This is a genomic window from Amycolatopsis solani, assembly GCF_033441515.1.
GTDB classification, from domain to species: Bacteria; Actinomycetota; Actinomycetes; order Mycobacteriales; family Pseudonocardiaceae; genus Amycolatopsis; species Amycolatopsis solani.
Window position 1 is genome coordinate 744,523 of record NZ_JAWQJT010000003.1, and the last position, 56,972, is coordinate 801,494.

A 56,972-nucleotide genomic window follows, 5' to 3' on the forward strand; every position below is an offset into this window, starting at 1 on the left:
TGCACGAGACCGCGCCGCCCGACGCCGGCGGGGAGGACGTCGTCGAGGCGTCGTTCCGCGCGGCGGGCCCGGCGAGGCTCGTGACCTGGGCCGGCGAGGAGTGGTGGGACCTGGAGCTGCCGCCCGGCGACTACCGCGTCCGCTACAGCGCGACGGGCATGGACGACGGCGACGGCCCCGAGAGCTCCCTGCTGCAGTTCTGGCCCGCGCCACCGGCTCCCGACGCGGTCGTCCGGCAAACCAGCGCGGCCGCCGCGTACTGGCACGGATTCGCGCGCAAGCTGCCGGCCGTCACCAGCCGAACAAACCGCCCATGATGCGGGCGCAGCGCACCGTCATCGCCGGTGCGTCCTCGTCCGGGCGGTCGATCCACCAGCTGATCAGCGAGTCGACCACACCGGTCCAGACCTGCGCGATGGCTTCGATGTCGTCCGGGTCGACCAGGCCGCGCGAAGTCATCAGCTCCGTCGCGCCCAGCAGCGCGAAGGCGTCCAGGCGGCGCCGGTAGTCCGCGGCCGCGGCGGCGATGTCGCCGGTCGACGGCACCGTCGCGTCGCGCAGCAGGCGCCACGCGTACCGGTCGTGGTCGAACGTCGCGAAGATCGCGGACAGCACCTTCAGCGGCATCTTCTCGGGCTCGCCGCCGCCCGCCATGGTCGTCGCGACACCCTCGGTGAGCCGGTCGCCCGCGCGGTGCAGACAGGCCAGGTAGAGCCCGTCCTTCGAGCCGAAGTACTGGTACAGCAACGGCTTCGTGACCCCGACGCGGCGCGCGATCTCGACCATCGACGCGCCCGCGTACCCGGCCCGGCCGAACTCCTCGGTGCCGGCCACGACGAGCTGGGCCTCCCGCTCCTCGCGGGGCATCCCCTTGGTCCCGACCGCCCTTGACTCCGTCACGCGGGAGAGCCTACCGTGCGTAAAGTGACTCTTGGGTAAGTTACCGTCAGGTCAGATAGAGGAGGCGACGTGGCCGAGTTCCTGGCGCACCTGCGCGACCCCGTGCTGTTCGCGACCCCGGTGTTCCTGCTGTTCGTGGCGATCGAGGTCGTCGCGGTGCACGTGCTGGGCCACGACGACAACGTCATCGGCTACAGCGCGGCCGACACCCGCACGAGCATGCTGATGGGCACCGTCGCGGTCGGGGTCAACGCGCTGTTCCGGCTGGTGATGCTCTTCGTCTTCGCCGCGCTGTTCGAGCTGGCGCCGGTCAAGCTCGACCCGCGCGACTGGTGGACGTGGGTGCTCATGCTGCTCGGCCAGGAACTGGTCTTCTACGCCTACCACCGGGCCAGCCACCGCGTGCGGCTGCTGTGGGCCGGGCACCAGGTGCACCACTCCAGCGAGCACTACAACTTCTCGACCGCGCTGCGCCAGAAGTGGACCCCGTACTTCCAGCTGCCGTTCTGGTCGGTGCTGGCGCTGTGCGGGATCCCGCCGTGGATGATCCTGACCGGCCTGTCGATCGACCTCGTCTACCAGTTCTTCGTGCACACGGAGAAGGTCGGCAAGCTGCCGCGCTGGTTCGAGTACGTCTTCAACACCCCGTCGCACCACCGCGTCCACCACGGCAGCGACGCCGAGTACCTCGACGCCAACTACGGCGGCATCCTGATCATCTGGGACCGGCTGTTTTCGAGCTTCGTGCCCGAGGGCAAGCGGCCGACGTACGGGCTGACGAAGAACATCGAGACGTACAACCTGATCAAGGTCGGCTTCCACGAGTACGGCTCGATCCTGCGCGACCTGCGCGGCGCGCGGACCTGGCGCGAGCGCGCGGGCTACGTGTTCGGGCCGCCCGGCTGGCAGCCCGAACACGCGCTCGTCTGAGGGCTACGCCGTGTGCCGCAGCGCCAGGCTGTTCAGCGGCGGGCGCTGCGGCGACGTCAGGTCGGTCAGCACCAGCTCACGCTCGACACCGCTGTCCGACGCGCCCCGCTGGAACTGGGCGAGCGTGGTCGCCGGCGGGACGGCCGTGATGAGCCGGTCGTAGCGCTGCAGGCGGTCGAAGAGCGTCTGCATGATCTGCCCGGCCATCCGGCCCAGCGCCTGCGTGCTCTGGTGCCGGTGGACGCGGTGGCCGAGGTCGACCTGGGCGAGCGCGTCGAGGCCGCGCAGTTCCAGCAGGTCGATGAGGTGCCCGATCTCGACCCCGTAGTTGGCGACGAACGGGATGCTCTCCAGCACCTCGCGGCGGCCCGCGTACTCGCCGGCGAGGGGCTGGACGAAGCCGGACAGCTCCGGCCAGAACATGTTGAGCAGCGGCCGCGCGACGAGCTCGGTGACGCGGCCGCCGCCGTCGGCTTCGGCGCCGAGCGGGCGGTGGTAGAAGCCCTTGACGTAGGCCACGGACGGGTCGGTCAGCAGCGGGCCGAGCAGCCCGGTGACGTAGTCCGTGGTGAAGTCGTGGAGGTCGCCGTCGACGAAGACGACGAGGTCGCCGCTGGTCGCCGCGACCCCCTTCCACAGCGCCTCCCCCTTGCCGGCCAGCCCGTCGAGGCCGGGGAAGACGGCGTCCTGCGCGACGACGTCCGCCCCCGCGGCGGCGGCCACCTCGGCGGTGGCGTCGGTGGAGTGGCTGTCGACGACGAGGATCTCGTCGACGAGCAGGCCGTGCAGCTCCTCGCGGATGGCCCCGACGATCGCGCCGACGGTGGCTTCCTCGTTCCGCGCCGGGATGACGACGGAGACGGTGGTGCCGCGCTTGGCCGCGACGAGGTCCTCGACGGTCCGGTCCTCGGCCTTGCTGCTGCGCCGGGCGAGCCAGGTACCGACCTCGGGCGACACCTGCAGGCGTGCGTTGCGCATGCTTTCCCCTTCCCTCGATCACTTCCGAGGTTCAAGGTGCCTCGTTTCGGGCACGCCTCCCCGGCGCTACCGCGGTGTTACGAGATCGCGGTTCCCGTTAACGCGGACGATTCCGCCGCCGAGGGGTTTCTCATGACAGCCGCGCGCGGCGGCCGGGCTGCTGGTGGTCGCCGGCGAGCCACCGGTCGGCGTAGCCGGTGCGGCCGTGGGCGTCGACGTGGCGGACCTGCACGGCGCTCGGCGAGCTAAAAGCCGCGTACGCGCCCGGCGGGCTGCTCAGGACCCGCCGCCCCGAGCGCACCCAATGTGGCGTTCGGTGCGTCTGACGCACCGAACGCCACATTGGGGCGCTTGAAGCGGGGGTCAGGCGTCTTCTTCCTCCAGCATCTCCGGCGTCACCGCGGACTCGGTGTCCGGGATGCTCAGGTCCTTCGCCCGCTTGTCCGCCATCGCCAGCAGCCGGCGGATGCGGCCGGCGACCGCGTCCTTCGTCATCTGCGGGTCGGACAGCTGGCCGAGCTCCTCCAGCGACGCCTGCCGGTTCGACAGGCGCAGCTTGCCCGCCGCCAGGAGGTGGTCCGGGGCCGTTTCGCCGAGGATCTCCAGCGCGCGCTCCACCCTGGCCGCCGCCGCGACGGCCGCGCGGGCCGAGCGGCGGAGGTTCGCGTCGTCGAAGTTGGCCAGGCGGTTCGCCGTCGCGCGGACTTCGCGGCGCATCCGGCGCTCTTCCCACTGCAGGACGCTCGTGTGCGCGCCCAGGCGGGTCAGCAGCGCGCCGATCGCGTCGCCATCGCGGACCACCACCCGGTCCGCGCCGCGGACCTCGCGCGACTTCGCCTGGATGCCCATCCGGCGGGCCGCGCCGACCAGGGCCAGTGCCGCCTCCGGGCCCGGGCACGTGACCTCGAGCGACGACGAGCGGCCCGGTTCCGTCAGCGAACCGTGCGCGAGGAACGCGCCCCGCCACGCCGCTTCCGCGTCCGCCACGCCGCCGGACACCACGGCCGCGGGCAGCCCGCGCACCGGGCGGCCGCGCTGGTCGATCAGCCCGGTCTGGCGGGCCAGGCCTTCGCCGTCCTTCACCACGCGCACGACGTACCGGGTGCCCTTGCGCAGCCCGCCGCTGGCGGTGATGACGTGGACGTCCGAATGGTGCCCGTACAGCTCGTGGATCTCCTTGCGCAGCCGTCGCGCGACCGAACCCGTGTCCAGCTCCGCTTCGACGACCACCCGGCCGGCCACGATGTGCAGCCCGCCGGCGAAGCGAAGCAGCGACGCGACCTCCGCCCGGCGCGGCCCGATCTTCGTGATCTCCAGCCGGCTCAGTTCGTCCTTGACCGCGGCGGTCATCGCCATTGCTGCCCCTCCCTGCCTTTCGCTCCTCCCCCGTGCTCCCCGTCCCTGCCGAGACCGAGAGCCTCCCGCATGCACCGCGCGAGCGCATCAGGATCATGCCGTCCCGCCACTTCCGGGTCGCCCACCGCCCCCAGGTGGGCCCGCGCGCCCAGCCGGGCGGCGGCGCGCCGGAGATTCGCCGGGTCGGGCACGGAATCGCGGTCCGCGATCACCGCGTCGACCCGCAGCAGGGGCGCGTGCTCGGACAGGACGTCCAGGTGCCGCTCGGGAGAGAATCCCGCGGTTTCCCCCGGCTGGGGGACAAGGTTGAGGACGATCGCCTTCGTGGCGGTCGTGCGCACCAGCGCGTCGTGCAGCCCCGGCACGAGCAGGTGCGGTAAAACGCTCGTGAACCACGAGCCGGGTCCGAGGAACACGACGTCGGCGGCCAGCACCGCCTCGACCGCTTCCTCGCAAGCCACCGGCGGCCGCGCGGAGGCGCCCGGGGAGCGCAGGCTGACCCGCCGCACCTGCCCCGGGGTCGAGGCCACCGCGACCTGGCCGCGGATCCGGCGCAGCGCCGACGGGTCCTCGCTGTCGAGGCCACTGACCTCGCCCTCGATCTCCAGCGGCTCGGGCGACATCGGCAGCACCCGGCCCGAGACGCCCATCAGGCGGCAGGCTTCGTCGAGCGCCGCGACCGGGTCGCCGAGCACCTCGAACAGCCCGGCGAGCAGCAGGTTCCCCACCGCGTGCCCGGCCAGTGCGCCGTCGCCGCCGAAGCGGTGCTGGAAGACTTCGGCCCACAGCGTGCCCCCGTCCTCCGCGGCGAAGGCCGCGAAGGCCTGCCGGAGGTCGCCCGGGGGCAGCAGCCCGAGTTCGCGCCGCAGCCGGCCGGACGATCCGCCGTCGTCGGCCACGGTCACGATCGCGGTGACGTCGGGGGTCACCCGCCGCACCGCGGACAACGTGGCGTGCAGCCCGTGGCCGCCCCCGAGGGCGACCGCGCGCACGTTATTCACGACCAAGGTCGCGGTGCACCACCTTCACGGCCATTCCGTCCTCTTTGGACAGACGCTGGGCGAGCTCGACGGACAGCGCCACGCTGCGGTGCTTGCCGCCGGTGCAGCCGACGGCCAGCGTCAGGTACCGCTTGCCCTCGCGCTTGTAGCCGGCGCCGATCAGCCGCAGCAGCTGGTGGTAGCGGTCGAGGAACTCCTCGGCGCCCTCCTGCGAGAGGACGTAGTTGCGGACCTCGCCGTCGAGGCCCGTGTGTTCGCGCAGCTCCGGGATCCAGAACGGGTTCGGCAGGAACCGGACGTCCATCACCAGGTCGGCGTCCATCGGCAGGCCGTACTTGTAGCCGAAGGACAGCACGGTGACCCGGGTCTGGGTGCTCGCCTCGGAGCCGAACGCGTCTTCGATCTTGGCGCGCAGGTCGTGCACCGACAGCGACGACGTGTCGAGCACCAGGTCGGCCTCTTCGCGCAGCGGCTCCAGCAGCGTCCGCTCCGCCGTGATGCCGTCGGCGAGCCGGCCGTCACCCTGCATCGGGTGGCCGCGGCGGACGGCCTCGAAGCGCCGGACCAGCACCGCGTCGGTCGCCTCCAGGAACAGCACGCGCGGCTTGTAGCCCCGGGCGTCCAGGTCCTTGATGACCGAGGCGAGGTCGTCGGTGAACGCGCGCGAGCGCACGTCCATCACGACGGCCACCTTCGTGATCGCGCCGCGCGCCTGCGCGCCCAGCTCGACCATGGTCGCGATCAGCTCCGGGGGCAGGTTGTCGACGACGAACCAGCCCAGGTCCTCCAGGCACTTGGCCGCCGTGCTGCGGCCCGCCCCGGACAGCCCGGACACGACCGCGACCTCCATGCCGGACCCGCGGATTTCTTCTTGCGCACTCACTGTGTTCCCTACTCCCCTGCTTGTGTGCCGTTGCTCGCGCCGGACTCCCCGGCCAGCGCGGCGACCACGGCCTCCGCGGTGCGCCTGCCGAAGCCGGGCACCGCCTCGATCTCTTCGATCCGGGCCTGCTTGAGCTTCTTCACCGAGCCGAAGTGCTTGATCAGGGCGGTGCGCCGAGCCTGCCCCAGCCCGGGCACACTGTCCAATTCGGACGTCTGCAGCCGCTTGGAGCGCTTCTCGCGGTGGTAGGCGATGGCGAACCGGTGGGCCTCGTCGCGCAGCCGCTGGAGCAGGTACAGCCCTTCCGACGTCCGCGGCAGGATCACCGGGTCGGGGTCCGCCGGCAGCCACACCTCTTCGAGCCGCTTCGCCAGCCCCACCACGGCGATGTCGGTGATGCCCAGCTCGGCCAGCACGTCCGCGGCCGCGGTGGCCTGCGGGCCCGCGCCGTCGACGACCAGCAGGTTCGGCGGGTAGGCGAACTTCTTGGGCCGCCCGGTCTCCGGGTCGAGGCCCGGCGTGCTCGACTCCTCCGCGGTTTCCTTCAGGTAGCGGTGGAAGCGCCTTCGCACGACTTCGGCGATCGACGCGACATCGCCCTCTTCGGCCGCCTCGCGCAGCGCGAAGCGCCGGTACTCGGACTTGCGCGCGAGCCCGTCCTCGAACACGACGAGCGAGGCCACGACGTCGCTGCCCTGGATGTGGCTGATGTCGATGCACTCGATGCGCAGCGGCGCGGTGTCGAGGGCCAGGAACTCCTGCAGCTCGGTGAGCGCCGCCGAGCGCGCCGTGAGGTCTCCGGCGCGACGCAGCTTGTGCTGGGTGAACGCCTCCCCCGCGTTGCGCTGCACCGTCTCGGCCAGCGCCTTCTTGTCGCCGCGCTGGGGCACCCGCAGCTGCACCCGCGAGCCGCGCAGGCCGCTCAGCCACTCCGCGACCGCGTCGGCGTCCGCGGGCAGCTCCGGGACCAGCACCTCGCGTGGGACGACCGGGCCCGCGTCGACGTCGTCGCGGGCGTCCAGGTCGGCCTGGTCGCCGTAGAACTGGGTGAGGAAGTGGTCGACCAGCGCCGGGACGTCCATCTCCTCAGCCTTGTCGATCACCCAGCCGCGCTGGCCGCGGACCCGGCCACCGCGCACGTGGAAGACCTGGACCGCGGCTTCGAGGTCGTCGTGCGCGAACGCCACGACGTCGGCGTCCGTGCCGTCGCCGAGCACGACGGCCTGCTTCTCCATGGCGCGGCGCAGCGCGCCCAGGTCGTCGCGCAGGCGGGCGGCACGCTCGAACTCGAGCTCCTCGGAGGCCTTGGCCATCTCGGTTTCGAGCCGCTTGATCATGACGTCGGTCTTGCCCGCGAGGAAGTCGCAGAAGTCCTCGACGATGTCGCGGTGTTCTTCGGCCGAGACGCGCCCGACGCACGGCGCCGAGCACTTGTCGATGTAGCCGAGCAGGCAGGGACGGCCGATCTGGCCGTGCCGCCGGAACACCCCGGCCGAGCAGGTGCGCGCCGGGAACACGCGCAGCAGCAGGTCGAGCGTCTCGCGGATGGCCCACGCGTGCGCGTACGGCCCGAAGTACCGGACGCCCTTCTTGCGGGCGCCGCGGTAGACGTGCAGGCGGGGGAACTCCTCGTTCAGCGTCACCGCGAGCATCGGGTAGCTCTTGTCGTCGCGGTAGCGGACGTTGAACCGGGGGTCGAACTCCTTGATCCAGTTGTACTCGAGCTGGAGCGCCTCGACCTCGGTGGTGACCACGGTCCACTCGACGCTCGCGGCCGTGGTGACCATCTGGCGCGTGCGCGGGTGCAGGCCGGCGAGGTCGGCGAAGTAGGAGTTCAGCCTGCTGCGGAGGCTTTTCGCCTTGCCGACGTAGATGACCCGCTTGGTCGCGTCGCGGAACTTGTACACGCCAGGGGCATCCGGGATGCTCCCCGGCGAGGGACGGTAGGTGGTCGGGTCAGCCACGACGTCAAGAGTATGGGTCGGCACCGACAGTTTTCGCACGCCCCCGAGCGCCCCGCCGGAAGTAGGGTGTTAGTCCGCTTCCGACTTCAGTAGGTGTCCCCCTGGGTGACGCGGTGGTTACTTTCCGACCGGCCGATCCGGCCCCCGTCCGAAAGGATCCCCACCGTGAGCTCTCTCCGTGTTTTGGGCGCCGCCGCCGCGGCCGCCGTCGCGCTGACCCTCGCGGGTGGCGCCGTGGCTTCCGCCGGCGTCCAGCCGAACATCGTCGGCGGCACGACCGCCCCCACCGTGTCGTGGGGCGCGCAGGTGTACGTCAACACCCCCGGCCGCGACTTCCAGGGCTTCAACTGCTCCGGCACGGTCATCGCCGCGCGCTGGGTCATGACGGCGGTGCACTGCCTCGACCAGGACGGCTCGGGCATGCACGTCAAGGTCGGCAGCAACACGCTGTTCTCGGGCACGCAGATCGCGGTCGACGGCAAGTACGAGTCCCCGAACGGCGACATCGCCCTGCTGCACCTCGCCTCGGCGACGAGCGCGGCGCCGATCCCGCTGGGCAGCGCGGACCCGTCGACGGGCAGCACCAACCAGCTCTACGGCTGGGGCCGCACCACCCCGACCGGCCCGCCGGCGTCCGCGCTGAAGACGGCGAACGTCCAGGTGACCGGCCGCTCGTCGGACGCCTACGGCGGCCGCGCGATCCAGAGCGTCGGCATCAACGGCTCGGCCTGGAAGGGCGACTCGGGCGGACCCCAGGTGTCCGGTGGCGTGCAGGTCGGCGTCGCGTCGACGGTCCAGAACCAGAGCGGGAGCAACACCCGCGGCACCAACAACTACGCGAGCGTGGCCTCGAGCCGGTCCTGGATCCGGACGACCGCGGGCGTGTGAGTCCCCGGGGCGGCGCGTTCTCGCGCCGCCCCGGTTTTGTCGGTGCCGTGTGGGATGCTCGCGGGCATGCGGATCGCCACGTGGAACGTGAACTCCATCGTCCCCCGCCTGCCGCGCGTGCTGGAGTTCCTGGAGCGGACGGCCCCCGACGTGCTGTGCCTGCAGGAGCTGAAGAACACCACCGAGAAGTTCCCTTTCGCCGAGGTGGAGGCGCTCGGGTACGAGGTGGCGGCGTACGGGCTCGGGCGTTGGAACGGCGTCGCCGTCGTGTCCCGGGTAGGGCTGGCCGACGTGGTCCGCGGGTTGCCTGGCGAGCCTTCTTTCGAAGGGGCCGCCGAGGCGCGTGCGGTCGGCGCCACGTGCGGCGGCGTGCGGGTGTGGTCGGTGTACGTGCCGAACGGGCGCGAGCCGGACAACCCGCACTACGCGTACAAGCTGGAGTGGCTGGAGTCGTTGCGGTCCCTGGTGTCCGCGGAGATTTCGTCGGGCCCGTTCGCGGTGCTCGGCGACTTCAACGTGGCCCCGACCGACGCGGACGTGTGGGACATCGCGCTGTTCGCGGAGTCGACGCACGTGACTCCCGCCGAACGCGAGGCCTTGGCCCGGCTGCGGAAACTGGGGTTGTCGGATGTGTTCCCGCGGCCGTTGAAGTACGACCACCCCTTCACGTACTGGGACTACCGGGCGGGGAACTTCCCGAACAACAAGGGCATGCGGATCGACCTGGTGTACGGCAACGAGGCTTTCACGTCGGCGGTGACGGATTCCTATGTGGACCGGAACATGCGGAAGGGGAAGGGCCCTTCGGACCACGCGCCGATCGTGGTGGACCTGGACCTCTGAGGCCGGCGTAACAGGCGGGGCCACGCCGCCGACTTGGGGCTCATGCGCTTCGCGGTGTTCGTTTCCGCCTTCGCCCTGCTGACCTCGGCCGGGTGCGGCGCCGTCGTCGCCGGACAAGCGGTGCCCGCCCCGGTGGCACCGTCGTCCGCCGCGCCGGTCAGCGGTCCCGAGTCGGCGGGGTTCCGCAAGGTCGTGGCCGGCGCTTCGCGGGTCGGCGGTGCGGGAACCGGCGCACCGCTCTCGCAGGCCGAGCGGCAAAGCTGGGACCCGGCCCAGCAGACCGCCGCCGTGCGGGCGATCGACTGCGCGCCCGGCAGTTCCGACCCGCTCGCGGGGCACGACGACCGTTCTTTGCCGCTCGTCACGTGCGGGCAGACCGACAACACGGCCTACGTGCTCGAACCCGAGTTCCTGCCCGGGAGCGAGGTGACGGACGCGACGGCCGGCTACGACCAACAGCGCGGGCAGTGGGTCGTGAACCTCACGTTCAACGCGGAGGGCACGAAGATCTGGGCCGACTTCACGAGCAAGAACACCGGACAGCAGGCCGCGTTCGTCGTGGACAGCCAGGTCGTCTTCGCGCCGAACATCCAGGTCGCGATCCTCGACGGCATCACTCAGATCACCGACAGCAAGTTCACCGAGCAACGCGCCCGCGAGCTGGCCCGCAAGATCAGGGGCGGCTAGCCACCCGTGGCCGCGCGGTGCAGTTTCCGCAACGCCCGCACCGCTTCCACCGCCCGGGCCCGGTCCACCGCCTGCACCGCCATCACCGCGTGGTACTCGTCGTCCGGCAGCTCCAGCCGCGCCCAAGAAGCACCGTCCGGAAAGCTCACCGACAGGACCTCGCTCCACGCGAAGCGCCGGGTCACCACCACGTTCCGGACCTCGATGCCCTCGTCGTCCGCGCGCACCCGCGCGATCGCGAACAGCATGACGCCGCACGCCAGCAGGATGCCGATGCCGATCATCGCCGCCTGGTCGGAGCGCTGGAAGTGGACGCCCGTGTCGCCGTTGCGCAGGAGGATCGCCACCACCACGAACACCGCGAGCAGGGCCACCGCCAGCACGCTGCACATGATCAGCGCGCGCCGGGGGCGGATCACCAAGAGCGTCACACGAAACCCCGCTCGGTCCACGGCTGGCGCAGGCCCTTCAGCACGTGCGCCGTGTCCAGGGCCGCGACCGTCGCCTCGTAACCCTTGTCCTCCTTCGAGCCCGGCCGGCCCGAACGGTCGACTGCCTGCTCGTGCGTGTCGCACGTCAGGACGCCGTTGCCGACCGCCGTGCTCTCGTCGAGCGCCACCCGGGTCAGGCCCGCCGTCACCGCGTCGCACACGTACTCGAAGTGCGGGGTGCCGCCGCGGATGACGACGCCCAGCGCGACCACCGCGTCGTGGTTGCGGGCCAGTGCCTGCGCCACCACCGGGAGCTCGACCGCGCCCGCGACGTGGACCACGGTCGGGTCCTCCTCCAGCTCCGCCTCGCGCGCCGCGACCAGCGCGCGCTCGAGCAGGACGTCGGTGATGTCCGCGTTCCAGCGGGTCGCCACGATGCCGAGCTTGAGGGACTTGCAGCCGGTCAGGTCCAGCGAAACCTCGGGACGGCCTTCGCCGCTCACTGCGCTCCTCCATCCGCGTGCTCGGTGCCCGCGCCGACCTGGTCGTAGTGCTCCAGCTGGGCCAGGTCGTGGCCCATCCGGTCGCGCTTGGTCCGCAGGTAGCGCAGGTTCTCCGGGTTCGGCGAGATCGGCAGCGGCACCCGCCCGGTGACGCGCAGGCCGTAGCCCTCGAGGCCGATCCGCTTGGCCGGGTTGTTCGACAGCAGCCGCATCGTCCGGACGCCGAGGTCGCACAGGATCTGCGCGCCGGTGCCGTAGTCGCGGGCGTCGGCCGGGACGCCGAGGGCGAGGTTCGCGTCGACCGTGTCGGCGCCGTCGTCCTGCAGCTGGTAGGCCTGCAGCTTGTGCAGCAGGCCGATGCCCCGGCCCTCGTGGCCGCGGATGTAGAGCACGACGCCGCGGCCTTCGGCGGCCACGGCCTCCAGCGCCGCTTCCAGCTGCGGGCCGCAGTCGCAGCGCAGCGAGCCGAAGACGTCGCCGGTGAGGCACTCGGAGTGCACGCGCACCAGGATGTCCTGGCCGTCGCCGATCTCGCCGTAGACGAACGCGACGTGCTCGATGCCGTCCAGGAGCGAGTCGTAGCCGACTGCGCGGAACGTGCCCGCGGCGAGCGGGATGCGCGCCTCGGCGACGCGCTCGACCTGCTTCTCGGTGCGGCGGCGGTAGGCGATCAGGTCGGCGATGGTGATGATCGCCAGGTCGTGGTCGGCCGCGAACACCTCGAGCTCGTCGCGGCGCGCCATGTCGCCTTCGTCCTTCTGCGACACGATCTCGCAGAGCACGCCGGCGGGCGACAGCCCGGCCATCCGGGCCAGGTCGACCGACGCCTCGGTGTGCCCGGGGCGGCGCAGCACGCCACCCTCCTTCGCGCGCAGCGGCACGACGTGGCCGGGGCGGCGGAAGTCCTTCGCCGTCGACGCCGGGTCGGCCAGCAGCCGGATCGTGTGCGCGCGGTCGGCGGCCGAGATGCCGGTGGTGATGCCGTCGGCGGCGTCGACCGTGACGCTGTACGCGGTGCCCCGCGCGTCCTGGTTGGTGTGGTACATCGGCGGCAGGTCCAGCCGGTCCGCTTCGCCCTCGGTCAGCGCCACGCAGACGTACCCCGAGGTGTAGCGGACCATGAAGGCCAGCAGCTCCGGCGTCGCCTTCTCGGCGGCGAAGATGAGGTCGCCCTCGTTCTCGCGGTCTTCGTCGTCGACCACGACGACGGGGCGGCCCGCCGCGATGTCCGAGATCGCCCGCTCGATGGCGTCGGCGTCGAACACCGCCCCGGCACCGCAGGGGGTCCAGCCCGCTTCGGGCTCTGCCGCGCTCGTCTCACTCATGACCGCTCCTCCGTGCCGCTGTCCCGATTCTGCACCTGGTCGCGGATGTGCGCCTCGGCCAGCTTCTCCACGTACTTCGCGACCACGTCGACCTCGAGGTTGACCAGGTCGCCCGCTTCGCGCCCGCCGAGCGTGGTCGCTTCGAGCGTGGTCGGGATCAGCGCCACCTTGAACCGGTCGTCGGTGACGGCGGCGACGGTCAGCGAAATCCCGTCGACCGCGATCGAGCCCTTCTCGACCACGTACCGGGCCAGGTGCCCCGGCAGCGCGAAGGTCGTCACGCCGGTCTCGTCGCGAGAGAGGAACACGCCCGTCCCGTCGACGTGGCCCTGCATGATGTGCCCGCCGAGCCGGCCGCCGGCCGGGGTCGCGCGTTCCAGGTTGACCCGGTCGCCGACCGCGACCTTGGCCAGGCTCGAGCGCTTCAGCGTCTCGTCGACGACGTCGACGGTGAACTCGCCGTCACCCACCTCGACGACCGTGAGGCACACGCCGCTGACCGCGATCGAGTCGCCGTGCCCGGCGTCGCTGGTCACCAGCGGGCCGCGGACCCGCAGCCGCGCCGCGTCGGTCAGCTGCTCGACCGAGGTGACCTCGCCGATCTCCTCGACAATGCCGGTGAACACGTCCTGCCTCCTTGTGAGCCGCTGCTCCCCATCCAACACCCGCCGCGGCCCGGTGGCTTCTCCGGTGCCGCCCGGCCGGTCAGCCGGCGCGGCCGCGGGCCGCCTGCTCGCGCAGCGCGGCGACCGCTTTGCCCGGGTCGCCGGCGCCGTAGACGGCGGACCCGGCCACGAAGCAGTCGACGCCCGCCTCCGCGGCCTGCTCGATGGTGTCGGCGTTGATGCCGCCGTCGATCTCGACGACCAGCTTCAGGTGGCCGGTGTCGACCAGCCGCCGCGCGGTGCGGACCTTCTCCAGGACGTCCGCGATGAACGACTGCCCGCCGAAGCCCGGCTCGACCGACATCACGAGCAGCGTGTCGTAGTGCTTGAGCGCGTCGAGCCACGGTTCGAGCGCGGTGCCCGGCTTGAGCGAGAGGCCGGCCTTCGCCCCGGTCGCGCGCAGGTTCTTCGCCAGCGCGATCGGGTCCTTCGCGGCCTCGGCGTGCACGGTGACGTTGTAGGCGCCCGCCTCGGCGTAGCCGATCGCCCAGCGGTCCGGGTCGTCGATCATCAGGTGGCAGTCGATCGGCACGTCGGTGCTCTTCAGCAGCGCCTTCACGACGGGCAGGCCGAGGGTCAGGTTGGGCACGAAGTGCGCGTCCATGACGTCGACGTGGACCCAGTCGGCTCGGGTCTCCCCGCCCGCGGCGACGGCGGCGATCTCCTCGCCGAGCCGGGCGAAGTCCGCGGACAGGATGCTGGGGGCGATCAAGGGTCGGTCTGCCACGTCCCGAGTGTAGGAGGCGGCTGCTAACGCTCGCTAACCGGTTGTGACCAGGATCTGGCTCCGGAGAGGGAGGTGTGCGCCACTCCGTCCGCCCTAGGCTCGCCGCATGTCCGGATTCTTCCCTTCCCTGGCGCGGATCGGCAGCTACCGCGGCCTCCCGTTCGCCGTCGCGGGCGCTCTCCTCATGGTGCCGGTGTCCCCCTTCGCGTTCGCCGCGGCGGTGTCCGTCGAAGCGGATTCGCGGGTCCGGGCGCTGCTCGCCCTGCTCGCCATCGCGGTGCTCACGGGTCTGCTGGGCCTGCTGGGGCCGGTGCGTCGCCTCGGCATCGGGCTGGCGAACCTCCTGCTCGGCACCGCCGTCCCCGCGCCGGCCGGGCGGCCCGACGCCGGCACGCGGCTGCGCTCGGGCCTGTGGCTCGCCCTGCACACGCTGGTCAGCGGCGTGCTGTTGACGGTCCTCGCGTTCCTCGGGCTGGGCCTGCTCGTCCCGGCGGTGTGGCTGGCCGGCGGGCAGGACCGGATCAGCCTGTTCTGGGACGACGTCCCGCTCGGCGGGTGGACGGTCCCGTTCGGCGTGGTGCTGCTCTTCGGCGCGGTCGTGCTGGTCGCGGGCGCCACCCGCGCTTTCCGCGCCGGCGCGGAAAGCCTGCTCGGCCCGTCGGACGCCGAACGCGCGGTCCTCGCCGAGCGCCGCGCGGCCGTGCTCGCCCAGCGCAACCGGCTGGCCCGCGAGCTGCACGACTCGATCGGGCACACGCTGACGACGTCGACCATCCAGGCGGCGGCCGCGGCCGGTCTGGTCGAGACCGAGCCCGCCCAGGTGCGGCGCGCGCTCGGCACGATCGAAGAAGCCTCCCGCGCCGCGCTGGAGGACCTCGACCACGTGCTGGGCCTGCTTCGCGACGAACCCGCGGCGAAGGAGCCGCAGCGCACGCTGGCCGAAGTCGACGTCCTCGCCGTGCGCGCCCGCGAAGCCGGGCTCGACGTCCGCCTGGCCGTCGCCGGGCCGGTCGCCGCGCTGCCCGCCGCGGTGTCGCGGGAGGGCTACCGGATCGTCCAGGAAGGGCTGACCAACGCGCTGCGCCACGCCGGTCCCGGCGCGGTGGACGTCCGGGTCGAGGCCGGGCCGGACCACCTCGCCATCGCCGTGGTCAACGCGCTGGCGGACGGGCGGCCGCGGACCGCGCGGCACGGGCTGACCGGGCTCGCCGAGCGCGTCGAAGCCCTGCGCGGCGAGCTGGCGGCGGGCCCGGACGGCGAGCGGTGGCGGTTGCGCGCGACCATCCCGCTGCGAGCGGGCGCATGACCCCGTCGGTGCTGCTCGCCGACGACGAACCGCTGGTCCGCACCGGGTTGCGGGCGCTGCTGGAACAGCAGGGCCTGCCGGTGGTCGGCGAAGCGGCCGACGGCGCCGAGGTGCTGCCCGAGGTGCGCCGGTGCCGCCCGGACGTCGTGCTGATGGACGTCCGGATGCCCGGCACCGACGGCATCGAGGCCACCCGGCAGGTGCTGGCCGCGCTCGGCGACCCGCCGAAGATCCTGGTCGTCACGACGTTCGACAACGACGACTACGTCCGCGATGCCCTGCTGGCCGGCGCCAGCGGGTTCCTGCTGAAGCGGGCGCGCAAGGAGGAGATCGCGCACGCCGTCCGGACCGTCGCCGCCGGGGAGTCGCTGCTGTTCCCCGAAGCGATCCGGCGGCTGGTGACCGCGCGGCCGGCGGGCGGGCGGTACGCGCGGGCGGCGAAAACGCTTACCCGGCGCGAAGCCGAGGTGCTCCGGCTGGTCGCCGGCGGACTGTCCAACCAGGACATCGCGGCGGCGCTGGTGATCAGCCTGGAGACGGTGAAGACCCACGTGGGCAACATCTTCGCGAAGCTCGGCGCCGGAAACCGGAGCCAGGCGGTGGTCATAGCGTACGAATCGGGCGTCGTCCGGCCGGGACACCTCGCCGGTCAATAACCGACGTGCTCCCGGTCACCCGCGGGAAGTCATGAGTTCGGCCAGCGGACACCCGCCCGTCACCTCGCGTCCCTGCGCGGCACACATGCGCGAGGACTAATGACCCGTGTCCGAAATCCGGGCGATTACCTCTCGAAGTCCCCATACGAGGAGAACCATGGCTTCGCTGTTCGCCGGCCGCCGCCGGTGGCTGGTCGCGGGCGCGCTCGGCGCCGCGCTGGTCGCCGCCGCCCCCGTCGCACTGGCCACCAGCGGCTCCGACAACGCCGACGCGCGCTCGTCGGCCGGCACCGGTGACCGCACCAACGACGTCCGCTCCGCGATCCAGGGCGGGCACGCCCGCAACGTGATCCTGTTCATCGGCGACGGCATGGGCCAGTCGGAGATCACCGCGGCCCGCAACTACGAGCGCGGCGCCGCCGGCCGGCTTGCGATGGACGAGCTGCCGCTCACCGGCGACTACACCACCTACGCCGTGGAGCAGAACAACCCGGCCAAGCCGAACTACGTGACCGACTCGGCCGCGTCCGGCACCGGCTGGGCCACCGGCACCAAGACCTACAACGGCGCGATCTCCGTCGACGCGTACGGCAACGACGTCCCGACGATCCTGGAGATCGCCAAGCGCAACGGCCTGCGCACCGGCGACGTCACCACCGCCGAGGTCCAGGACGCGACCCCGGCCGTGCTCGGCTCGCACGTCGTCAACCGCGACTGCAAGGGCCCGGTCGAGACGACCGCGAAGTGCGCCAAGAACGCCAAGGAGAACGGCGGCCTCGGCTCGATCTCCGAGCAGCTGGTGCAGACCCGCCCCGACGTCCTGCTGGGCGGCGGCGCGAAGTACTTCAACCAGCCGGTGACGGCGGGCAAGTTCAAGGGCAAGCCCGTGCTGGAGCAGGCCAAGGCGGCCGGCTACACCGTCGTGAACACCGCGGCCGACCTGGCCGCGGCGAAGAAGGGCAAGCCGGTCCTCGGCCTGTTCGCCGAGGGCAACCTGCCGGTCAACTGGACCGGCCCGGCGGCCGTCCACGGCGGCACCGCGCCGGCGCGCTGCACCCCGAACCCGAAGCTGCCGGCGGCTCAGCCGAAGCTGGCCGACCAGACCCGCAAGGCGCTGGAGCTGCTCGACGATCGCCGCAGCGACAAGGGTTTCTTCCTCCAGGTCGAGGGCGCGAGCATCGACAAGCAGGACCACGCGGCCGACCCGTGCGGCCAGATCGGCGAGACGGTCGACTTCGACGCGGCGATCGCCGCGGGCACGGCGTTCGCCCGCAGCCACCCCGACACGCTGGTGCTGGTGACCGCGGACCACGGCCACAGCAGCCAGATCGTCGAGCCCACGGCCACCCCGGGCCTGACCGCGACCCTCGTCACCAACGAGGGCGCGAACATGACGCTGGCCTACGGCACCGCGGAAACCGGCGGCTCGCAGTCGCACACCGGTACCCAGGTGCGCATCGCGGGCCTCGGCCCGCAGGCGGCCAACATCGTCGGGCTGACCAACCAGACCGACCTGTTCGGGACCCTGAAGCGGGCCCTTCGCCTGCGCTGAGTGGTGGGGCAGGCCCCCGGTTCCTTCCGGCGGCCTGCCCCATGCCCCCGGGCGTCGCGGCTCCCTAGCGTGGGAAAGACCAAGACACCAGGGGGTTTTCTCATGCGGAAGTCAGTGCGCGCCGTCACCGCCGGCACGCTCGCCGTCCTGCTCGCCGCCACGACCGCGGCGCCGGCGTTCGCGGCCACCACGCCGGTGCAGGCGAGCCTGGACGTCCTGACCGCCCAGGACGGCGTACCGGGCGCGGCGGCGGTCGTCCAGGACGGTTCCCGGACGCGGGTCACGCGCAGCGGAACCGGGGACGTCACCACCGGGAAGCCGTTCCCGCGCAACGGTTCGTTCCGCGCGGGCAGCGTGACCAAGACGTTCGTGGCGACGATCGTGCTGCAGCTCGTCGGCGAGGGCCGGGTGAAGCTGGACGCGCCGGTCGAGCGCTACCTGCCGGGCCTACTCCCGGACCGGCGGATCACCGTGCGGCAGCTGCTCCAGCACACGAGCGGGCTCTACAATTACACCGAAGACCTCGACCTGTCGGACCCGGAGGTCCTGCGCCATCGCGGCGCGGAGCCGGCCGAGCTGGTGGCGATGGCCCTGAAGCACCCGGCGCTGTTCCCGCCCGGCACGAGCTGGTCGTACTCGAACACGAACTACATCGTGGCGGGGATGCTCGCCGAGCGCGTGACGGGCCACCCGCTGGACGCCTCGATCGCACACCGCATCACGCGGCCGTTGGGCCTGCACGACACGTACCTCCCCCGCCGCGGCGACGAGAAGCTGCCGGCCCCGCACGCGGTGGGGTACGCCCCGATCGGCGGGAAGCTCGTGGACTTCAGCGACTTCGACGCAACGATCGCGGGCGCGGCGGGCGGCCTGATCAGCACCCCGGCCGATCTGGACCGGTTTTACGGCGCGCTGCTGGGTGGGCGGTTGCTGAGGCCGGCCGAGCTGGCGGAGATGCGCCGGACGGTGCCGGCGGACCTTGGCGTCCCGGGCGCGGGGTACGGGTTGGGGCTGGGGAGCATTCCGGTGTCGTGCGGGGAGTTCTGGGGCCACCAGGGCGGGATCATCGGCTTCACGAACCTGGCGGGGGTCGGCCCGGCGGGGCGCCGGGTGACGGTGGTGCTGAACGAGAACCCGACCCCGGCGGCCACGAACCAGCACCTGCTGGCGGCTGTGGACGCGGCGGTGTGTTCGTAGGACCGGCGGGGCTTGCGGGTGGACAGCGGTCGTGGCACAGCGATGCCTGGCTGCCGGTGGCCGACGCCAGGCTGCCAGCGGTCCAGCAGCGCTCGCGGCCCGGCGACGCCCGCTCGCCTGGCCAGGCGGGGCCTGGCACCCCCGCGGCCGGTAGGCCCCGGCGCTCTCAGCACGGCGACCGAGCGGCTGGCGGCCCGGCACCCGCCCGGTGGTCCGGCAGCCTAACCAGCGCTCGCAACACGGCGGCCGGGCCAGCCGGCCGCCAGCGGGTGGTCCGGAATTGTCGGTGGTCACCGGTAGCGTGGAAAACGGGGGCGCCCCCGCGGCCGGGTGCTCTGCTCAACGAGGTCGCAGGTCCACCGCCGCAAGCGCAAGGCGGTCGCGACTCAAGCGAGGTCGCGGTGCAAGCGAGGTCGCGGCCCCAGCGCGACCGCGGGTCAAGCGAGGTCGCAGGTCCACCGCCGCCGCAAGCGCAAGGCGGTCGCGGCTCAAGCGAGGTCGCGGGCCCGGCGCCGTCGCAGGCTCAGCGCGACCGCGGCCCCACTCCGCGAAGTCCGCCGCCGCCGGCTCAAGGCAGCAGGTCGAGCGCCTCGGTCCACGGCCGCCGCACGTCGAGCCGGTGCAGCGTCACCCCGGCGCTCGCGAGGGTGTCGAGGTGGCGCTGCCACGCCGGGTGGTGCTCCCGCGTGTCCTGGATCTGGTACGCCACCACGATCGTGATCCCCGGCGCGCCCAGCACGTCGCCGAGCACTGTCAGTGCCTGGTTGTCCGCGATGCCCAGCGCCAGTTTCGCCACCGAGTTGGCCGAAGCCGGCGCGAACAGGAACACCTCCGGGTCCGGGTGCGGGCGTGGCTCGCCCGGCAGCCGGGAATCGCTGCGGACCGGGAGGTCCGTGCACGCCGCGACCTCCGCCAGCGCGCCGGTCGACGACAGCCAGCGCATCGCCGTCGGCGTCAGGGTGATCGCCGTCCGCCAGCCGCGGTCGGCCGCGGGGCGGGCCAGCTCGGCCGCGAACCGGACGTCCAGTCCGCCGCACGAGCCGGCCACCAGCCCGAGGTTCCTCACGGTTTGCGCAGCACGCCGCAGAACATCGCGTCCGTGCCGTGGCGGTGCGGCCAGAGCTGCACGTACGGGCCGTCGCCGAGCTCCGGGACGCCCGGGAAGAACTCGCGCGAGTCCACCACTTCGGCCTTCAGCCGGCGCGCGGTCTCCGTCAGCACGCCCTCCGTCTCGGCCAGGTGCGGCGAGCAGACGACGTAGGTGAGCGCGCCGCCGGGCCGCAGCAGGGCGTACGCCGCGCTGATGAGCTCGCCCTGCAGTTTCGTCAGGTCGGCGACGTCGGACGGCTGGCGGCGCCAGCGCGCTTCCGGCCGCCGCCGCAGCGCGCCGAGGCCGCTGCACGGCGCGTCGACGAGGATCCGGTCGTAGCCCGGCTCCAGGCCGCTTTCGCGCCCGTCGGCGACGTGCACCTTCACCGGCAGGCCGCTCGTGGCCTTCTCGACGAGGTTCGCGCGGTGGGGCGCCTTCTCCACGGCGTCGACGCGAGCCCCGCTCAGCGCGGCCAGCGCGCCGAGCAGCGCGGCCTTGCCGCCGGGGCCGGCGCACAGGTCGAGCCAGCGCTCGTCGGTGCCCTCGACGGGCACCTTCGTCGCGGCGATCGCGCACAGCTGGCTGCCCTCGTCCTGGACCGCGGCCAGCCGCTCGCGGACGGGCTCGACGTCGGCCGGGTCGCCGGAGCCGGCCGGCAGGCGCACGCCGTACGGCGAGTAGGGCGCCGGGTCGCCGCCGGTGATCGCGGCGAGCTCGTCGGCGCTGATCTCACCCGGACGGGCGACGAGGTGCACCTCGGGCCGCGCGTCGTCGGCTTCGAGCGCGGCCTTGAGCCCGGCGCCCTTGTCGCCCAGCGCTTCGGCGAACGAACGGGCGATCCAGCGCGGGTGCGCGGTCCGCAGCGCGTAGGCCCCGATCGGGTCGGCCGAGTCGTCCGGCGCGAGCTCGTCGAGCCACGCCGCTTCGTCCTTTTCGGACACCTTGCGCATGACGGCGTTCGCGAAACCCGTTGCCCACGAACCACCTTCCGCGCGCACGAGGTCCACAGTGGACGTCACGGCGGCGTGCTCGGGAATGCGCGTGCGCAGCAGCTGGTAGACGCCGAGGCGCAGCGCGTCGAGCACCGCGGGGTCCGTCTGCGAGAGCGGGCGCTCGGCGCAGGACTCGATGACGGCGTCGAGCAGGCCCTGGGCGCGCGAAGCGCCATACGCGAGCTCGGTGGCCAGCGCGGCGTCGCGGCCGGTGATCCGCCGCTCGCGCAGCAGGTCCGGGAGGACGAGGTTGGCGTAGGCGTCCTTGGTCCGCACGGCCGCGAGGACGTCGAACGCGGCCTGCCGGGCCGGGTCCACGTCCGGCGGGCGGCGCGGGCCTTCCTTGCGCGGTGCCGGGCGGCCCCGCTGCGGTCGTGACGGACGTCGTTCCCTGTGGTCGTTCACCGGAGGCGCTCTCCCTGGTCGATCCTCGTACCGCGCGCCCAGTCGGTGGCCGCCATCCGTTTCTTGCCGGGTGCCTGGACGTCGCCGAGCCGCAGCGGCTTCGTCGCCGTCCCGACCAGCACCCGTTTGCGCTCGACCACGATCTCGCCCGGCGGCGGGCCGGGTTCGTCGAGCACCGTGACCGGGCCGAGCTTGATCCGCTCGCCGCGGAACTCCGCCCACGCGCCCGGGTCCGGGCTGACCGACCGGATCTGCCGGTCGACCGCCGCGGCCGGGTCGGCGAAGGACACCCGGGCGTCCTCGACCGTCACCTTCGGCGCGTAGCTGATCCCTTCGGCGGGCTGCTCGCGCGCGACGAGGCTGCCGTCAGCGAGACCGTCCATGGTGGACAGCAGCAGCTTCGCCCCGGACTCCGCGAGCCGCCCGAGCAGCTCGCCCGCCGAGTCGGTGGACCCGATGGCCTCGGTGACGACGCCGTAGACCGGGCCCGCGTCCAGCTCCTTGACGATCCGGAAGGTCGACGCCCCGGTGATCTCGTCCCCGGCCCGGATCGCGGCCTGCACCGGCGCGGCGCCCCGCCACGCGGGCAGCAGCGAGAAGTGCAGGTTCACCCAGCCGAGCCGCGGGATGTCGAGGGCGGCCTGCGGGAGCAGCGCCCCGTAGGCGACGACCGGGCAGGCGTCCGGCGCGAGCTCGGTGAGCCGCGCGAGGAAGGCCGGATCACCGGCGCGCGCGGGCGTCAGCACCTCGATGCCGTGTTCGTCGGCGAGCGCGCCGACGGGCGAGCGCACGACCCGGCGGCCACGCCCGGCCTGCGCATCGGGACGGGTGACGACGGCGGCGACTTCGTGGCGCCCGGAGTCGAGCAGCGCGCGCAGCGCGGGGACCGCCGGTTCGGGCGTGCCGGCGAAGACGAGCTTCATCGGCCCACCCCCGGCGGGAGCGGGGATTCAGGTGGCTGGAACATCGGAGCCGAGTCTAGAAGGCCCGCTCCGGCCGGGCGCGCCTGGTTGTCCACAACCCGACCACGGTGTGGACAACCAGGCCACGGCCGCCCGATTTCCCGGCTTTTCGTCGGGCGGCACCGATAGGCTGGACAAGGGCACGCCCCGTTACCTTTTTCATGGCTCCCGACCAGGGAGTTGTGGTCGCAGGCCCGGTATGACTTGCACCCCCAGTCGAACCCATGATCCGGGGGTGGTGTCACCGGGTCTGGTGGCGTCGACCGACCGCTGATAGGGACACGGCCGCCACCTGGCAGGTCTCGTCGTGACGTGGGTGCCGGCGCTCGATGCCCGACCCGGTGACCACAACCGACGACCGAACGGTGTGGTGGATGAGCAGCAGTTTCGGGGTGTTCCTCGGCCTGGACGTGGGCAAGGACGCCCATCACGCGGTCGGTCTGGACCCCGACGGCAAGGGGCATTGCCGGTCGCGGTCGCCCGCGCCGCCGGACACCAGGTGGCCTACCTGCCCGGGCCGGCCATGCGCCGCATCGCCGATCTCTATCCCGGTCGCGCGAAGACCGATGCCCGGGATGCGTTCGTCATCGCCGACGCGGCCCGCTCCCTGCCCCACACCCTGCGGCCAGTCGACGTCGGGGACGAGGCGTTGGCGGAGCTGGAGGTGCTGGTCGGGTTCGACGACGACCTGGCCGGCGAAGCCACCCGGATCAGCAACCGGATCCGCGGGCTGCTGACCGGCATCCACCCCGCCCTCGAACACGCGATCGGCCCGCGGATCTCGCATCCGGCGGTGCTGGAGATCCTTTCTCGCTGCGGCGGCCCGACCGGGATCGCCAAGGCCGGCCGCCGCAAACTGACCGCGATCGCCAAGGTCCACGCGCCCCGCCTCGGCGACAAACTGGTCGAGGCGATCATGACCGCGCTGGGCGAGCAGACCGTCACCGTTCCGGGCACCGCCGCCGCCGACACCGTCTTGCCACGGCTGGCCGACAGCTTGAAGACCGTGCTCCTGCAACGGAAACAGGTTGCTGAGCAGGTCGAGGGGATACTTGATGCGCACCCTCTTGCCGGGGCCTGACCTCGATGCCCGGCATCAGGGTCAGGACCGCAGCCCGCATCCTGCTCGAGGTCGGCGATGCCTCGATCTTCGCCTCTTCCGGACACCTGGCCGCCTACGCGGGCATTGCCGCGGTCACCCGCAACTCCGGCACCAGCATCAAGGGCGAGCTCCCCGCGAGGACCGGCAACCGCCAGCTCAAACGCACGTTCTTCCTCGCTGCCTTCGCCGCCCGGTCCGACCCGGCCAGCAGGGCCTGCTACGACCGCAAACGAGCTGAGGGCAAGAAGCACAACGCCGCGCTGCTCTGCCTGGCTCGCCGCCGCTGCGACGTCCTCTACGCCATGCTCCGCAACGGCACCCACTACCGCCAACCCGCGCCCGCCGCGGCTTGGCAACCACATAGGGACACCCCCCAGGGAGGGCGGGGGTGTCGTCGCGGCTTGCTCTGGGGGCGAGCCCGCCGGGATGTCACGAACGACCTTTCCCCTCGCCGGGCGACAGAGCTCCGGCGACGTCGGGATCGGGATCAGCAGGCCGGCTCGAGCGGGCCCCGGAGGTCTTGAATGAGTCATTCAAGACCTCCGGCGTCCTGAATGACTCATTCAAGACGTCAGGCGAGCCCGCCGATGCGATGATCCGCCGCGTCGACCCCGACTCCAGGGAGGGCGGGGGGTCGCTACCAGCGCGTGGGCCACACCACCTGCGCCGCGCCCGTGCCGCGCCGGACCGGTTCCGCCGCGGCCAGCCAGCGGCCGTCGCGCAGGCGCTCCACGCCCGTTGCCGCGCCGATCTCGGCCGGCGCTGTCGAGAAGCCCTGGCCGCGGGCCCGCAGCGCCGCCGTCTCGGGCTGGTCCAGGAATGCCTGCTCGACCTGGGCCGCCGCCGAGTTGCGCTGCGAAGCGCGCGGGGCCGCGATCGCGTCCTCCAGGGAGAGGCCGCGGTCGAGGCGGCCGAGCAGCACCTGCAGGACCGTCGTGATGATCGACGCGCCGCCCGGCGAGCCGGTCGCGAAGAACGGGCGGCCGTGGTCGAGGACGATCGTCGGTGCCATCGACGAGCGCGGGCGCTTGCCGGGGCCGGGCAGGTTCGGGTCGGGCACGCCCGGCGTCACCGGCGTGAACGAGAAGTCGGTCAGCTCGTTGTTGAGCAGGAACCCGCGGCCCGGCACGACGATGCCGCTGCCGCCCTCCTGCTCGATCGTCAGCGTGTAGGCGACGACGTTGCCCCACTTGTCGGCGACCGTCAGGTGGGTGGTGTTCTCACCCTCGTACGGCGTCGGCGCGGCGGTGGTGCCCGCGGCGCACGGCGTCGGGTGCCGGGGGTCGGCCGGGGCGACCGGGCTGGTCGCGGCCTTGTCCTTCGAGATCAGGCAGGCGCGCGTGTCGGCGAAGCGCTGGCTGAGCAGTTCGCGCGCCGGGACGTCGACGAACGCCGGGTCGCCGATCCAGCGGTTGCGGTCGGCGAAGGCGAACCGCGTCGACTCCAGGAAGTACTGCAGGTAGTCGGCCTTGCTCGCGTGCTTCAGGTCGAAGTTCTCGAGGATGTTGAGCGCCTCGGCGACCGTCAGCCCGCCGGAGGACGGCGCCGGCATGCCGTAGACGTCGAGCCCGTGGTAGCTGGTCTGGGTCGGGCGGCGCTCGATCACGTCGTAGTCGGCGAGGTCGCCGGTGGTGAGCTTGCCGGGCCGGACGTTCAGCGTCGAGGCCGGGTCGACCGGCGGCCGCTGGACGGTCTTGGCGATGTCCGCGCCGATCGGGCCGTCGTACAGCGCGCCGACGCCGTGGCGTTCGAGCTGCGCGTACGTCGCCGCGAGGTCGGGGTTCTTGAAGACGGTGCCGGGGGCCGGGGGCGCGCCGCCCGGCAGGTAGAGCGAGCGCGTCGACGGGAACGCCGAGAAGCGGGCGGCGTTGTTCGCGATCTGCGTCTGGAAGGTCTGGTCGACGACGAAACCGTTGCGCGCGAGGTTTTCGGCGGGCTTCAGCGACTTCGCCAGCGAGCGCGTCCCCCACTTGCGCAGCGCCTCGGACCAGGTCGCCGGCGTGCCGGGCACCCCGACACCGAGCCCGCTGGTGACCGCATCGGCGAACGGCAGCGGCTGGCCGTTCTCGACGAACAGGTTCGCGTCGGCGGTCTGCGGCGCGGTCTCGCGGCCGTCCAAAGTGTGCACGCGGCGCGTCTGGGCGTCGTAGTAGACGAAGAACCCGCCCCCGCCGATCCCGGCGGAGAACGGGTCGGTGACGCCGAGTGCGGCGGCGACCGCGACCGCCGCGTCGACGGCGTTCCCGCCGTCGCGCAGGACCTGGGTGCCGATCGCGGTGGCGTCGGCGTCGATGCTGGCCACCGCCCCGCCGAAGCCGACGGCGACCGGCGACTTGGGGGTGGGGGTGGCCGCGGTGGCGGGCCCGCTCGCGACGGTGGAGACGAGCGCGGCGGCAGCGGCGATGACGAGGGTTCGGCGGCATCTGAGCGCGGGCATGCGGGCGAGTCTGCCCCCTGGTTCCCCGGCCTACAAGACGCCACCGGGCCGATACACCCGTTTCGTCAGCTTTTCACATAGTTCAGGGGTTCCCGAAATTAAATCACATGGAGCAGTGACGTTGCCGGGTCAGCTGTAACAGAATCGTGCGGCGCGGCCCTGCACAGCCGCGCACAGCGAGGGCAACCCGGAAGGAACAACTCAAGATGACTGCACCCCGACGGTGGCGCCGCCTGTTCGGCGCCGCACTCGCGGTCTCGACCTCCCTGCTGGTCGCGACCGCCACCGGCGCCGAGGCATCGCCGCCGCTCCCCCAGCAAGACGCCACCGGCAACCACGAAATGGGCGCGGCGATCCGCGCCCACGACGGGGTGGCCCCGGCCGGCCTGGCGCCGGCGTCGGTGGACGCGAGCGTCCCCGGCATCGATGTAAGCGCTTACCAGGGCAACGTCAACTGGGCGTCGTACTGGAGCGCGGGCAAGAAGTTCGCCTACGTCAAGGCGACCGAGGGCACCGGCTACACGAACGCGTACTTCAGCCAGCAGTACACGGGTTCGTACAACGTCGGCATGATCCGCGGCGCGTACCACTACGGCCGCCCGGACACCTCGGGCGGCGCGGCCCAGGCCGACTACTTCGTCGCCCACGGCGGCGGCTGGTCGAAGGACGGCAAGACGCTGCCGGGCACGCTCGACATCGAGTGGGGCCCGAACAACGCCTGCTACGGCAAGACGCCGGCGCAGATGGTGGCGTGGATCAAGGCATTCAGCGACGAATACCACGCGAAGACGACCCGCTGGCCGGTGATCTACACGGCGACGAGCTGGTGGAGCCAGTGCACCGGCAACACGGGCGACTTCAGCTCGACGAACCCGCTGTGGGTGGCACGGTACGCGTCTTCGGTGGGGACGCTGCCGTACAAGTGGGGCTTCTACACGTTCTGGCAGTACAGCTCCTCGCCGATCGACCAGGACACGTTCAGCGCGGACATTTCGCGGCTGAAGGTGCTGGCGACCGGCTGATCCCGACTTACGCGGGTTACGTGGGTGGCGCGGTCGGCGGAAGACTGACCGCGTCACCCACGACGTGGAGGGAAACCCGTGCGCCTGACCGCCCTGCTCCCCCTGCTCGCCGCCGTTCCGCTCGTCGCCTTCCCCGGGGTCGCCACCGCCGCGCCCGGGTGCTTCGACGCCGCCGTTCCGCTGACCGTCGAGGAACAGCGGCTGACCGCGACACTGCCGGCGGGCGGGCCCGCCGTCGGTCCTGAACTCGTGCGGCTGGCCGGGCTCGACCCGCTCGTCGCCGAGGTGAAGCACGACCTCTGCGCGGCGCGGACCCCGCGCCGCGCAGAGCGGCTGGTCACGCAGGCCGGCGAGCGGCTGTGGCGGACGGCCGTCGATCGCGCGCAGGGGCGGCGGCCCGATCTGGGCACGCTCGACCGGTTCGACGACCGGCCGCTGTACTGGGCGCGGCTGCAGCTGAGCAGCGCGATCCGGCAGTGGAAGGCGTTCCCCGCGCAGCGGGATTCGCTGCTCGCGGCGTTCGACCGCGGCTCCCGCGGCCTCGGTGACGTCCGGTTCCCGGCCGGGAAAACGCGGCGGGTCATGGTGAGCGGCTTCGACCCGTTCCAGCTGAACGGCCAGGGACTCACGATTTCGAACCCCGCCGGGGCATCGGCGCTGCAGCTCGACGGCCGCGTCCTCGACACGCCGTCGGGCCCGGCGGTGGTGCAGGCGGTGAGCTTCCCGGTGGTGTGGGGCTACTTCGACGACGGCATCGTCGAAGCGGCGTACGGCACGGCATTGCGCGACCGCACCCGGCGGCCGGACGTCGTGCTGACGATCAGCCAGGGCCGCCCGGGCCGCTTCGACGTCGAACGCTGGGCGGGCGCGTGGCGCGGTGGCTTCCCGGACAACAACAACGCGTCCGTGACGGGCGGTGTCCCGGCGGCCGCGGGCTGGCCGCAGCCGGACGTCCAGTTCATCGAGACGACGCTGCCGTACGCGCGGATGCTCGCGGTGCCCGGTGCTTATCCGGTGAACTTCAACCAGGCGTTCTGCGTGTGGCCGGACGCTTCGAACCCGGGAGTGGGGACGCCGGTGTGCCGCGCGGACGCCCCGGCGCCCGGCGAGATCGCGGCTTCGGGCGGTGGCGGGAACTATCTGAGCAATGAATCGATGTATAGAGTGAACCGCATCCGCCTGGGGCTGGGCCTGACTTCCGTGGTCGGCGGGCATTTGCACACGCCGGTTCTGGGCCAGCCCGCCGATCCGGCGGCGCTGACGGACCCGGCGTTCGAATCCCGCCGCCAGGCGATCGCGACCCAGGTGATCGCGTTGACGACAGCCGCGGCGGGCGGCCCGGACGCGGGAATCCGGCTGCAGCAGGCGGAATCGCCGCGCGCGGCGCTGGAATCCTTGCCGGGGACAGTGTTGGGCCGCTGAGCACAACCGCACGATCACCCATTGTGCGCACGAGCCGTGAACGGTATATCACGATATGTGACACGAGGATTTCGCGCGCTTCTCGGTGAAGAACGCTGGAACGAGCTCCTGGAGTACGGGGGCGAGCGGGTGTACCCGCCGGGTCACCGCCTCTTCCGGCAAGGTGATCCGGGTTCGGCGGTCCTCGCCCTGATTTCCGGACGCGTCAAAGTCCTCGGCATCGAACCTGACGGCGGACAGTTGCTGATCACCTTGCGCGGAGCCGGCGACCTGATCGGCGAGGTCGCCGCCCGGCGGTTGTCCAAGCGCACTGCCACGGTCGAAACGATCGATCGCTGCACCGCACGAGTGCTTTCCGTCGACCGGTTCAACGCCTTCCTGAACCGGCACGACGGACACTCGGTGCTCACCGACTACCTGGTCACCAAGCTTTCCCAGACGGTGCCGTACCAGGTGGAACTCGTGCACTTCGGCCCCGAACGCAAGATCGCGCGGCTGCTCCTGGAGGTCGTGGCCCTCGCCGACCGGTCCTCAGCCAACCCGGACCACATTCCTTTCTCCCAGCAGGAAGTCGCCGACGCGCTGGGCATGGCCCGCAGCACGGTCGCCTTGCACCTCCAGCGGCTCCGCGAGATCGGCGCGCTTCGATCCGGACCGCGACTCGCCGTCTCCGATCTCGACGCACTGAAAGACTCTGCCGGAGTGTGATGCACGCCACTTTCCAACTGTCCGACGCCGGACAACGCACGGTCGCGAACCTCGGCACCCTCGTCCTCGCAGCGCGACGACGAGGAGAAACAAGTGACGCGAACAGCCACCGAACTGCCTCCCTACCGAGCCCTGCTCGCCGTGGACATCCGAGATTTCAGCGGGTCCCTCGGAAGAGATCAGGCCCGGATCACCGACGCCGTGCCGACCATCCTGCGTTCCGCGTTCCAGCGGTGCGGACTCGCCGAGACGTGGCAGGAGATGCGGTTCGGCTTCGGCACCGGCGACGGCTACGCACTCGGCCTTTCCTCGTCCGCGTTGCCCTTCCTGCTGAACCCGTTCCTCCCGGCGCTGCAGGAGGAACTCGTGTACCGCGCCGAGGTGAACGCCGACCCGGTGCCACTCCGGATGCGTGTCAGCATCCACGTCGGCCCGGTCACCGATTCGGGACGGGGACTGCTCAGCGAAGGCAGCGGAACCGCTCGCATCGAGACGCACCGGCTGCTCGACGCGTCACCGGTGCGTGAACTGCTGAACCGCTCCGGCCCGATGACCCGGGTCGCGGCGATCGTGTCCGCTCGCGCGTACCAGGACGCCGTGCTCTCGGGTTACGCGGCGGACGCACCCGAGAACTACGTGGCCGCGCCGGTCGAGGTCAAGAAGCTGGTCGACACCGGCTACCTCCGGGTGCCGTCCCCCAGCGGCGGCCTGCTCAGCGATGGTTTCCTGCCCCGCATCTCCGACCCGGCGGTCGTCGGGGACGAGGACCACCGGGGCGGCGAAAAGGACCGGCCGGGAGAACAGGCCCGGAACGCTTACACCTTCCACGGTCCGGGATTCGTCCACGGCGGCACCGGAAACCAGTACAACGGGCCCGACCCGACCAAGCCGTGATCAGCATGCCCGATTCCTACACGTTCGACGGGCCGGGCTTCGTCCACGGCGGCACCGGCGATCAGTACAACCACTTCGTCTTGGAGATGCGGCGAAGGCGACCCGCGCAGTTCGTGGCAAGCGACCACATCCAGTGGCTCGCCGAGCGTTTCGTATGGCCCGAGCCGTTGACCGCGGGCGCGTTGCGGGAGTCGCACACCCTCGTCCTCACCGGTCCCGAGGGCTCAGGCCGCCGCAGCGCCGCACTGATGTGCCTCACCGAGAAGGCGGTTCTGGACGCCGGACGCCTGCGCGAGCTTCCCGACCGGAGCGAAGAAGACGAACTCGCCTTGGACCCGGCCGACATCAGGCCAGGTGAACGCCTTCTCCTCGACCTCACCCAGACCGATGACCGGCACGTCGAGGAACTCCGCCGCGAACTCGAGGGGTTCCGCGCCGCCGTCGACGACCAAGACGCCCGGCTCGTCGTGGTGATCCGGCGCGGACAACGGAACCTGTTGCCCGATTCGCTTCTCGCCACGGTCACCCCGATCGAGCGACCTCCGGGTCACAAGGTGTTCGAGGCGTACCTGGCCGCCGAAGGTTTTCGCCTGACCGAGCCCGTTCCGGCGCTCGAGAGCCTCGATCCCTTCCTGGCGGCATCTCCGATGCACGAGGTCGTCGAGCTGGCGTCGTTGACCGCGGCCGCAGCGCGCAGGAGCGGACGGTCCGGGTCGGTCGTCGAGTGGGCTCGGGAGGCCGTTGCGGCGCACTCCGAGCGAGACGAGCAAGCCTCCGCCCTGTTCCGCGACAACCAGGATCCCGGCCTCCGGGCTCTCCTGGTGGTCGCGGCGTTCCTCCCGGGCGCGACGCTCGACGCGATGGTCGAGGCCGAAGGTGCGTTCAGCCGGCTCGTGGACCTTCCCCGAGAGGAGAAGCACGTTCTCGACGGGGCTTATCTCGCCGAGCGGATGGCCAAGGTCCGGCTCCACACCGACGGGCGCAAGGCCGTCGAATTCAAGGACCTCGCCCTGGACAAGGCCGTGCGAACGCACTTTTGGACCTACTTCCCGGAACTGCGCGACAAGATGTCCGAGTGGGTGGCGGCGGTGACCTCGCTCCCCGGTGTCGCTGCACCCGCTGCTGCGGCCCTCGCCGACCACTACGCCGACCAGGTCCTGGCGACGGGCCCGGTCTCGCCTCTCCAGGACCTGGCTCGCCGGTGGTCCGCGAACGGCGACCAGAAAGCCCTGGCCCTGCAGGTTCTGGACGCCGGCCTGCAACACACCACGTACTCGCCGGAGTTCCGCAAGTTCGTCTACCACCGGGCACGGACTCCGAACACCGAAGCCGGGTTCGCCGAAGTGCTGATCGAAGCGTGCACCGAAACGATCGCACCGGAGCGGCCGACGCAAGCAATGGTGCGCCTGCACTACTTCACCGGGCACCACGAGCCGTCCGTCCGCGCCTTGGCCCGGCAAAGGCTGCTCACCTTGGTCCGCGACCGGGGTTTCGAGCGATGGTTCCTCCACCGCTTGGCCACCGTCAGTGCACGGCCGACGGACAGCGCGCTCCTGCTGGCGCTGGACATCCCCGCCCGGCTCGCCGCCGAACGCAGCGCGAAGACCAACCTCCGCGTCCTTTGGCACCGGCTGCTCGAGGAAGGAATCAGCACGTTGCCCGAGGCATCGGTGCAACGCTGGCTCGACCAGCACCCCGCCTTGCTCGTCGAAGCGTGCGACGGCCAGGTGCGCCTGCTCAGCACGCTCTACGCGTTCGCCCGTGACCAGGTGGACCGTGCAGTCGACGGCGAAGCGCGGCAGGTCCGGCGAGAAAGCGCGTTGACGCTCCAACACCTCATCGATGCCGCGATGGCACCCGTCCACCCCGAGGAGCTGTGATGAGCAAGGACACCACCGAAACGATCGCGGGCGGCGCCATCGCCTTCCTCGTGCCGCTGTGCGTGGGCCTCGCCGCGGGCTGGCCCGTTTGGATCACCGCGCTGGCGACCGTGACCGTCTTCCTCCTGACGCTGTGGGGGTTGCACAGCTACCACTTCCGCACCGAGCAGGCGCGGCTCCGCGCGGAAAACGCCTACCGGCAACACATGACAGCGCAGCAGGCCCCGCCACCACCTCCGCCGCCGGCGCCCGGACCGCCACCGAGCCGGGTCGTCGCCCCGATGTCGCTGCCCAGCTCGCTGGAAGGCATCCCGTTCACCTTCGGGTGCACGGTGCACTGGGATCCCGCGGAGTTGCGCCTCGACCGGGGACACGCCGATCCGGCCGCGGTCGCCACCGCGGCGGTAGTGGAACGGGCCCGGGAGATCAGTCAAGCACACCACCCTGACGACGACGCTGTCGTCCACGCGCTGGCCGCGGCTCTCGGGCGGCCGGCCGCCACTCCCGACCGGTTGCTGCAAGCGTGGGCGACCGACGTCAAGACCCAGGTCGGTCAGCACCACCGCGAGCACCTCAACGCCCTGGCCACCTTGCGCCGGCAGCAACAGCTGCAGGAACAGCGCATCGCGAACCAGCGCGTGGTGCGCGCGTACCTGGGCGACGAGGTGCTGACCGACGTCGGCAGCACAGTCGTGTGGTGGCTCGCGCGCAACGAAGAGGAGGTACGCGAAACAGTCGACCTCATCGGAACGCTGGCACGGCTGTCCGCGGCGGCCAACAACTCAGAGGTCGACGAGTTGTTCCGGCACCTCTTGCCGGAGAACGTCACCCCGCGACCGGCAGTCCCGCCGCCGTCGTTCTTCACGCCGCCGGAACCGGCGTTCTTCGTCGACGCTGCAGGAGAAGTCAACCCGGCGGAGGAGGAACGAGGGGGCAAAGTCGATCTGCTACCCGATCCCGACGATTCCCAGAACAGTCTGTTCGGGCACCAGCTGGCGGACCTCGCCGAGCGGCACGGGCACGCGGATCTGGCCCAGGAGTACCGCGAGCGGTACCGGACGGTCGACGCGACCGGACCTTCCGGCTCAGCGGCTCCTTCCGAAGAGCAAGGTGGATTCTTCGGACACGAACCGCCCTCGACCGAGCCCCCGGCGGGGAACGGGCCATCGGACGGCGAAGACCGGCGTGACTGGGGCGCCGGCGGCTAGATGAGCTCCAGCGGGTCCAGCTGGATGCGGATCGGCTCCGTGGCCTTGCGGGCATCCCGCCGCGCCGCGGCCGCGTGGATCGACGTCGCCAAGGCCTTGCCCTCGGCTCGGGAAACCCGCACCAGGGCCCGTTCCCGCTCCGCGTTGCCCTCCTCGTCCACCTCGCCCAGGGGGACCGGGCCGAGGACCTCGCCCGACGGCGGGAGCGGCAAGTCGTCCAGGAGGGCGGCCACCGCGTCCGGGGTGCCCTCCACGCTCGCCATGCGCATGGAGGGCGGGAAGCCCAGCTCGCGGCGCTCGGCCAGCTCCTGGCCCGCGTGCCAGGCCGGGTCCCAGCGGACCAGGGCCTGGACCACCGCCAGCCCGGCCTCCGCTCCCACGATCACGCGGCCGCCCGCCGAAGCTGGGCGGACCAGGGCGGCCGCGGCCATCCAGCGGCGCAGGGTTTCCTCCGCCGCCCTGAGGTCCTGGCGGCCGAGGAGGGCCCAGCCGTCCAGCAGCAGCGCTGCGCCGTAGCCGGCTTCGGCCACCGGTTCCGCTCCCGGGGTGCAGACCACCAGGGCCGGTTTGGCCGGGACCGAGGTCAGCACCTCCGCTGCTCCCGAGGTGCGGACCGGGATGCCCGGGAACGCGCGGCCGAGCTCCTCCGCCGTGCGCTTCGCGCCGACGATCGCCGCTCGGAGTTTCACCGAGCCGCAGGCCGGGCAGCGGAACGCCGTTTCCGGGACGCCGCACCAGCGGCACGCCGGGGGTTTCGGGCGGCCGTCGATCGAGCCGCCCGGCAGCGACAGCGGGCCCGCGCAGCGGCGGCAGTGCGCGGGCGTCCGGCAGTTCCCGCAGGCCAGGCCCGGGACGTACCCGCGGCGCGGTACCTGGACCAGTGCCGGGTGGCCGGCCGCGAACGCCTGGCGCGCCGCTTCGAACGCCACCGCCGGGAGGCGGGCCACGCGGGCGGCCTCGTCGCGGGCGACGTCGAAGTCCTCGCCCACCGGCGTGACGCGCGGAGCCGCGGAGCGCAGCACCGTGCGGTCGGCCAGCACCGGCGCCGCCCAGCCCGACTCGACCAGCAGCTGGGCCTCGGCCGTGCGGGCGAACCCGCCGACCAGCAGGGACGCCTTCGCCGCGTGCGCGCGGTCCATCAGCACGTCGCGGACGTGCGGGTACGGCGCGTGCTGGTCGAGGTGCAGGTCGTCGCCGTCGTCCCAGACCACGAACAGGCCGGGGTCGTGGACCGGCGCGAACATCGCCGCGCGCGTGCCGACCACCACCCGGACCGCGCCGCGCAGCACCGCCAGCCAGCGCCGGTACCGCTCGGCAGGACCCAAGCCCGCGATCAGCGCCACCACGGCTTCCTCGCCCAGCAGCGCGGCGCACGCCTCGTGCACGCGGGTCAGGTCGCGGTGGTCGGGCACGACCAGGACCGCGCCGCGGCCGGCGGCGGCCACCACCGCCGCGGCCTCGGCCAGCCGCCGCGGCCAGTCTTCGCCCGGCAGGGCCTGCCAGACGGCGTTCGCGGGCTTCCCCTCGGCGAGGGCCTCCAGAAACGCCGGGCCGCGCTGGTAGCGCGTCCAGGCCTCCGTATCGGGCGCGTCCGGCGGCGCCGCGGGCGCGAGCGGCGGCTCGCCCTCGGCCTTCGCGTGGCGAGGCGGGATCGCGAGCCGCAGGACGTCGGACAGCGTGCCGCCGTAGCGGTCGGCCACCGACCGGCACAGCGCGTGCAACGACGGCGGCAGCACCGGCTCGCTCGACGTCACGCGGTCCAGGAACGCGAGCTTCCGGTCGTAGTCGCTGGACTCGCCGCGCTCGATCAGGTAGCCGTCGACCAGCTGGCCGGCGAAGCGGACGCGGACGCGGCAGCCGGGCACGGCCGTCTCGTGCAGCTTCTCGGGCACGAGGTAGTCGAAGGTGCGGTCCAGGTGCGCCAGCGGGATGTCGACGACGATCCGCGCGACCGGCTTCTCCGGCGCGGGCTGCTGCGCCCCCTTCGCCTTCGCACCCGGCTTCGGCGGCTTCCGGGCGCGCGAGGGCGCCGCCTTCGGCGAAGGCGGCTTCTCCGGGAGCTCCCAGAGGGCGGCGGGCTCGGAACTACTCACGCCGTGATCTCTACCAGACCCCTCCGACAGTCCCGACACGAGGAAGGCCACCCCGCGACGTACGCGGGGTGGCCTTCACCGGATCGTGCGTCAGGCGCCGGCGGCCGACTTCAGGGCCTCGGCGCGGGCCGTGCTCTCCCAGGGGAGGTCCAGCTCGGGACGGCCGAAGTGGCCGTACGCCGCGGTCGGGGCGTAGATCGGGCGCAGCAGGTCGAGGTCGCGGATGATCGCCGCCGGCCGGAGGTCGAAGACCTCGGTGATGGCCTGCTGGATCTTCGACGGGTCGACCGTCTCGGTGCCGAACGTCTCGACGAACAGGCCGACCGGGGCCGCCTTGCCGATCGCGTACGCGACCTGCACCTCGGTCCGCGACGCCAGCCCGGCGGCGACGACGTTCTTGGCCACCCAGCGCATCGCGTACGCGGCGGAACGGTCGACCTTGGACGGGTCCTTGCCGGAGAACGCGCCGCCGCCGTGGCGGGCCATGCCGCCGTAGGTGTCGACGATGATCTTGCGTCCGGTCAGGCCGGCGTCGCCCATCGGGCCGCCGATGACGAACCGGCCGGTCGGGTTGACCAACAGGCGCGCGTTCGACGTGTCGATGCCCAGGCCCTCGAGCTCGGGGCCGACGACGTGCTCCTTGACGTCGACGCTGAGCATCCGCTCCAGGTCGATGCCGTCGGCGTGCTGCGAGGACACGACGACCGTGTCGAGGCGCACCGGCTGGTCGCCGGCGTACTCGATGGTCACCTGGGTCTTGCCGTCCGGGCGCAGGTACGGCAGCACGCCGTCCTTGCGGACCGCGGTCAGGCGCTTGGAGAGCCGGTGGGCCAGCGCGATCGGCAGCGGCATCAGCTCGGGGGTGTCCGAGCAGGCGTAGCCGAACATCAGGCCCTGGTCGCCGGCACCCTGGCGGTTGATCTCGTCCTCGTCCGACTCGACCCGCGACTCGTACGCGGTGTCGACGCCCTGGGCGATGTCGGGCGACTGCGAACCGATCGCGACGTTGACGCCGCAGGAGTTCCCGTCGAAGCCCTTGGCGGAGGAGTCGTAGCCGATCTTCAGGATGACGTCGCGGACGATCGTGGGGATGTCGGCGTACGCCTCCGTCGTCACCTCGCCGGCCACGTGCACCTGGCCGGTGGTGATGAGGGTCTCGACCGCGACGCGGCTGCGCGGGTCCTTCGACAGCAGGCCGTCGAGGATCGAATCGCTGATGGCGTCGCAAATCTTGTCGGGGTGCCCTTCGGTCACCGACTCCGAGGTGAACAATCTGCTGCTAGACGCGGTCACGGTGGCCGTCACTTCCTCACCTAGACGTCGGATGCCCGGAAAGTTAGGCACCCCTTACCAGTGCAAGCGTACTGACTATCGCTCTAGGGACGGTCAACGCTTCATGAAGCTCACAACAGCGTCCCACACCATGGACGCCAGTTCGGCTTTCTGCACAAGAGGTAGGGGTTTTTCAGTGGAATCGGCCCCTAGGAGCCAGCCCGAGTTGTCCTCGGTGCCGAACGCCTTGCCGTCCCCGACCGCGTTCACGACCAGCAGGTCCGCGCCCTTGCGCTTGAGCTTCGCGCGGGCGTGGTCGAGGACGCTGCCCTGCTCGTCCCCGGTTTCGGCGGCGAACCCGACGACGACCTGCCCGGCCCGCCGGTTCCGCACCAGTTCGGCCAGGATGTCCGCGTTGCGGTCGAGGGTGATGACCGGATCCGGCTGGTCGTCGGACTTCTTGATCTTGTGGTCGGCCCGGTTCGCCGGCCGGAAGTCGGCGACGGCGGCGGCCATCACGACGACGTCCGCGGAGTGGGACGCGGCGTGCACGGCCTGCCGCAGCTCCTCGGCGGTCGAGACGTGCTGGACGGTCGCGCCCGCCGGGTCCGGCAGCGCGACGGTGTGCGCGGTGACCAGGGTGACGTCGGCGCCGCGCTGGGCGGCGACGCGGGCCAGCGCGTAGCCCTGCTTGCCCGACGAGCGGTTGCCCAGGTAGCGGACCGGGTCCAGCGGCTCGCGCGTGCCGCCGGCCGACACGACGACGCGGACGCCTTCGAGGTCGCGCGGGAGGGCGTCGGGGCGGGCCAGCAGCAGCCGCGCCAGGTCGACGATCTCGGCCGGGTTCGCCAGGCGGCCCTTGCCGGTGTCGACGCCGGTCAACCGGCCCGAGTCGGGCTCGGTGACGATCGCGCCGCGCGAGCGCAGCAGCGCGACGTTGTCGCGGGTCGCGGGGTGCTCCCACATCTCCGTGTGCATCGCCGGGAAGAAGGCGACCGGGCACCGGGCGGTGAGCAGGGTGTTCGTCAGCAGGTCGTCCGCGAGGCCGTGCGCGGCCTTGGCCAGGAGGTTCGCCGTGGCCGGGACCACCAGGACGAGGTCGGCTTCCTTGCCGACGCGGACGTGCTGCACCTCGGGCACCTCGGTGAACACGCCGGTGTGCACCGGGTGCCCCGAGAGCGCTTCGAAGGTCGCCGCGCCGACGAAGTTCAGCGCGGCTTCGGTGGGGACCACGCGGACGTCGTGACCGGATTCGGTCAGCCCGCGCAGCACCTCACACGCCTTGTAGGCGGCGATGCCGCCGCCCACGCCCAGGACGACGCGGGGTTTACTCACCCTCGGTGTGCTCGAGCAGGCCGCCGTGGATCTCGCGCAGCGCGATCGAGAGCGGCTTCTCGCGCGGGCCCGGCTCGACGAGCGGGCCGACGTACTCGAGCAGACCCTCGCCCAGCTGGGCGTAGTAGTCGTTGATCTGGCGGGCGCGCTTGGCCGAGTAGATCACCAGCGCGTACTTCGAGCTGACCTTCTCGAGCAGGTCGTCGATCGGAGGGTTGGTGATGCCCTCGAGCTCTTCGGTCAAGGCAATCTGGCTGGTCACGCGTGGTGCTCCGATTCGTCGGAAGACTGATCAGTAATCAAGTTTAGCAAGTGCTCGGCGGCCTCCCGCACGTCGGCGTTGACGACGCGGTGGTCGAACTCCCCCGCCGCCGCCAGCTCGCGCTCCGCTTCGGCCAGCCGGGCCTGCACGGCGGCCTCGTTCTCGGTGCCGCGCCCGGTGAGCCTGCCGACCAGTTCCTCCCACGACGGCGGCATCAGCATCACCAGCCGGGCCTCCGGCATCGCCGCGCGGACCTGCCGGGCACCCTGCAGCTCGATCTCCAGGATGGCCGGGCGGCCCTCGGCGAGGGCCTTCTCGACCGGCTCGCGGGGGGTGCCGTAGCAGTTGCCGGTGAACTCGGCCCACTCCAGGAGCCTGCCGTCGGCGACCATCGCGTCGAACTCGGCGCGGTCGACGAAGTGGTAGTGCGCGCCCTCGACTTCGCCGGGGCGGGGCTTGCGCGTGGTGACCGAGACGCTGAAGTAGATGTCGGGCTCCAGCTTCCGCAGCTCGCCCACCACGCTCGACTTCCCGACCCCCGAAGGCCCCGATACGACGGTGAGCCGGTGCCGGGGGATGTCCCCCGTCACCGGCTCACTGCCGCGGTCGGCGCCCCGGTTCACCGGGTAGTCACGACCGGCGCCGTTCACTCGCCGCTGAACTCGGCCAGCAGCGCCTTGCGCTGCCGGTCGCCGAGGCCGCGAAGGCGACGGCTGGGGGCGATCTCCAGTCGTTCCATGGTCTGCTGCGCGCGGACCTTGCCGACGCCCGGAAGGGCCTCGAGCAGAGCCGAAACCTTCATCTTGCCGAGGACTTCGTTCTCCTCGGCCTGCTTCAGCACGTCGACCAGAGTGGTACCGCCCCGCTTCAGCCGCTCCTTCAGCTCAGCACGGATCTTGCGAGCGGCGGCGGCCTTCTCCAGCGCCGCAGCGCGCTGTTCCTCTGTCAGCTGGGGAAGTGCCACGTTTTCCTCCGGTAGTTCTCAAATCTGGGTGGGTGACGCGACGGTACCCACCCGTGAGCACCGGCCACAATGCGGGGGTGCCTGGTGGGACCCGGTTCCGGCCCCTGCTATTGGCCGTTTTCCTGCGGGTCGGCCAGCACTTCGGCGACGCGTTCGACCGCTTGGCGCAAAGCCTGTTGCTCCGGACCGTGCTTCAGGATGTCGCGGGACGACGCGGGCAGCACACCCGGCAGCGAAGGCCCGAAAAGGGCCTTCAAATCGGCCGCAGTGGCTCCCTGGGCCCCGAAACCGGGCGCCAGCACCGGACCGTTCAGCCGCGAGAGATCGAGTTCTCCCGGCGAAATGGTGGCTCCGACCACCACGCCCACATCGCCGAGCGGTTCCGCCCCGTCGTTGAGCGCCGCCGCCGAGTCGACGATCGCCTGCGCCACCGTGCGCCCGTCGGGCAGCTTCGCGTTCTGCACCGCGGCCGCTTCGGGGTTCGAAGTCCGGGCAAGCACGAAGATGCCGCGCCCCGCCGAGACCGCCGTGGCGGCGCACTGCTCCAGCGAGCCGAACCCCAGGTACGGCGAGACGGTGATGGCGTCGGCCGCGATCGCGGCGCCGTCGGCCACGTACGCGGCCGTGTACGCCGCCATCGTGGAGCCGATGTCGCCGCGCTTGACGTCCAGCAGCACCAGCGCGCCGGCGTCCCGCGCGGTCTCCACCACCCGTTCCAGCACGCGGACACCGGCGGCCCCGAAACTTTCGAAGAACGCCGACTGCGGCTTCACGATCGCCGCGCGGGCCGCCAGGACCTCCGTGGCGGACAGCGCGAACCGTTCCAGGCCCGACGCGTCCACCGGGAGCCCCCAGGCCTCGATCAGGCCCGGGTGCGGGTCGATCCCGGCGCACAGCGGGCCGCGGGCCGCGACGGCCTTGGCCAGCCGCGCCCCGAACCGCTCCCCCGCCGTCACGACTTCGCCTTCAGCGCCGCCTGCAGCTCCTGTAGGGACTTGACGCCGATGTCGCCCCGGATGAGCGCCTCGATGCCGTGCACGGCCGCCGCGGCGCCCTGCACGGTCGTCACGCACGGGATGTCGCGCGACACCGCGGCGGTGCGGATTTCGTAGCCGTCGACGCGTGGACCGCTGTTCCCGTAAGGGGTGTTGATCACCATGTCGACGTCGCCGGCGAGGATGACGTCCACGATGTTCGGCTCGGCTTCGGTCGATCCCTCGTAGTGCTTGCGCACCACGGTGCACGCGACCCCGTTGCGCCGCAGCACTTCCGCGGTGCCGGACGTGGCGAGGATCTCGAACCCGAGGTCCGCCAGCCGCTTCACCGGGAACACCAGCGAGCGCTTGTCGCGGTTGGCGACCGAGACGAACACGCGCCCGGACGTCGGCAGCGAGCCGTACGCGCCGCTCTGTGACTTGGCGAAGGCCTTGCCGAAGGAGACGTCGACGCCCATCACCTCGCCGGTGGACTTCATCTCCGGGCCCAGCAAGGAATCCACGCCGTGGCCTTCGGGCGTGCGGAAGCGGTGGAAGGGCAGGACCGCTTCCTTGACCGCGACCGGCGAGTCGGCGGGCAGCCGGCCGCCGTCGCCGTCGGCCGGCAGGACACCGCTCTGTCGCAGGTCCTTGATCGTCGAGCCGGTCATGATCAGCGCGGCGGCCTTGGCCAGCGGCACCGCCGTCGCCTTGGAGACGAACGGGACCGTGCGCGACGCGCGCGGGTTGGCCTCCAGGACGTACAGGACGTCGTCCTTGAGCGCGTACTGGACGTTCAGGAGCCCGCGGACGCCGACGCCCCGGGCGATCGCCTCGGTGGAGCGGCGGACGGCCTGCAGGTCGGTGTGCCCGAGCGTGATCGGCGGCAGCGCGCACGAGGAGTCACCGGAGTGGATCCCGGCTTCCTCGATGTGTTCCATGACACCGCCGAGGTAGAGCTCCTCGCCGTCGAACAGCGCGTCGACGTCGATTTCGATGGCGTCGTCGAGGAATCGGTCGACCAGCACCGGGTGCTCGGGGTTGATCTCGGTGGCACGGCTGATGTACCCGGCGAGGGTTTCCTCGTCGTAGACGATCTCCATGCCGCGCCCGCCGAGCACGTACGACGGCCGCACGAGGACCGGGTAGCCGATCTCGTCGGCGATCCGCTTGGCGCCCTCGAACGACGTCGCCGTGCCGTAGCGCGGCGCGGGCAGGCCGGCGTCGGTGAGCACCTCGCCGAACGCGCCGCGGTCCTCGGCCAGGTGGATGGCCTCCGGCGGCGTCCCGACCACCGGGACACCGGCGTCGGCGAGCTTCTTCGCCAGCCCCAGCGGGGTCTGCCCGCCGAGCTGGACGATCACGCCGGCGACCGTGCCGGACGCCTGCTCGGCGTGCACGACCTCGAGGACGTCCTCGAAGGACAGCGGCTCGAAGTACAGGCGGTCGGAGGTGTCGTAGTCGGTGGAGACGGTTTCCGGGTTGCAGTTGACCATGACGGCCTCGAACCCGGCCTCCCGCAACGCGATCGCCGCGTGCACGCAGGAGTAGTCGAACTCGATGCCCTGGCCGATGCGGTTCGGGCCCGAGCCGAGGATGAGCACCTTCGGCTTGTCGCTCTGGACGGCCACCTCGGACTGCGCGTCGGGGTCGGACTCGTAGGCCGAGTAGTGGTACGGCGTCTTGGCGGCGAACTCGGCCGCGCAGGTGTCGACGGTCTTGAACACCGGCCGCACGCCGAGGCGGTGCCGCAGCGCGCGGACGCCGTCCTCGCCGGCCAGTTCCGGCCGCAGCGCGGCGATCTGGCGGTCGGAGAGGCCGGTGCGCTTGGCGCGGCGCAGCAGGTCGCCGTCGAGCACCGGCGCGTCACGGACTTCGGCGCCCACTTCGCCGATGAGGGCGATCTGGTCGATGAACCACGGGTCGATGCCGCTCGCCTCGTGGACCTGCGCGACGCTGGCGCCGAGCCGCAGGGCACGCTCCACTTCGTACAGCCGGCCCTCGTGCGGCGTGCGCAGGTCGTCCAAAGTGGACTCCAGCGTGACGCCCTCGGGGTCGGGCAGCGTCCAGAAGCCGGTGGCCTTGGTCTCGATCGACCGCATCACCTTGCCGAGCGCCTCGGGGAAGCTGCGGCCGAACGACATCGCCTCGCCGACGCTCTTCATCGTCGTGGTCAGCGTCGGGTCCGCGCCCGGGAACTTCTCGAAGGCGAACCGCGGCATCTTCACGACGACGTAGTCCAAGGTGGGCTCGAACGCCGCCGGGGTCTCGCCGGTGATGTCGTTGGTGATCTCGTCGAGGGTGTAGCCGATGGCGAGCTTCGCGGCGATCTTGGCGATCGGGAAGCCGGTGGCCTTGGACGCCAGCGCGGAGCTCCGCGACACCCGCGGGTTCATCTCGATGACGACCATCCGGCCGTCTTCGGGGTTGATCGCGAACTGGATGTTGCAGCCACCGGTGTCGACGCCGACCTCGCGCAGCACGGCGATGCCGACGTCGCGCATCACCTGGTACTCGCGGTCGGTGAGGGTCATGGTCGGCGCCACGGTGACGGAGTCGCCGGTGTGCACGCCCATCGCGTCGATGTTCTCGATCGAGCAGACGACCACGACGTTGTCGTGCTTGTCGCGCATCAGCTCGAGCTCGTACTCCTTCCAGCCGAGCACGCTCTCCTCGATGAGCACCTCGGTGACCGGGGATTCGGCGAGCCCGGTGGAGGCGAGCCGCTCGAGGTCCTCGGGCGTGTGCGCCATGCCGGACCCGAGCCCGCCCATGGTGAAGGACGGCCGGATGACCACCGGCAGGCCGAGTTCCTCGACGGTGTCGCGGACCTCGGCCATGTCGTGGCAGACGCGGGAGCGCGGGACCTCGGCACCGATGGTGCGCACGATGTCCTTGAACTTCTGCCGGTCCTCACCGCGCTGGATGGCGTCGATGTCCGCGCCGATCAGCTCGACGCCGTACTTGTCGAGCACCCCGCGCTCGTGCAGCGCGACAGCGCAGTTGAGCGCGGTCTGCCCGCCGAGGGTGGCGAGGATCGCGTCGGGCCGTTCTTCGGCGATGACCTTCTCGACGAAGTCCGGCGTGACCGGCTCGATGTAGGTGGCGTCGGCGAACTCGGGGTCGGTCATGATGGTGGCCGGGTTCGAGTTCACCAGTGACACGCGCAGGCCTTCGCTGCGCAGCACCCGGCAGGCCTGGGTACCGGAGTAGTCGAACTCCGCGGCCTGCCCGATCACGATCGGCCCGGAGCCGATCACCAGCACGTGCTGGATGTCCGTCCTCTTCGGCATCAGTTTCCTTCTTTCACCAGGCGCCGCAGACCGTCGCGGAAGACCTGGAAGCTTGTGGAACGGTTGTTCTCGATGTCCATGTGGGGCGCGATCTCGCGCGCTGCGAGTACCTTCGCGAGGCCCTTCCGGTGGTAGCCGTGCTTCTGCAGCACGTGCTCCAGGCCCTCCCAGGCACCGCCGGGAACGTTCTCCGGGTCGCGGAACTTCGTCTGGCTTCCCAAGCTCGGAGGCACCTTGGGGTAGGCCGCGTGCAGCGCGGGCACGTCGCCGAGGAACCAGGCCTCGAGCTCTTCGATCACGATGCGGAACAGCGTCGCGTCACCGGACAGTCCTGCTTCGCGCGCGATCTCGACCAGGCGGCTTTTGAGTTCGGCGCAGTCGTCGTCATCGCGGTCGAGCAAGACGACGATCCGCAAGCCCGCTTCGGCCCAGTAGTACGTGTAGTCCCGGAGCCGGACGGGCAGCTTGCGCAGCAGATCGGTCTTGCCGTTGAAGGGGACGATCCGGAAGCCCACGCCCGGAACGATCTTCGGGAGAAGCGTCTTCAACGCCTCTTCCGCGGAGGGTTCCTCGACGAGCACTTCGAGACGGCAGGGGGCGAGAACGGTCACGAGCGCTCCTCGAGCGGGTCACCGAACCGGAAGTACCCCTCGGTCCAGAGGTCGCCGAGGGCGCCTCCGGACTCGACCATGCGGACGACCGGTGCTTCGTCGGAGGCCCGTTTGGTCTCGGCGTAGCCGTCGTCGCCCCGGGCGAACGTCCAGACCTCGTCCGGTCGCAGGGCATCGACGAAGCGGGGCGCGTGGGTCGCGACGATCACCTGGTCGGCTCGTGCGCCGCGGGCGTCCTCGGCGAGTGAGTAGTGGAGCCGCGGGTGGACCTGGTTCTCGGGTTCTTCGAGAAGAAGGACCGAAGTGTCCGTGCGCAACGCCACCAGGTAGCCGAGCAGCAGCAGCGTGCCGTCGGAGATGTTCTCCGGGGCGATGAGGTCTTCCTTGCCCTGTTCGCGCAGGCGGACGATCCAGGCGCCGTTGCCCTGCTGGAAGGGCTCGATGTCGTCGAAGCCCGGGACATACCGCCGCAGCGAGGCCCGGATGTTTTCCCACTCGCCGGGGCGCTCGTCTCGGAGGCGCCGGACGATGGCGCCCACATTCCGGCCGTCCGGCTTGAGCCGGGACGCCCTCTCGTCCTTCGCGCCGTTGCGCATCGCATCGAGATCGAGGTCCGACAGGCCGATCTCGGCGATGAAGCGGTGGAACTCACCGACTTGAGCCGTGTTGGCGAGCTGGCTGACCACACTCACGCCGAGCAGATCCGGCGTGGCCAGCGAAAGAAGGCTTCCGACGGCGCCGATCCCGGTGACCGCTCCGACCCCACGCCGGAGGTCCAGGGTCTCGGAAGGCGCCTCGGCACCCTCCGGCTGCCAGGTCAGCTTCTCCTCGGCCACCACCAGCTCGTCGTTGTCGTGCTCGATGACGAGCCGGTACGCACCCACCGCGTTCACGATGCGGAACGTCAGCTCGATCTCGACCGGCCCGGCCGCGCCGTGGGTGACGATGTCGGCGGCACCCCCACGCCGGTCCCACGCCGAGCGCAGCCCGACCCGGAAGGACTCGGCGAGGAAATCCAGCGCGTCGAACACCGTGGACTTGCCACTCCCGTTCGGCCCCAGCAACGCCGTCACCGGCGTCAGACCGTCCAGCTCGACGTCCCGGAGCACCCGGAAGTTCCGGATCCGGATCCGCTCGATCCCGGTCGAGAGGGTCACGACCGCTTCTCCATGAGCGAAACGAAATCGTCGAACAGGGGCGCCGCGTCGTGGGGGCCGGCCGCGGCTTCGGGGTGGTACTGGACCGAGAACGCCGGGACGTCGAACGCCCGCAGGCCCTCGACCGCGCCGTCGTTCGCGCAGTAATGGCTGACCTGGGCCGCGCCGAACGGGGACTCGAAGCGCTGCCCGGGCTCGCCTTCGAGGGCGAAGCCGTGGTTCTGGGCCGTGATCGCCACCGACTTCGTGGCGACGTCGATCACCGGGATGTTGATGCCGCGGTGGCCGTAGCGCATCTTGTACGTGTCCAGGCCGAGCGCGCGGCCGAGGACCTGGTTGCCGAAGCAGATGCCGAACAGCGGGATCTCGCGGCCGAGGACCTGCTTGGTCAGCTCGGTCGCGTGGGTCGTCGTGGCCGGGTCGCCCGGGCCGTTCGACAGGAACACCCCGTCCGGCTCGACCGCCAGGACCTCTTCCAACGTCGACGTGGACGGCAGCACGTGCACCTCGATGCCGCGCTTGATCATCTGGCGGGGGGTGTTGGACTTGATGCCCAGGTCCAGCGCCACCACCCGGAAGCGCGTCTGCCCGGACGGCGAGACCACGTACGGCTTGGGCGTCGTGACCTGGCCGGCCAGGTCCGCACCTTCCATCTTCGGACTGGCCAGCACCTCGGCCACCATCTCGTCGACCGTGCCCAGCGCGTCACCGGAGAAGACCCCGGCGCGCATCGCGCCGAGCTCGCGCAGGTGGCGGGTCAGCGAGCGGGTGTCGACCTCGGCGATGCCGACGATGCCCTGGTTCACCAGCTCCTCGTCCAGCGTCCGGCGAGAGCGCCAGTTGGACGGCGTGCGCGCGGGGTCGCGCACCACGTAGCCGTTGACCCAGATCTTCGAGGACTCGTCGTCCTCGTCGTTCCAGCCGGTGTTGCCGATCTGCGGCGCGGTCTGCACCACGATCTGCCCGTGGTAGGACGGGTCGGTCAGCGTCTCCTGGTAGCCGGTCATGCCGGTGCAGAACACCGCCTCGCCGAGGGTCCGCCCCCGCGCGCCGTACGCAGCGCCGCGGAACACCCGGCCGTCTTCGAGCACCAGTGCGGCCTGAGCGCGCGCGTTCACTGGGCACCTCCCTTGATCTTGAGCTGTTCGATCCACTGTGGATAGTCGTCGAGTTCGTCGCCGCGGAAGCCGGTGTCGACCTCGGTTTCGCCGGCCCGCCAGGTGACGACGAGCAGGGCGTCGGTGCCCATCACCTTCCCGGCGATCCTGCTGTCGCGCCGGACGCCGGTGATCGCGTCGCGCGGGATCCAGAAGTCCGGAGCGCCGCCTCGCTCGACGGCGACGCCGCCGTCGTGGAGCCGCCAGGAAGCAGAGGTCCGCAGCCCCGCGCCGCGGGTGACGACCCGGTTCTGCCACTCCCCCGCGAACGTCGTGGCGACGTAGACGCCGGTGGACTCCAGCAGGACGGCACCCGGCTCCGACGGGATGGCCGGGAACGGCGGCACCTGCACGCTCTGCGAGCGCGCCTTGCGCCGCCAGCCCACGTACATGCCCCAGAGGCAGAGCAGGAAGAAGGCGACGATCGCCAGCACCAGCCAGAAGCGCTCCATCAGCAGACCTTCCCGTCCCGCGCGGTGAGCCGCCCGCGCAGCAGGGTCGCGGTCACCACACCGGGGAGCCGCATTCCCTCGTACGGGGTGTTGGCGGCGATGCTGGCCAGCTCCGCGCCCCGGACCGTCCACTCGGCGTCCGGGTCGACCAGCGTCAGGTTCGCCGGCTCGCCGGCCGCGATCGGCCGGCCGTGGTCGGCCAGGTTGCCGATCTCCGCGGGCCGCTCGCTCATCACGCGGGCGACGCCGCGCCAGTCGAGCAGCCCGGTCCGGACCATGGTCTCGGCCACGATGGACAGCGCCGTCTGCAGCCCGAGCATGCCCGGCCGGGCCGCGGTCCACTCGGTGTCCTTGTCCTGCACGGCGTGCGGCGCGTGGTCGGTGGCGACGCAGTCGATGGTCCCGTCGGCCAGCGCGGCCCGCAGCCGCGCGGTGTCTGATTTGGTGCGCAGCGGCGGGTTCACCTTGTTGACCGGGTCGTAGGTGGCCAGGCGCTCGTCGGTGAGCAGCAGGTGGTGCGGCGTGACCTCGGCCGACACCTTCGTCCCGCGGTCCTTGGCCCAGCGCAGGACGTCCGCGGTGCCCGAAGTGGACACGTGGCAGACGTGCAGCCGCGCGTTCGCGTGCAGTGCCAGGAGGCAGTCGCGCGCCACGATGGACTCCTCCGCGGCGGCGGGCCAGCCGGTGTAGCCGAGGCGGGCCGCGCGCTCGCCTTCGTGGGCTTGGGCGCCGACGGTCAGCCGCGGCTCCTCGGCGTGCTGCGCGATGACGACGTCGAGCGCGGTCGAGTACTCCAGCGCGCGGCGCATCAGCAGCGGGTCGGCGACGCAGAGGCCGTCGTCCGAGAAGACCTTGACCCGGGCCTGGGAGTTCGCCATCGTGCCCAGCTCGGCGAGCTTCTCGCCCTTGAGCCCGACGGTGACCGCGCCGACCGGGTGGACGTCGACCAGGCCGACCTCCTGCCCGCGCCGCCACACGTGCTCGACGATCACGGCGTTGTCGGCGACCGGGTCGGTGTTGGCCATGGCGAACACGGCGGTGTAGCCCCCGAGCGCCGCCGCGGCCGAGCCGGTGTCGATCGTTTCGGTGTCTTCGCGGCCGGGTTCACGCAGGTGAGTGTGCAGGTCGACGAAGCCGGGCAGCAGCACCTGCCCCGCGGCTTCGATGATCGAAGCGTCTTCCGGGACCTGGACGGCACCGATCGCGGTGATCACGCCGTCCTCGATCAGGACGTCGACCGGGTCGCCCTCGCCGTAGGGCCGGGCCCCCTTGATCACGGTGGTCACGCGGCGGCTCCTTCACTGGCCAAGAGGTGGTAGAGGACCGCCATGCGGACGTGGACGCCGTTGCGGACCTGTTCGGTGATGGCCGAGGCCGGGGAGTCGGCGACCGCCGAAGCGATCTCCATCCCGCGCAGCATCGGGCCGGGGTGCAGCACGACCGCGTGGTCCGGCAGCAGCTTCTGCCGCTTTTCCGAGAGGCCGTAGGCGATCGAGTACTCCCGGGCCGAAGGGAAGAAGCCGCCGTGCATCCGCTCGGCCTGGACCCGCAGCATCATGACCGCGTCGACCGCGGGCAGCTCGGCGTCCAGGTCGTGCGACACCGTGACGGGCAGGCTCTCGACGCCGTAGGGCAGCAGCGTCGGCGGCGCGACGAGCACCACCTCCGCGCCCAGGGCGGCGAGCAGGTGGATGTTCGAGCGCGCGACCCGGCTGTGCAGGACGTCGCCGACGATCGCGATCCGCCGGTCCTTGAGCGAGCCGAGCCGCTCCCGCAGCGTGGCCGCGTCGAGCAGCGCCTGCGTCGGGTGCTCGTGGGTGCCGTCACCGGCGTTGACCACCGAGGTGCCGGGCTCGGCGAGCCACTCCGAAAGCCGCTGGGCGGCACCGCTGGCGGGGTGCCGGACGATCACGCAGTCGGCGCCCGCGGCGGCCAGCGTCAGCGCCGTGTCGCGCAGCGATTCGCCCTTGTTGACCGAGGAGCTGGACGCGGAGACGTTGATCACGTCGGCGCTCATCCACTTCCCGGCGATCTCGAACGAGACCCGCGTGCGCGTCGAGTTTTCGTAGAACAGGGTGATCACCGTGCGGCCGCGCAGCGTCGGCAGCTTCTTCACCTCGCGGCCGAGCAGCGTGTGCTTCAGCTCGTCGGCGGTGTCCAGCACGGCGGTGGCCAGCGCCGGGTCGAGCCCGTCGGTGGCGAGCAGGTGTTTCAAGACTCTTCTCCAGGAACTTCGGTCGCGCGCAGCAGGACGGCGTCGCGGCCGTCGATCTCGGCCAGCAGGACGGACACGCCCTCGGTGCGGGCGGTCGGCACGTTCTTGCCCACGTAGTCGGCGCGGATCGGCAGCTCACGGTGACCTCGGTCGACCAGCACCGCCAGCTGCACCGCGCGGGGACGGCCGTGATCACGGAGGGCATCGAGCGCGGCCCGGATCGTGCGGCCGGAGAAGAGGACGTCGTCGACCAGGATCACCACCCGGTCGTCGATGCCGCCGGCGGGCAGCTGCGTCTGTTCGAGCGCGCGCGGCGGGCGGCGGCGGAGGTCGTCCCGGTAGAGGGTGACGTCGAGGGCGCCGGTCGGCGGGCGGACTCCGGAGAATTCACCGATCTTGTCGGCGAGGCGGGCCGCGAGGGGGGTGCCGCGACTGGGGATCCCCAGCAACACGGGCGGGGTAGTGCTCTCCGCACCGTTCGCGGTCTTTTCGATGACCTGATGGGCCATTCGGGCGATCGTGCGCGCGACATCGCCGGCCGTCAGGAGCTCTCGCTCCCCGGCCGAACCAGCCGCGCCACGCGGACGTGACGACACTTCGGACTCCTTCCCCGCCTCACCGGACGGGTCCTTAAAGGACGTCTGTTCCCCTGCTGGTCGGGGCTTTCGCACCGACAGTAGCAGGCACTTTGCTCAGTCTTACGGGTGGTGTGGCGTGATTCGCGGCAAGCTTCTGCTTGACCTGGTGACAACAATGCGTAACCATTACTCTGAGTATTCGACTCAGCGAGTCCCCTGGACCGGTCACCCCCGACCGGTCGGGGGGTGAAGAACGGAGAACGACCAGATGGGCGATTACGCCAAGGCGCTCGGGGCCAAGCTCCGCGGGATCCGCCAGCAGCAGGGCCTGTCCCTGCACGGGGTCGAGCAGAAGTCCGGTGGGCGCTGGAAGGCCGTCGTCGTCGGCTCGTACGAGCGTGGCGACCGTGCCGTCACCGTGCAGAAGCTGGCCGAGCTGGCCGACTTCTACGGTGTGCCGGTGGTCGAGCTGCTGCCCGAGGGCCGGGTCCCCTCCGGTGCCGAGCCCGCCACCAAGATCGTGATCAACCTCGAGCGCCTCCAGCAGCTGCCTGCCGAAAAGGTGGGCCCGCTGGCCCGCTACGCGGCGACGATCCAGAGCCAGCGCGGCGACTACAACGGCAAGGTGCTCTCGATCCGCACCGAGGACCTGCGGTCGCTGGCGATCATCTACGACATGACGCCGGGCGAGCTGACCGAGCAGCTCATCGACTGGGGTGTGCTCCCGCCGGAGGCGCGTCCCGCCAAGGAAGACTGATCGCGAGGTGTGTTGCGCCGACGCAGTGAGCGTTCCCCGGTGGGGCACCGGAGACGCTCACTGACCTCGTCGGGGGGCTCGCAGCAGTACCTAGAGAACCGCGCGCAGGCGGTCGGCGATCGTGCCGATGCGGCCCAGCACGCCGTTCACGAACCGCGGCGAATCGTCCGTGGAGAGTTCTTTCGCCAGGCCGACGGCCTCGTCGATCGCGACCGGGTCCGGCACGTCCTCGGCCCAGAGCAGCTCGTAGACACCGACCCGCAGCACCGCGAGGTCGACCTTCGGCATCCGCTCCAGGGTCCAGCCCTGCGCGTGCTCGGCCAGCAGCTCGTCGATCTGCGGCTTCCGGCCGGTGACCCCCTCGACCAGGCTGATCGTGTAGTCCGCGATCGGGTCGACCTCGGTCGCACCGACCCGGTCGGCCAGCAGCGTCACCGCGTCGGTGTCGCGCTGCGCGGCCTCGTACAGCATTTCCACCGCGCGACGGCGCGCCTGCCTGCGGCTGATCGCGCCGCCGCGGTTCGGGTGGGGTTTCGAAGTCGGCATCAGCTGGAGACGCGGCCCAGGTAACGGCCGTCGCGGGTGTCGACCTTGATCTTCTCGCCGGTGGACAGGAACAGCGGGACCTGGATCTCCGCGCCGGTCTCCAGCGTCGCCGGCTTGGTGCCGCCGGTGGAGCGGTCGCCCTGCAGGCCCGGGTCGGTGTGCTGGATGACGATCTCGACCGAGGTCGGGAGCTCGACGTAGAGCGCCTCGTTCTCGTGCACCGCGACCTGGACCTCGGTGTTTTCGAGCATGTAGTTGGCGTTGTCGCCGACGACCGCGGCCAGCACGGTGATCTGGTCGTAGGTGTCGCCGTCCATGAACACGAAGTCCTGGCCGTCCTTGTACAGGTAGGTCATGTTCCGGCGGTCCACCGTGGCCGTCTCGACCTTCGTGCCCGCGTTGAACGTCTTGTCGACCACCTTGCCGGTGAGGACGTGCTTGAGCGTCGTGCGCACGAACGCACCGCCCTTGCCCGGCTTGACGTGCTGGAACGCGGTGACGGTCCACAGCTGGCCCTCGAGGTTGAGGACGAGCCCGTTCTTCAGGTCGTTGGTCGTGGCCACGAGCTTGCAGTCTCCTGTGTCGATCTTCGGTTCGGGGCCGCTGTCAGACGACCACGAGGTTCTTGGTGCTCAGGGTGAGGAGTTCGGGCTCCCCAGCCCGCACGACGAGCGTGTCCTCGATGCGCACGCCACCGCGCCCCGCGAGGTAGACGCCGGGCTCGACGGTGACCGCCATACCGGCGGACAGTGTACCGACGCCCGTCGCGGCGAAGCTGGGCGCCTCGTGGATCTGCAGGCCGACGCCGTGGCCGAGACCGTGGGCGAAGTGCTCGCCGTGCCCCGCGTCCGCGATCACCTTCCGCGCCGCGGCGTCCACTTCGGACACCTCGGCGCCGGGCGTGACGGCGCGGACGCCGGCCGCCTGCGCGGTGTGCACGAGGTCGTAGACCTCCCGCTGCCAGTCCGCGGGCTCGCCGAGGACGAAGGTGCGGGTCATGTCGGAGTGGTACCCGTCGACGGTCGCGCCGAAGTCCAGCTTCACGAAGTCGCCCCGCTCGAGCTGGGCGTGCGTCGGCCGGTGGTGCGGGATGGCCGAGTGCGCGCCGGCGGCGACGATGGAGGCGAAGCTGAGCGCCTCCGAGCCGTGCTCCAGCATCCGGTTCTCCAGGTCACGGGCGATGTCCAGCTCGGTGCGCCCGGGCCGGAGGCCGCCGGCGGCGACCAGGTCGTCGAGTGCCCGGTCGGCCGCGGCACACGCCTGGCGCAGGGCCTCGATCTCGGCTTCGTCCTTGACCACCCGCAGCTGCTCGACCAGGCCGGGGGTGCGTTCGAGCGGCACCCGCTGCCGGAGCGCTTCGTACTCTTCGACGCTCACGTGCTGGCTCTCGAACCCGACCCGCGCGTAGGTCTTGGGGTCCTTCGCGGCCTTCGCCACGAGGGCGGCGGCGCTGGCCCGGTCGACGACGGTCTCGAGGTCGGGCACCTCCCCCGCGGCCTGCGTGGTGTAGCGGCCGTCGGTGCAGAACAGGGTCCGCGCGTCCCCGTCCGCGTGCAGCAGCACGGCGGCGTTCGAGCCGGTGAACCCGGTCAGGTAGCGGATGTTCAGCAGGTCGGTGACCAGCAGCGCGTCCACACCGGCTCCGGTCAGGAGCTCACGCAGCGCCGCGCGACGTCGTCCATGGGTTTCAGGCACGCGTCCCACCCTAGTTGCCCGGCCGCCAGGTGACCGGCCAGTAGGCCGCCTACACTCCGCAAGATGAGCGCCTGGGTGATTCGCGGACTCGGGATGGCGGTGCTGCACGGCGCGGCCATCACCCTCCTCGCCAAGTACGCCGTCTACCACCCGACGGACCAGACGCTGGTGGTTTCCCTGGCCCTGGCGATCCTGGTCGGCGCGGCGGCGCTGTGGAGCGCCCTCGACGCGTGGCGCGACCTCCCCGACCGCGGCCGGGTGTGGTTCATCTCGGCGCTGGTCGCGGGGCCGGTGGCGGGGCTCCTGTACGTGATCGGCCGGGCGGTGTTCGTCGACCAGACGGGCGTGTCGGAGCTCGGCGGCGCACTGACCGGCGGCGCGGCGTTCTCGGCGCTGCTGGTGCTGATCCCGGCCGGGCTCGGGCTGTTCGTCGGCGGCCGGATCGGCCGCTCCCGGCCCCCGGAGCCGCACTAGCCCACCAGGGAGTGGCCCTTCGGGTAGCCGTCCCACTGGGCCGTGGTGACCGGGTGGGCGGCCGAGCCGTTGTTGCCCACGACCCCGCCGTCGGGGACGCGCCAGCGCTTCTTGTCGTCCAGCACGAACGCGAAGCCCTTGCCCGGCGCCTGCACCGCCTCCGCACCGGAGCGCAGCCGCGCCGCCACGGGCAGGGCCGCGACCGCCGCGGGCGCCTTCTCCAGGACCTCGCCGGCCAGTGCCACGGCCACCACGCGGCGGTCCACCCGGACGCGCACCCCCGCGCGGACCAGGTCCATCGTCCGCTCGGGCGAGGGCATCGCGACGCCGTCGAAGGTCGCCGCCGTCCGGCCGGCGTTGCCGCACGCCTGGCTCCCGAGCAGGTCGAGCCCGAAGTGACGCAGGTCGGTCGGCGCGTTCGCGCCGCCGATCGAGGTCGCGCGGACGACGTCGAACGGCACGCGCTCGCAGGGGTCCGCCGACGACAGCGGCGCGTGGCCGTCCGCCCGGCGCACCAGGCCGGGCCCTTCCTTCCACGGGCCGGGGATCAGCACCGGCTGGAAGGGGTTTTCGGTGAAGTCCGGCGTCCAGAACGTGAGGGTCGTGCCGCCGTCGGTCTCGTGCGCGACGACGAACGCGTCCAGCGCGCCCACCCACATCAGGTCGGCGCTGAACCCGTCGACGATCGACCGGCCCCGCGGCGCCGACGTCGACGCCACCGGCACGAACCCGCCGACGTCCAGCGCCTGCACGCCGGAGCCGAACGCCGGGTCGGCCGAGCGCAGCACGAACTGCCCGGCGCCGTTCCAGCCCGCGGCGCGGCCGGTGGTGTCGGTGAACATCAGGTAGAACCAGCCGTCGAGGTAGACCACCGAGGGCTGGCCGGCGCCGTAGACGTTCGCGCGGTGCACGTCGTGCGACGGCCCGAGGATCGGCTTCCCGCCCGCCGCGCGGGTCCAGTGCACGCCGTCGGGGCTGGTCGCGAGCCCGATCGCGTTGCCGAGCGCGTGGTCGCCCGCCGCGCCGGTGTAGTACAGGTAGTACGTCGAGCCGACGCGCAGCACGGACGGGTCGCAGGTGTGCATGCCGTCGAACTGCCCGGGCGCGCCGGAGAAGACGGCCGCGGGGATGCCGCCGCCCGGCCCGGTGAAGGGCCCGTCCATGGACTGCGCCTGCGCGTAGAGGATGTCGTCGCCGGCCGGCCCGGCCCCGCCGTACTGGCTGCACCACCACATCCGGGTCTGCCCGCGGTCGAGCATCACGGTCGGCCCGTAGTTGTAGACGGCGTCCGCGCCCCCGGCGGCGATCACGCCCCCGCTCTGCCGCGGCTCCCCGGAAGCGAGCTTGACGTCGGCCGGGCGCGGGGCGCTCTGCCCGCCCGCGATGGCCGGCTGCTCCCCCGCCGCCTGCGGCTGGGCGTACCCCTCGGTGCAGCCCGCGACCAGCAGCCCGGCCAGCACACTGGCGAGCAAGGCACGAGCGGGTCGCCGACCCCCACGACGATTCGGGTGCACGGCATCGGAGTGTAGCGATGGCCGACCCCGTCCGAGTGACGGCGCTCCCGGTGGACGGTCCCCCGATAGCGCAAGGCATCCCGCGGCGCGGACTCGCGTGCTCGAGAACCGGCTACCGGGTGTCACCCTCAGCGGTGGCGGCCGCCCGGCACCGACGATGACAGGAATGAGTCATTCACTACGTCCGGCGACAGGAATGAGTCATTCACGGCGTCCGGCGACAGGAATCCGGCAAAGTCGGGATCGGGATCGGCGGGCCGGCTCGAGCGGCCCCGGGAAGTCTTGAATGAGTCATTCAGGACCTCCGGCGACCTGAATGACTCATTCAAGACATCAGGCGAGCCCACCGAGGCAACGATCCACCGCGCCGACTCCGACTTTGCCGGGACCCTGACCTCCGAAGACCTGAATGACTCATTCACGACGTCGCGGGTGGCGGGCCCTCCAGCGCGACCAGCTCCACCTCGAAGCCGGCCTCGTTCTCGAGGTAAGCCGCGTAGTGGGCCGTCCCGCCCGCGTACGGGTAGCGGTCCGCGAACAGCGCGCGCCAGCCGTGGCCGGGAGCGCGGGCCGCCAGGGCGTCGACCTCGGCGCGGGTGGCCACGTGCAGCGCCAGGTGGTTCAGGCCCGGCCGCGTGCGTTCGTGGGCCGTCGCGCTCAACGCGGGTGAGGCCTCCACGACCAGGTAGGTCCCGCCGAGCCGCCAGCTGACGCCCGCGGGCCAGCGCTGGAACTCCCGCCAGCCCAGCTCGCCGAGCAGCCAGCCCCAGCTGCGCTCCGCTTCGGCGAGGTCAGGGACCCACAGCTCGACGTGGTGCGGCCGGCCGTGGCCGGTGGGCAGCGCGACCAGGACCCGGTGCAGGTCGCCGTAGTGGACGCCGGTGCCGACGTCGAGGAAGCCGAGGCGCCCGGCCACCGCGCGGCTCGCCGCGTTGTCCTCGTGCACCAGCGCCCAGATCGCCGGGAGGCCGAGCGTGCCGAGCCCGTGGTCGAGCACCGCCTCGGCGGCCTCGGTCGCCAGCCCCTGGCCGGCGTGCGCGCTCGCCACGTAGTACCCCAGCTCGGGGACCCCGCCGGGCAGCTCCGACGACGGGCGCAGGTGCGCGACGCCGATGACCTCGCCGTCGCGCTCGAGCACCCAGTGGCCCTGGCCGGCCGGGCCGCGGTAGGCGAGCCGCCGGTCGACCATCGCGCTCGCGGCGCCCGGGTCCGAGAAGTCCGCCGCGAAGAAGCGGCTCATCTCCGGGTCGGCGAAGACCTTCACGACGGCTTCCCGGTCGGCCGCCACCAGCTGCCGCAACCGCAGCCGCGCGGTGGTGAGCTCCGGCAGCGTCATCCCGGGTGCGCGGCGAGCCAGCGCAGGGCGAGCGGGTAGCCGTCGACGCCCAGGCCCGCGATCACCGCCGTCGCGATGTCGGAAAGCACGCTGTGGTGCCGGAACGCTTCCCGCTTGTGCACGTTCGAGATGTGCAGCTCGATCAGCGGCGCGGACAGCTGCGCGGCGGCGTCGCGCACCGCGATCGAGTAGTGCGTCCACGCGCCGGCGTTGAGCACCACCGGGTTGCCGCCGTCCGCGGCCTCGTGCAGCCAGCCGACCAGCTCGCCTTCGTGGTCGGTCTGCCGGACCTCGACCTCGATGCCCAGCTCCTCGCCCGTCTTGACGCACAGCGCGGCGAGGTCGTCGTGGGTGGTCGAGCCGTAGACCGACGGCTCGCGCTTGCCGAGCCGCCCGAGGTTGGGGCCGTTGAACACGAAAACCTTCACAGCAGCACGCTCCCGCCGGACTTGGGAGCGTCGGCGGCGATCGCCGAGTACGCGGCCGCCAGCAGCGACGGGTCGGGGCCTTCGAGCCGGCCGGGCTTGCCGAGCGCGTCGAGGACGACGAACCGCAGCACCCCCGAGCGGGTCTTCTTGTCGCCCTTCATGGTTTCGAGCAGCTGCGGCAGCGCGTCGGCGTCGTACGTCGTCGGCAGGCCGAGCAGCTTGAGCACCGACGCGTGGCGCTCGGCCGTCGCGTCGTCGAGGCGCCCGGCCAGGCGCGCCAGCTCGGCGGCGAACACCAGCCCGACGCTGACCGCGGCGCCGTGGCGCCACCGGTACCGCTCGCGGCGTTCGATGGCGTGGCCGAGGGTGTGGCCGTAGTTGAGGATCTCGCGCAGGTCGGACTCGCGCAGGTCGGCGGCCACGACGTCGGCCTTGACCTGGATCGAGCGGCGGACGAGCTCGGCCAGCACGTCACCGCCCGGGTCGAGCGCCGCGGCCGGGTCGGCTTCGATCAGTTCGAGGATCCGCGGGTCGGCGATGAAGCCCGTCTTCACGACCTCGGCCATGCCGGCGACGAGCTCGTTCGGCGGGAGCGTCTCCAGCGTGGCGAGGTCGACGAACACCGCGCTCGGCTCGTGGAACACCCCGACGAGGTTCTTGCCGGCCTCGGTGTTGATGCCGGTCTTGCCGCCGACCGCCGCGTCGACCATGCCGAGCAGCGTGGTCGGCACGTTGACCAGCCGGACCCCGCGCATCCACGTCCCGGCGACGAACCCGGCGAGGTCGGTGACGGCGCCGCCGCCGAGCCCGACGACCACGCCTTGGCGGTCGAGCCCGATCCGGCCGAGGACCTCCCAGCAGAAGCTGGCGACGGTCAGCGCCTTGCCGTCCTCGGCGTCCGGGACCTCGACGGTGTGCGCGTCGAGCCCGGCGGCGATCAGCTCC

54 protein-coding genes and 1 pseudogene (2 of these 55 only partly in view) are annotated in these 56,972 nt (G+C 71.8%); 18 read left to right on the top strand and 37 right to left on the bottom strand.

What is annotated here, in order from left to right; genetic code table 11:
- On the top strand, positions 1-317 hold the 3' portion of the coding sequence (locus SD460_RS36045; RefSeq protein ID WP_290058980.1) for a hypothetical protein. Its footprint begins 199 nt before the window's first position; only the last 317 of its 516 coding nucleotides appear in the window; the start codon falls outside the window, past its left edge; the stop codon is at positions 315-317.
- On the opposite strand, the gene SD460_RS36050 is transcribed toward SD460_RS36045, so the two are convergent.
- Entirely contained in the window at positions 292-900 is a 609-nt protein-coding gene (locus SD460_RS36050) for a TetR/AcrR family transcriptional regulator (protein ID WP_290058981.1), read from the bottom strand. The genes SD460_RS36045 and SD460_RS36050 overlap by 26 nt on opposite strands.
- A 69-nt stretch (positions 901-969) precedes the next feature.
- Here SD460_RS36050 and SD460_RS36055 point away from each other — a divergent pair, with 69 nt between their 5' ends.
- Positions 970-1,830 (top strand): sterol desaturase family protein, encoded by an 861-nt coding sequence (locus SD460_RS36055; RefSeq protein WP_290058982.1) that lies wholly within the window; start codon positions 970-972, stop codon positions 1,828-1,830.
- Between the two features lie 3 nt (positions 1,831-1,833).
- Here the strand turns inward: SD460_RS36055 and SD460_RS36060 are convergent, their stop codons facing one another.
- The 5 genes from SD460_RS36060 to uvrC form a co-directional block, all read right to left on the bottom strand.
- On the bottom strand, positions 1,834-2,808 hold the full coding sequence (locus SD460_RS36060) for a glucosyl-3-phosphoglycerate synthase (protein ID WP_318307359.1): 975 nt from the start codon (positions 2,806-2,808) through the stop codon (positions 1,834-1,836).
- Positions 2,809-3,171: 363 nt separating this feature from the next.
- The gene (gene whiA / locus SD460_RS36065; RefSeq protein WP_125310816.1) at positions 3,172-4,164 is read right to left on the bottom strand and encodes a DNA-binding protein WhiA; all 993 of its coding nucleotides are present in this window, start codon (positions 4,162-4,164) and stop codon (positions 3,172-3,174) included.
- Complete coding sequence (locus SD460_RS36070) at positions 4,155-5,156, bottom strand: gluconeogenesis factor YvcK family protein (RefSeq protein WP_318307360.1); 1,002 nt, start codon at positions 5,154-5,156, stop codon at positions 4,155-4,157. The genes whiA and SD460_RS36070 overlap by 10 nt, the downstream gene beginning before the upstream one ends.
- A 1-nt stretch (position 5,157) precedes the next feature.
- Entirely contained in the window at positions 5,158-6,015 is an 858-nt protein-coding gene (rapZ, locus tag SD460_RS36075; RefSeq protein WP_003101350.1) for an RNase adapter RapZ, read from the bottom strand.
- Positions 6,016-6,056: 41 nt separating this feature from the next.
- Entirely contained in the window at positions 6,057-8,012 is a 1,956-nt protein-coding gene (uvrC, locus tag SD460_RS36080) for an excinuclease ABC subunit UvrC (RefSeq protein WP_318307361.1), read from the bottom strand.
- Between the two features lie 165 nt (positions 8,013-8,177).
- Here uvrC and SD460_RS36085 point away from each other — a divergent pair, with 165 nt between their 5' ends.
- The 3 genes from SD460_RS36085 (at position 8,178) to SD460_RS36095 (ending at position 10,430) form a co-directional block, all read left to right on the top strand.
- The gene (locus tag SD460_RS36085; protein ID WP_290058988.1) at positions 8,178-8,900 is read left to right on the top strand and encodes a S1 family peptidase; all 723 of its coding nucleotides are present in this window, start codon (positions 8,178-8,180) and stop codon (positions 8,898-8,900) included.
- 66 nt (positions 8,901-8,966) lie between these two features.
- The gene (locus tag SD460_RS36090) at positions 8,967-9,743 is read left to right on the top strand and encodes an exodeoxyribonuclease III (RefSeq protein ID WP_290058989.1); all 777 of its coding nucleotides are present in this window, start codon (positions 8,967-8,969) and stop codon (positions 9,741-9,743) included.
- 42 nt (positions 9,744-9,785) lie between these two features.
- Positions 9,786-10,430, top strand: a complete 645-nt coding sequence (locus tag SD460_RS36095; protein ID WP_290058990.1) for a SecDF P1 head subdomain-containing protein — start codon at positions 9,786-9,788, stop codon at positions 10,428-10,430.
- Here the strand turns inward: SD460_RS36095 and SD460_RS36100 are convergent.
- The 5 genes from SD460_RS36100 to rpe all read right to left on the bottom strand — a co-directional run bounded on the left by SD460_RS36100 (position 10,427) and on the right by rpe (position 14,066).
- Positions 10,427-10,822 carry a PH domain-containing protein gene (locus SD460_RS36100; RefSeq protein ID WP_290058993.1) on the bottom strand — a complete coding sequence of 132 codons (396 nt, stop codon included), beginning with the start codon at positions 10,820-10,822 and terminating at the stop codon, positions 10,427-10,429. The two genes, SD460_RS36095 and SD460_RS36100, sit on opposite strands and share 4 nt — an antisense overlap.
- 35 nt (positions 10,823-10,857) lie before the next feature.
- Positions 10,858-11,364, bottom strand: a complete 507-nt coding sequence (gene ribH / locus SD460_RS36105; RefSeq protein ID WP_318307362.1) for a 6,7-dimethyl-8-ribityllumazine synthase — start codon at positions 11,362-11,364, stop codon at positions 10,858-10,860.
- The gene (locus SD460_RS36110) at positions 11,361-12,689 is read right to left on the bottom strand and encodes a bifunctional 3,4-dihydroxy-2-butanone-4-phosphate synthase/GTP cyclohydrolase II (RefSeq protein WP_290058992.1); all 1,329 of its coding nucleotides are present in this window, start codon (positions 12,687-12,689) and stop codon (positions 11,361-11,363) included. Before SD460_RS36110 ends, ribH begins: the two co-directional genes overlap by 4 nt.
- Positions 12,686-13,315, bottom strand: coding sequence for a riboflavin synthase (locus SD460_RS36115; protein WP_290058994.1), 630 nt, complete (start codon positions 13,313-13,315; stop codon positions 12,686-12,688). Before SD460_RS36115 ends, SD460_RS36110 begins: the two co-directional genes overlap by 4 nt.
- Positions 13,316-13,394: 79 nt before the next feature.
- Positions 13,395-14,066 (bottom strand): ribulose-phosphate 3-epimerase, encoded by a 672-nt coding sequence (rpe, locus tag SD460_RS36120; protein ID WP_290055830.1) that lies wholly within the window; start codon positions 14,064-14,066, stop codon positions 13,395-13,397.
- 121 nt (positions 14,067-14,187) lie between these two features.
- Between rpe and SD460_RS36125 the strand changes: the two genes are divergently transcribed.
- The 4 genes from SD460_RS36125 (at position 14,188) to SD460_RS36140 (ending at position 18,792) form a co-directional block, all read left to right on the top strand.
- On the top strand, positions 14,188-15,387 hold the full coding sequence (locus SD460_RS36125) for a sensor histidine kinase (RefSeq protein WP_290055829.1): 1,200 nt from the start codon (positions 14,188-14,190) through the stop codon (positions 15,385-15,387).
- The gene (locus SD460_RS36130; protein ID WP_290055828.1) at positions 15,384-16,043 is read left to right on the top strand and encodes a response regulator transcription factor; all 660 of its coding nucleotides are present in this window, start codon (positions 15,384-15,386) and stop codon (positions 16,041-16,043) included. The genes SD460_RS36125 and SD460_RS36130 overlap by 4 nt, the downstream gene beginning before the upstream one ends.
- Positions 16,044-16,200: 157 nt before the next feature.
- Positions 16,201-17,595 (top strand): alkaline phosphatase, encoded by a 1,395-nt coding sequence (gene phoA, locus SD460_RS36135; RefSeq protein ID WP_318307363.1) that lies wholly within the window; start codon positions 16,201-16,203, stop codon positions 17,593-17,595.
- 102 nt (positions 17,596-17,697) lie between these two features.
- Positions 17,698-18,792, top strand: a complete 1,095-nt coding sequence (locus tag SD460_RS36140; protein ID WP_290055826.1) for a serine hydrolase domain-containing protein — start codon at positions 17,698-17,700, stop codon at positions 18,790-18,792.
- 568 nt (positions 18,793-19,360) lie between these two features.
- Here SD460_RS36140 and SD460_RS36145 read toward each other — a convergent pair.
- From SD460_RS36145 to fmt, 3 genes are read right to left on the bottom strand one after another with little or no spacing between them, the layout of a single operon-like run.
- The gene (locus SD460_RS36145) at positions 19,361-19,858 is read right to left on the bottom strand and encodes a flavoprotein (RefSeq protein ID WP_318307364.1); all 498 of its coding nucleotides are present in this window, start codon (positions 19,856-19,858) and stop codon (positions 19,361-19,363) included.
- Positions 19,855-21,279 (bottom strand): RsmB/NOP family class I SAM-dependent RNA methyltransferase, encoded by a 1,425-nt coding sequence (locus SD460_RS36150; protein ID WP_290055824.1) that lies wholly within the window; start codon positions 21,277-21,279, stop codon positions 19,855-19,857. The genes SD460_RS36145 and SD460_RS36150 overlap by 4 nt, the downstream gene beginning before the upstream one ends.
- Positions 21,276-22,202 (bottom strand): methionyl-tRNA formyltransferase, encoded by a 927-nt coding sequence (gene fmt / locus SD460_RS36155; protein ID WP_290055823.1) that lies wholly within the window; start codon positions 22,200-22,202, stop codon positions 21,276-21,278. Before fmt ends, SD460_RS36150 begins: the two co-directional genes overlap by 4 nt.
- Before the next feature lie 413 nt (positions 22,203-22,615).
- Between fmt and SD460_RS36160 the strand changes: the two are divergent.
- A pseudogene (locus SD460_RS36160) lies at positions 22,616-23,693 on the top strand (IS110 family RNA-guided transposase); the annotation flags it as partial.
- Positions 23,694-23,980: 287 nt separating this feature from the next.
- Here the strand turns inward: SD460_RS36160 and ggt are convergent.
- The gene (gene ggt, locus SD460_RS36165) at positions 23,981-25,780 is read right to left on the bottom strand and encodes a gamma-glutamyltransferase (RefSeq protein WP_318307365.1); all 1,800 of its coding nucleotides are present in this window, start codon (positions 25,778-25,780) and stop codon (positions 23,981-23,983) included.
- 206 nt (positions 25,781-25,986) lie between these two features.
- Here ggt and SD460_RS36170 point away from each other — a divergent pair, with 206 nt between their 5' ends.
- The 6 genes from SD460_RS36170 to SD460_RS36195 all read left to right on the top strand — a co-directional run bounded on the left by SD460_RS36170 (position 25,987) and on the right by SD460_RS36195 (position 32,914).
- On the top strand, positions 25,987-26,802 hold the full coding sequence (locus SD460_RS36170; RefSeq protein ID WP_290055821.1) for a lysozyme: 816 nt from the start codon (positions 25,987-25,989) through the stop codon (positions 26,800-26,802).
- A 78-nt stretch (positions 26,803-26,880) separates the two neighbouring features.
- On the top strand, positions 26,881-28,224 hold the full coding sequence (locus SD460_RS36175) for a pyroglutamyl-peptidase I (protein WP_290055820.1): 1,344 nt from the start codon (positions 26,881-26,883) through the stop codon (positions 28,222-28,224).
- A gap of 129 nt (positions 28,225-28,353) precedes the next feature.
- A complete protein-coding gene (locus SD460_RS36180; RefSeq protein WP_318307366.1) occupies positions 28,354-28,932 on the top strand; it encodes a Crp/Fnr family transcriptional regulator in 579 nt (192 codons plus the stop codon).
- A gap of 93 nt (positions 28,933-29,025) precedes the next feature.
- Positions 29,026-29,826 carry a hypothetical protein gene (locus SD460_RS36185; RefSeq protein WP_290055818.1) on the top strand — a complete coding sequence of 267 codons (801 nt, stop codon included), beginning with the start codon at positions 29,026-29,028 and terminating at the stop codon, positions 29,824-29,826.
- 5 nt (positions 29,827-29,831) lie between these two features.
- Positions 29,832-31,706, top strand: coding sequence for a hypothetical protein (locus tag SD460_RS36190; RefSeq protein ID WP_290055817.1), 1,875 nt, complete (start codon positions 29,832-29,834; stop codon positions 31,704-31,706).
- Positions 31,706-32,914: a hypothetical protein gene (locus tag SD460_RS36195; RefSeq protein WP_290055816.1), complete on the top strand. Its 1,209-nt coding sequence runs from the start codon at positions 31,706-31,708 to the stop codon at positions 32,912-32,914. Before SD460_RS36190 ends, SD460_RS36195 begins: the two co-directional genes overlap by 1 nt.
- On the opposite strand, the gene SD460_RS36200 is transcribed toward SD460_RS36195, so the two are convergent.
- The 15 genes from SD460_RS36200 to pyrR all read right to left on the bottom strand — a co-directional run bounded on the left by SD460_RS36200 (position 32,911) and on the right by pyrR (position 49,295).
- Positions 32,911-35,007 carry a primosomal protein N' gene (locus tag SD460_RS36200; RefSeq protein WP_290055815.1) on the bottom strand — a complete coding sequence of 699 codons (2,097 nt, stop codon included), beginning with the start codon at positions 35,005-35,007 and terminating at the stop codon, positions 32,911-32,913. The two genes, SD460_RS36195 and SD460_RS36200, sit on opposite strands and share 4 nt — an antisense overlap.
- Positions 35,008-35,097: 90 nt before the next feature.
- On the bottom strand, positions 35,098-36,300 hold the full coding sequence (gene metK, locus SD460_RS36205; protein WP_290055814.1) for a methionine adenosyltransferase: 1,203 nt from the start codon (positions 36,298-36,300) through the stop codon (positions 35,098-35,100).
- Positions 36,301-36,393: 93 nt separating this feature from the next.
- Positions 36,394-37,614, bottom strand: coding sequence for a bifunctional phosphopantothenoylcysteine decarboxylase/phosphopantothenate--cysteine ligase CoaBC (coaBC, locus tag SD460_RS36210; RefSeq protein WP_318307367.1), 1,221 nt, complete (start codon positions 37,612-37,614; stop codon positions 36,394-36,396).
- Complete coding sequence (gene rpoZ / locus SD460_RS36215) at positions 37,607-37,876, bottom strand: DNA-directed RNA polymerase subunit omega (RefSeq protein WP_086671175.1); 270 nt, start codon at positions 37,874-37,876, stop codon at positions 37,607-37,609. The genes coaBC and rpoZ overlap by 8 nt, the downstream gene beginning before the upstream one ends.
- Complete coding sequence (gmk, locus tag SD460_RS36220) at positions 37,873-38,526, bottom strand: guanylate kinase (RefSeq protein WP_290055812.1); 654 nt, start codon at positions 38,524-38,526, stop codon at positions 37,873-37,875. The genes rpoZ and gmk overlap by 4 nt, the downstream gene beginning before the upstream one ends.
- A complete protein-coding gene (gene mihF / locus SD460_RS36225; protein ID WP_013224622.1) occupies positions 38,523-38,840 on the bottom strand; it encodes an integration host factor, actinobacterial type in 318 nt (105 codons plus the stop codon). The genes gmk and mihF overlap by 4 nt, the downstream gene beginning before the upstream one ends.
- Before the next feature lie 107 nt (positions 38,841-38,947).
- A complete protein-coding gene (pyrF, locus tag SD460_RS36230; RefSeq protein WP_290055806.1) occupies positions 38,948-39,796 on the bottom strand; it encodes an orotidine-5'-phosphate decarboxylase in 849 nt (282 codons plus the stop codon).
- Positions 39,793-43,107 carry a carbamoyl-phosphate synthase large subunit gene (gene carB, locus SD460_RS36235; protein WP_318307368.1) on the bottom strand — a complete coding sequence of 1,105 codons (3,315 nt, stop codon included), beginning with the start codon at positions 43,105-43,107 and terminating at the stop codon, positions 39,793-39,795. The genes pyrF and carB overlap by 4 nt, the downstream gene beginning before the upstream one ends.
- Entirely contained in the window at positions 43,107-43,718 is a 612-nt protein-coding gene (locus tag SD460_RS36240; RefSeq protein WP_290055803.1) for a DUF4276 family protein, read from the bottom strand. Before SD460_RS36240 ends, carB begins: the two co-directional genes overlap by 1 nt.
- A complete protein-coding gene (locus tag SD460_RS36245) occupies positions 43,715-44,875 on the bottom strand; it encodes an AAA family ATPase (protein WP_290055801.1) in 1,161 nt (386 codons plus the stop codon). The genes SD460_RS36240 and SD460_RS36245 overlap by 4 nt, the downstream gene beginning before the upstream one ends.
- The gene (carA, locus tag SD460_RS36250; RefSeq protein ID WP_290055800.1) at positions 44,872-45,993 is read right to left on the bottom strand and encodes a glutamine-hydrolyzing carbamoyl-phosphate synthase small subunit; all 1,122 of its coding nucleotides are present in this window, start codon (positions 45,991-45,993) and stop codon (positions 44,872-44,874) included. Before carA ends, SD460_RS36245 begins: the two co-directional genes overlap by 4 nt.
- Entirely contained in the window at positions 45,990-46,484 is a 495-nt protein-coding gene (locus SD460_RS36255) for a PH-like domain-containing protein (protein ID WP_290055798.1), read from the bottom strand. The genes carA and SD460_RS36255 overlap by 4 nt, the downstream gene beginning before the upstream one ends.
- Positions 46,484-47,770 (bottom strand): dihydroorotase, encoded by a 1,287-nt coding sequence (locus tag SD460_RS36260; RefSeq protein WP_318307369.1) that lies wholly within the window; start codon positions 47,768-47,770, stop codon positions 46,484-46,486. The genes SD460_RS36255 and SD460_RS36260 overlap by 1 nt, the downstream gene beginning before the upstream one ends.
- On the bottom strand, positions 47,767-48,699 hold the full coding sequence (locus SD460_RS36265; RefSeq protein WP_160703076.1) for an aspartate carbamoyltransferase catalytic subunit: 933 nt from the start codon (positions 48,697-48,699) through the stop codon (positions 47,767-47,769). Before SD460_RS36265 ends, SD460_RS36260 begins: the two co-directional genes overlap by 4 nt.
- Complete coding sequence (gene pyrR, locus SD460_RS36270; protein WP_290055794.1) at positions 48,696-49,295, bottom strand: bifunctional pyr operon transcriptional regulator/uracil phosphoribosyltransferase PyrR; 600 nt, start codon at positions 49,293-49,295, stop codon at positions 48,696-48,698. The genes SD460_RS36265 and pyrR overlap by 4 nt, the downstream gene beginning before the upstream one ends.
- Positions 49,296-49,545: 250 nt before the next feature.
- On the opposite strand from pyrR, the gene bldD reads away from it, so the two are divergent.
- The gene (gene bldD, locus SD460_RS36275) at positions 49,546-50,034 is read left to right on the top strand and encodes a transcriptional regulator BldD (protein WP_020422358.1); all 489 of its coding nucleotides are present in this window, start codon (positions 49,546-49,548) and stop codon (positions 50,032-50,034) included.
- A 90-nt stretch (positions 50,035-50,124) separates the two neighbouring features.
- Here the strand turns inward: bldD and nusB are convergent, their stop codons facing one another.
- The 3 genes from nusB to SD460_RS36290 are packed head-to-tail and all read right to left on the bottom strand — an operon-like array spanning position 50,125 to position 52,275.
- The gene (nusB, locus tag SD460_RS36280; protein ID WP_086856367.1) at positions 50,125-50,580 is read right to left on the bottom strand and encodes a transcription antitermination factor NusB; all 456 of its coding nucleotides are present in this window, start codon (positions 50,578-50,580) and stop codon (positions 50,125-50,127) included.
- Positions 50,580-51,143, bottom strand: coding sequence for an elongation factor P (gene efp, locus SD460_RS36285; RefSeq protein WP_155542394.1), 564 nt, complete (start codon positions 51,141-51,143; stop codon positions 50,580-50,582). The genes nusB and efp overlap by 1 nt, the downstream gene beginning before the upstream one ends.
- 43 nt (positions 51,144-51,186) lie before the next feature.
- Positions 51,187-52,275, bottom strand: a complete 1,089-nt coding sequence (locus SD460_RS36290) for a M24 family metallopeptidase (RefSeq protein WP_290055790.1) — start codon at positions 52,273-52,275, stop codon at positions 51,187-51,189.
- A 93-nt stretch (positions 52,276-52,368) separates the two neighbouring features.
- Between SD460_RS36290 and SD460_RS36295 the strand changes: the two genes are divergently transcribed.
- The gene (locus tag SD460_RS36295) at positions 52,369-52,749 is read left to right on the top strand and encodes a B-4DMT family transporter (protein ID WP_438860604.1); all 381 of its coding nucleotides are present in this window, start codon (positions 52,369-52,371) and stop codon (positions 52,747-52,749) included.
- Here SD460_RS36295 and SD460_RS36300 read toward each other — a convergent pair.
- From SD460_RS36300 to aroB, 4 genes are all read right to left on the bottom strand, one after another.
- Positions 52,746-54,221 (bottom strand): glycoside hydrolase family protein, encoded by a 1,476-nt coding sequence (locus SD460_RS36300; RefSeq protein WP_290055788.1) that lies wholly within the window; start codon positions 54,219-54,221, stop codon positions 52,746-52,748. The two genes, SD460_RS36295 and SD460_RS36300, sit on opposite strands and share 4 nt — an antisense overlap.
- Positions 54,222-54,681: 460 nt before the next feature.
- The gene (locus tag SD460_RS36305; RefSeq protein ID WP_290059464.1) at positions 54,682-55,599 is read right to left on the bottom strand and encodes a GNAT family N-acetyltransferase; all 918 of its coding nucleotides are present in this window, start codon (positions 55,597-55,599) and stop codon (positions 54,682-54,684) included.
- Positions 55,596-56,027: a type II 3-dehydroquinate dehydratase gene (gene aroQ / locus SD460_RS36310; protein ID WP_290059463.1), complete on the bottom strand. Its 432-nt coding sequence runs from the start codon at positions 56,025-56,027 to the stop codon at positions 55,596-55,598. Before aroQ ends, SD460_RS36305 begins: the two co-directional genes overlap by 4 nt.
- Positions 56,024-56,972, bottom strand: partial view of a 3-dehydroquinate synthase gene (aroB, locus tag SD460_RS36315; protein ID WP_290059461.1) — the 3' portion only. It continues 161 nt past the right edge of the window; 949 of the gene's 1,110 nt are visible here — the last part of the coding sequence; its start codon lies off the right edge, out of view; it ends in the stop codon at positions 56,024-56,026. Before aroB ends, aroQ begins: the two co-directional genes overlap by 4 nt.

What these genes read in the sequence shown, in the direction of transcription:
- SD460_RS36305 (WP_290059464.1), bottom strand. Translation starts at nt 55,599, where the DNA reads ATGACGCTGCCGGAGCTCACCACCGCGCGGCTGCGGTTGCGGCAGCTG.
- carB (WP_318307368.1), bottom strand. Translation starts at nt 43,107, where the DNA reads ATGCCGAAGAGGACGGACATCCAGCACGTGCTGGTGATCGGCTCCGGG.
- ggt (WP_318307365.1), bottom strand. Translation starts at nt 25,780, where the DNA reads ATGCCCGCGCTCAGATGCCGCCGAACCCTCGTCATCGCCGCTGCCGCC.
- phoA (WP_318307363.1), top strand. Translation starts at nt 16,201, where the DNA reads ATGGCTTCGCTGTTCGCCGGCCGCCGCCGGTGGCTGGTCGCGGGCGCG.
- SD460_RS36090 (WP_290058989.1), top strand. Translation starts at nt 8,967, where the DNA reads ATGCGGATCGCCACGTGGAACGTGAACTCCATCGTCCCCCGCCTGCCG.
- SD460_RS36195 (WP_290055816.1), top strand. Translation starts at nt 31,706, where the DNA reads ATGAGCAAGGACACCACCGAAACGATCGCGGGCGGCGCCATCGCCTTC.
- SD460_RS36095 (WP_290058990.1), top strand. Translation starts at nt 9,786, where the DNA reads ATGCGCTTCGCGGTGTTCGTTTCCGCCTTCGCCCTGCTGACCTCGGCC.
- SD460_RS36100 (WP_290058993.1), bottom strand. Translation starts at nt 10,822, where the DNA reads ATGTGCAGCGTGCTGGCGGTGGCCCTGCTCGCGGTGTTCGTGGTGGTG.
- SD460_RS36190 (WP_290055817.1), top strand. Translation starts at nt 29,832, where the DNA reads ATGCCCGATTCCTACACGTTCGACGGGCCGGGCTTCGTCCACGGCGGC.
- fmt (WP_290055823.1), bottom strand. Translation starts at nt 22,202, where the DNA reads ATGAAGCTCGTCTTCGCCGGCACGCCCGAACCGGCGGTCCCCGCGCTG.
- nusB (WP_086856367.1), bottom strand. Translation starts at nt 50,580, where the DNA reads ATGCCGACTTCGAAACCCCACCCGAACCGCGGCGGCGCGATCAGCCGC.
- SD460_RS36255 (WP_290055798.1), bottom strand. Translation starts at nt 46,484, where the DNA reads ATGGAGCGCTTCTGGCTGGTGCTGGCGATCGTCGCCTTCTTCCTGCTC.
- whiA (WP_125310816.1), bottom strand. Translation starts at nt 4,164, where the DNA reads ATGGCGATGACCGCCGCGGTCAAGGACGAACTGAGCCGGCTGGAGATC.
- SD460_RS36170 (WP_290055821.1), top strand. Translation starts at nt 25,987, where the DNA reads ATGACTGCACCCCGACGGTGGCGCCGCCTGTTCGGCGCCGCACTCGCG.
- SD460_RS36140 (WP_290055826.1), top strand. Translation starts at nt 17,698, where the DNA reads ATGCGGAAGTCAGTGCGCGCCGTCACCGCCGGCACGCTCGCCGTCCTG.
- SD460_RS36295 (WP_438860604.1), top strand. Translation starts at nt 52,369, where the DNA reads ATGGCGGTGCTGCACGGCGCGGCCATCACCCTCCTCGCCAAGTACGCC.
- SD460_RS36130 (WP_290055828.1), top strand. Translation starts at nt 15,384, where the DNA reads ATGACCCCGTCGGTGCTGCTCGCCGACGACGAACCGCTGGTCCGCACC.
- SD460_RS36060 (WP_318307359.1), bottom strand. Translation starts at nt 2,808, where the DNA reads ATGCGCAACGCACGCCTGCAGGTGTCGCCCGAGGTCGGTACCTGGCTC.
- rapZ (WP_003101350.1), bottom strand. Translation starts at nt 6,015, where the DNA reads ATGGAGGTCGCGGTCGTGTCCGGGCTGTCCGGGGCGGGCCGCAGCACG.
- SD460_RS36125 (WP_290055829.1), top strand. Translation starts at nt 14,188, where the DNA reads ATGTCCGGATTCTTCCCTTCCCTGGCGCGGATCGGCAGCTACCGCGGC.
- SD460_RS36110 (WP_290058992.1), bottom strand. Translation starts at nt 12,689, where the DNA reads ATGAGTGAGACGAGCGCGGCAGAGCCCGAAGCGGGCTGGACCCCCTGC.
- bldD (WP_020422358.1), top strand. Translation starts at nt 49,546, where the DNA reads ATGGGCGATTACGCCAAGGCGCTCGGGGCCAAGCTCCGCGGGATCCGC.